A 57671-nucleotide genomic window follows, 5' to 3' on the forward strand; every position below is an offset into this window, starting at 1 on the left:
CCAGCGCTCGTCTTATACTTGTCGCCCCTGGGCAAGGCGCTTCCGCTTTTCCTGGTAAGGAGGTCCTTTTGCTGTGAACAAAAAAAGCGTAAAAGATGTGGAGTTAAAAGGCAAACGAGTTTTTTGCCGCGTTGATTTCAACGTACCTATGAAGGATGGACAGGTTACAGATGAAACTCGTATCCGTGCAGCTCTTCCAACTATTGAGTATTTGACTAACCAGGGTGCTAAAGTAATCTTAGCAAGCCATTTGGGCCGTCCGAAGGGTTCAGTTGTTGAAGAATTGCGTTTAACACCAGTAGCAAAGCGTTTGTCCGAGCTTCTTGGCAAAGAAGTGAAGAAGGCCGATGAAGCATATGGCGATTCTGTAAAAGCAATGGTTGACACGCTAAGTGAAGGAGATGTTCTTCTTCTTGAAAACGTGCGTTTCTATCCTGGAGAGGAAAAGAATGATTCTGAACTTGCAAAGGCATTTGCTGAGCTTGCTGACGTGTATGTGAACGATGCCTTTGGAGCAGCACACCGTGCACATGCCTCAACGGAAGGAATTGCGCATCATCTTCCTGCAGTATCAGGACTATTAATGGAAAAAGAACTGGATGTACTTGGAAAAGCTCTTTCAAATCCTGAGCGTCCATTTACAGCCATTATCGGCGGCGCAAAGGTTAAAGATAAGATCGGTGTAATAGAAAACCTTCTTGAAAAGGTAGATAACCTGATCATTGGCGGCGGACTGGCCTATACATTTGTAAAGGCACAGGGCCATGAAGTAGGGAAATCCCTATTGGAAGAAGATAAGATTGAACTTGCAAAGTCCTTTATGGAAAAAGCGAAAGAAAAAGGCGTGAACTTCTACATGCCTGTTGATGTCGTGGTAGCAGACGATTTTTCCGAGGAAGCCAATATTAAGACAGTAGCAATTGAAGAAATTCCTTCTGATTGGGAAGCACTTGATATCGGACCTAAAACGCGCGAAATCTACAGTGATGTAATCCAGAATTCCAAGCTGGTCATCTGGAATGGGCCAATGGGTGTGTTCGAATTGAAAAAATTCGCCGGCGGAACAAGAGCAGTGGCTGAGGCTTTAGCAGAAGCGAACGATACATATTCAGTCATTGGCGGCGGAGATTCTGCAGCTGCAGTTGAGAAATTCCATCTTGCTGACCGCATGAGCCATATCTCAACAGGCGGCGGCGCTTCCCTTGAGTTTATGGAAGGAAAGGCTCTGCCTGGCGTAGTGGCTTTAAACGATAAATAATTTAACCAGGGCTGTTTAGCCCTGTCTTTTGACAATAATAAAAGCATGAAAGGACGTGCAACATGCGTAAACCAATTATCGCAGGAAACTGGAAAATGCATAAAACACTTCCGGAAGCGAAAGTATTTCTTGAAGAAATCAATGGCTTAGTACCGGGGAAGGAGCAGGTAGAAACAGTTGTATGTGCCCCTGCACTATTCCTGGAACGCCTTGTGGATAGCGCAAAGGGTTATGATGTTGAAATCGGCGCGCAAAACATGCACTTTGAAGAAAGTGGTGCTTTTACAGGCGAAATCAGTCCTGTGGCACTTGAAGACCTTGGGGTAAAATATGTAATCCTTGGTCATTCCGAGCGCCGGGAAATGTTTAATGAAACAGACGAGGCCGTTAACAAAAAAACTCTGGCTGCTTTTAAATACAATTTAACTCCTATCGTTTGTGTCGGTGAATCGCTTGAACAGCGTGAAAAGGGCGAAACAATGGATCTTGTAGGCTCTCAGGTGGAAAAGGCTCTTAATGGTCTAACTGAAGAGCAGGTAAAGCAGACTGTTATTGCGTATGAGCCAATCTGGGCAATCGGAACTGGCAAGTCTTCAACATCGGCAGATGCGAATGAGGTATGTGCACATATCCGCTCTGTAGTTGCGAAGCAATTTTCCCAAGTTGCAGCAGATGCAGTCCGCATTCAGTACGGCGGAAGCGTAAAGCCTGCAAATATTAAAGAATATATGAGCCAGCCTGATATTGATGGAGCTCTTGTAGGCGGCGCAAGCCTTGAGCCGCAATCATTCCTTCAATTATTGGAGGCAGGCAAGAATGAGTAAATCTCCAGTTGCATTAATCATCTTAGATGGCTTCGCATTGCGTGGAGAGCGGATGGGAAATGCCGTTGCCCAGGCAAAGAAGCCAAACTTCGAACGCTACTGGAATACCTACCCTAACGCAACTCTGACAGCCAGCGGCGAAGCAGTAGGTCTTCCAGAAGGGCAGATGGGAAACTCTGAAGTAGGCCACTTAAACATTGGTGCAGGCCGGATTGTTTATCAGAGCTTAACAAGAGTAAACGTGGCCATTCGTGAAGGACATTTTGAGAAAAACGAAACGTTCCGTTCTGCTATTGACCATGTCAAAAAGAATGGCACGGATCTTCATTTGATGGGACTTCTTTCAGATGGAGGCGTTCACAGCCATATTCAGCACTTATTCGCACTGCTTCGCATGGCTGCTGAAGAAGGCGTGAAGAATGTCTATGTTCATGGGTTCCTGGATGGACGTGATGTTGGCCCGCAAACAGCAGCAGGCTACATTAAAGAAACGCAGGAAAAAATGAAGGAATACGGAGTCGGCGAATTTGCGACGATTTCTGGACGCTATTATTCCATGGACCGCGACAAACGCTGGGAGCGAGTTGAAAAGTCATACCGTTCCATGGTGTATGGCGATGGCCCATCATACAGCGATCCCCTGGATTTAGTTGAAGATAACTATAAGAATGGTATCTTTGATGAGTTCGTCATTCCATCTGTCATAACAGCAGAAGATGGTAAACCGGTTGCAACAATTAAGAAAAATGATGCAGTCATTTTCTATAACTTCCGTCCGGATCGGGCAATCCAGATTTCGAACACTTTTACAAATAAAGACTTCCGTTCATTTGATAGAGGGCCAGGACATCCTGAGAACTTGTTCTTCGTTTGTTTAACCCACTTCAGTGAAACAGTTGACGGATATGTTGCGTTCAAACCGACCAACCTTGATAACACCCTTGGTGAAGTTCTAGCGCAAAATGGAAAAACACAGCTCCGCATTGCGGAAACAGAAAAGTACCCTCATGTGACGTTCTTTATGAGCGGCGGACGTGAAGAGAAATTCCCTGGCGAAGAGCGGATCCTGATCGATTCACCGAAAGTAGCTACCTATGACCTTAAGCCTGAAATGAGCGCTTATGAAGTAACGGACGCGTTGCTGAAGGAAATAGAGGCTGATAATTTCGATGCGATCATCCTGAACTTTGCCAACCCGGACATGGTGGGGCACTCAGGCATGCTTGAGCCAACGATCAAGGCGGTTGAAACAGTTGACGAATGCCTTGGCAAAATTGTTGATTTGATTATTTCTAAAGGCGGAAAAGCGATTATCACAGCTGACCATGGCAACGCTGATGAAGTTGTTACCTTGGAAGGCAGCCCAATGACCGCTCATACAACAAACCCAGTTCCAGTCATCGTTACACAGGATGGTGCAGAGCTCCGTACAGACGGAATTTTAGGAGACCTTGCTCCAACTGTCCTGGACCTGCTTGGATTGGAAAAACCTGAAGAAATGACAGGAACCTCTTTATTGAAAAAATAAAAGATTTTCTATAAAAAAGGAGAGAATTACTATGCCATTTATCGAACAAGTATATGCTCGTGAAGTATTAGATTCCCGCGGTAACCCAACAGTTGAAGTTGAAGTTTTAACAGAATCAGGATTTTTTGGCCGTGCCATCGTTCCTTCTGGAGCGTCCACTGGTGAGCACGAAGCAGTAGAACTTCGTGACGGCGACAAGTCCCGTTACCTTGGAAAAGGCGTTCAAAAAGCAGTAGACAACGTAAACAACCTAATTGCTGACGCTGTTATTGGTCTAGATGTAACTGACCAGGTTGGCATCGACCGCACGATGATCGCATTAGATGGAACTGAAAACAAAGGCAAGCTTGGCGCGAATGCGATCCTTGGCGTATCCATGGCTTGTGCACATGCTGCTGCCGAGTCTGTAGGACTTCCGTTATACCGTTACCTTGGAGGCTTCAATGCGAAGCAGCTTCCAACACCAATGATGAACATCATCAACGGCGGATCTCACGCTGACAACAACGTGGACTTCCAGGAATTCATGATCATGCCTGTAGGAGCTCCTACTTTTAAAGAAGCAATCCGTATGGGTGCTGAAGTTTTCCATTCATTGAAAAAAGTTTTATCTGGCAAAGGCCTGAACACAGCTGTAGGTGATGAAGGCGGATTCGCTCCAAACCTTGGCTCTAACCGTGAAGCTCTTGAAGTCATCATTGAAGCTATCACAAATGCTGGCTACGAAGCAGGCAAAGACATCTACCTTGCAATGGATGTTGCTTCTTCTGAGTTCTTCAACAAAGAAACTGGCAAATACGATCTTGCAGGCGAAGGCCGTACTGGCTTAACTTCAGAAGACATGGTTAACTTCTACGAAGAGCTTGTAAACGAGTTCCCAATCATCTCAATTGAAGATGGTCTTGACGAAAACGACTGGGAAGGACACAAGCTGTTAACTGATCGCATCGGCGGAAAAGTTCAGCTTGTTGGTGATGACTTATTCGTTACAAACACGAAGAAGCTTGCTCAAGGAATCGAGCAGGGCGTAGGCAACTCAATCCTGATCAAAGTAAACCAAATCGGTACTTTAACGGAAACATTCGAAGCAATCGAAATGGCGAAGCGTGCCGGCTACACAGCAGTTGTATCTCACCGTTCCGGTGAAACAGAAGATGCTACAATCGCTGACATCGCTGTTGCAACAAACGCTGGCCAAATCAAAACTGGTTCAATGTCACGTACAGACCGTATTGCTAAATACAACCAGCTTCTTCGCATCGAAGACGAGCTTGGCGATTTAGCTGTATATGATGGATTAAAATCCTTCTATAACTTGAGCAAGTAATCTTGCTTGTGAAGCCGTCCCGCGTGGGGCGGCTGTTTTTTTGATGTTGGCCGGTAAATAGGACAGTTTGGCCGGCATTTTCCCGGTTTTGGCCGGTAAAAATCAAATATTGGCCAGTAAATATTCATTTTCGGCTGGTAAAATGGAGTCTCTCAAAAAAATCGGCAGATAATTGATAGGTTCGGTCTTTATATGAACTGGAAAAGGGAAGTTTCAGCGCAGTAAGCAGCTTTTTGGCAATATTTGAGGAAGATAAATGGGTGAATTCCCGAAATTGCTGATTCGTAATGGAGGAACTAATCGAAAGAAGGTAATCATGGAGGGTTCTAATATGTGCTTCCTTATCAGCAGTATGGCAATTACTGCATTTCCAGGTGCCCAGCATCCTTTTCATTGAAAATCTGCTGCATTCAGGACATTGAATGCCGGTAATAATCTCTTTTATATCAATGTCATAGTATTTTAGGACATTGTAATTCGCAGGGATATTCTTTTTTGTAATAGCTCTGCTTAACTTTCTGATCTCTCTGTCTGTTAATGTCTCTGCCGGATAGTTCTCCTTTAGTTTATCTATCCTTTCTCTCAAATGGCTCGCATGCAGCACCTTTTCTATGGCCAATTTGTGATAAGAGGAAGTCTTGATAACAGTAGAAGGATTACTGATTACAACAAGATATTCAATGGGTGTGTGAATCTTATGATCAGCCAGCCATTTTCCAAGTTCCTTTTGCTGCCTTTTAGCTTGTATTAAAGGATCGAAAACCTCTTTCCTTTTCTTGCTTGCTCATATTCAGCTGGTTAAATGCGGGGTCAAAATAAAGAGTGCCGGAGATGTTCTTAATTTCGAGGATAAGAAGGAAGTTTGGGCATAGGAGAAGCATATCGATTTGAAAGAAGTCTCCGTTTCCATTGGAAAGCCGAGTATCTTTAACGATTATGAACTCAGGTTAATCTTTTAAAAAGTAATCCACAGCCTCTTCTCCGCGAATACCTGCTTTTCCGCTTTGTTAAATCATTTTCGATGAGACCCCTTTTTGGCTGTGATAGCGGGAGTCTACTCAGGCATTAATGCTTAGAATAAAATTTGATATTTTCCTCTCTTTTATGATCAACGGCATCATTCCTTTCACAATATAAATTCTCTCAGCTGCTATAAAAGTCCTTCCAACTAACAGGTCCTGCCAAAATCTTATTGTTTATGCAATAAAAATGTGATAAATTAAGAATAATGTGATTGTACGTTTTCAGGAGGTGGCTTCATGCATACATTATTGATTACCCTTTTAGTCATAGTTTCGATTGGCCTAATTGTAGTTGTACTCCTTCAGTCTGGTAAAAGCGCAGGTCTTTCCGGTGCCATTTCAGGGGAGCTGAGCAGCTTTTTGGAAAGCAAAAAGCACGCGGGATTGATCTGATTCTTCACCGCATCACGATCGTTCTTTCTGTTTTATTCTTTATCCTTACTGTTTTAGTTTCTTATTTCGCGATATAAATGAATGCAGCGCCTGGCCTTCAGAAGGTCAGGCTTTTATTTTTGGCTCTGTACATTTGCCTATTTTGGCTAACGTTCACATTTTTTACATAAGAAAGCTTTTTTATTGGCATGTTGCCCCGCTGTTTGCTAAAAATAAGGAATGCAGATTTAATCACACGTTTGATTAATAAAAATATAGGAATTATAAAGGTAAAAGGAGTTTTATCAATGAGAGTTGTGGCGCCAAAACCGTTTACATTTGGAAATGGAAAAAGAGCAGTCCTGCTGCTGCATGGTTTTACCGGAAATACAGCAGATGTAAGAATGATGGCAAGATTTCTTGAAACGAAGGGATACACCTGCCATGCCCCGCAGTATAAGGGACATGGAGTTCCGCCAGAAGAGCTGGTTCATACAGGCCCGGAAGACTGGTGGAAAGATGTGGTGGAAGGGTATGAATTTCTAAAAAACAAGGGACATAAAGAAATTGCAGTGGCCGGACTTTCCCTTGGCGGCGTATTTTCCCTTAAATTGGGTTACACTGTACCTGTAAAGGGTATTGTTCCGATGTGCGCACCTATGTACATAAAAAGCGAAGAAGTCATGTATGAAGGAATTCTGAGCTACGCGAGAGAATATAAGAGACTTGAAGGTAAGCCGGAAGAACAAATTGAACAGGAAATGGAAGAGTTCCAAAAAACACCGATGAATACATTAAAGGCACTCCAGGAGCTGATCGCGGATGTGCGAAATCATGTGGATATGATTTACTCCCCAACATTTGTTGTACAGGCACGACATGACCATATGATCAACACGGACAGTGCTAATATCATTTTTAATGAAGTGGAGAATGACTTAAAGCAGCTGAAGTGGTACGAAGAATCCGGGCACGTGATTACTCTCGATAAAGAGCGTGATCAGCTGCACGAAGATGTGTATGGGTTTTTAGAAAAGCTTGATTGGGAAGAATAATACCAGAAGAAAAACTCCCCAAGGAGGGATGAAGATATGGAAATTAATATACAACAACTGATCGACAAGCTGCTTCATTATATGAAAGATGAAGCGTATAAGCCATTGACGGTTCAGGAGCTTGAAGCTGCGTTTGGAATAGAGGATTCCACAGGCTTCAAAGATTTCGTCAAGGCACTTGTTGTCATGGAGGAAAAAGGGCTTGTCGTCAGGACGAGAAGCAATCGCTACGGCTTGCCGGAAAAAATGAATCTTATCCGCGGCAAGCTTTCCGGCCATGCAAAGGGATTTGCCTTTGTCATTCCGGAAGAGCAGGGAATGGATGATATTTTTATCCCGCCCAATGAAACGAATAATGCTTTAAATGGCGATATCGTTCTTGCGCGTGTGACGACTGAGAGTTCAGGGCAGAGGCGGGAAGGTACAATTGTCCGCATCTTAGAGCGCGGTGTGACACAAATTGTCGGAACTTATACGGAAAGTAAGCATTTTGGATTTGTTATCCCGGATGATAAAAAGTTTGCCAGTGATATTTTTATCCCCAAAGCAGCATCAAAAGGCGCTGTTGAAGGGCACAAGGTCGTTGTAAAACTGACCACTTATCCAGAAGGCAGAAAGAGTGCAGAAGGAGAAGTTATTGACATTCTCGGGCATAAAAATGACCCGGGTGTGGATATTCTATCTGTTATTCACAAGCATGGCCTTCCGCTTGAGTTTCCGGATGAGGTGCTTAAGCAAGCTGAAGAAACGCCGGATACGATTGATCCAAGTGAATTGGAAAACCGCCGGGATCTTAGGAACGAAGTCATCGTTACCATTGACGGTGCTGATGCGAAAGACCTTGATGACGCAGTAATGGTCCAAAAGCTTGAAAACGGACATTACAGACTGGGTGTCCATATTGCAGATGTAACGTATTATGTACGCGAAGATTCACCAATCGACCGGGAGGCTGAAGAGCGGGCAACCTCCGTGTATTTAGTGGACCGGGTGATCCCGATGATTCCGCATCGCTTATCAAACGGCATCTGCTCTTTGAATCCGAAAGTGGACCGTCTTACCCTTTCTTGTGAGATGGAAATCACACCGGATGGGGAAGTGGTGAATCACGAGATTTTCCAGAGTGTGATCAAAACAACGGAACGGATGACTTATTCAGATGTGAATAAGATTTTGGAAGAGCAGGACGAAGAACTTATCGACAGGTACCAGCCGCTTGTGCCGATGTTCGAGCTGATGAAGGAGCTTTCTCTGATCTTGCGTAATAAGAGAATGCATCGCGGAGCCATCGACTTTGATTTTAAAGAAGCGAAAGTCATTGTGGATGAAGAGGGCAATCCGACAGAGGTGGCATTGCGCGAACGCTCGATTGCGGAGCGCCTAATTGAAGAGTTTATGCTCGCAGCCAATGAAACCGTTGCTGAGCACTTCCATTGGATGGATGTACCTTTCATTTACCGTATCCATGAAGATCCGAAGGAAGATAAGCTGAGAAGATTTTTCGAGTTCATCACGAACTTTGGCTATATTGTAAAAGGAACAGCCAATTCCGTTCACCCGCGTGCTCTTCAGGAAATCATTGAAGAGGTTCAGGGAAAGCCGGAAGAAATGGTTGTATCCACAGTGATGCTCCGCTCCATGCAGCAGGCGAAATATTATGAAGAGAGCCTGGGCCATTTCGGGTTATCAACAGAGTTTTACACACACTTCACATCACCGATTCGCCGTTACCCGGACTTAATTGTCCACAGACTAATCCGCACCTATTTAATTGAAGGCAAGCTGGATCAGGCGACAAGGGAAAAGTGGAATGTACAGCTCCCGGATATTGCTGAGCATTCTTCCAATATGGAGCGCCGTGCAGTGGAAGCGGAACGCGAAACAGATGAGCTTAAGAAAGCGGAATATATGGCTGATAAAATTGGCGAAGAATATGATGGGATCATCAGTTCTGTTACGAATTTTGGAATGTTTGTCGAGCTTCCAAACACAATTGAAGGCCTTATTCATGTCAGCTATATGACGGACGATTATTACCGCTATGACGAGCGCCAGATGGCGATGATTGGCGAGCGTACGGGCAATGTGTTCCGCATAGGCGACGAGATCACTGTTCGTGTCGTCAATGTAAATAAAGACGAACGCTCGATTGATTTTGAGATCGTCGGCATGAAGGGAACCCGCAGACGGGAACCACGTGAAGCTCCAAAGGTGTTCAAGACAGGCAGCAGCGAGAAAAAGCCGCGCAGAAGTAAGACTGACCAGGGAAATGGAAACAGTTCAGGCGGCCCGAGAAAGAAAAAGAGAAAAAGCATTACGAAAATGCGCCAAAAGCAAAGCGGAAGAAAAAGAAGAGGTAAAAAAATTGGGAGGGCCGAAAAGGCTCTCTCTTTCCCTTCTCAGCAGGGCTACTCGTTGAGAGGGGCACGCAATTTTGCTATAATAGAGAGACCGCTATAGAACGGATGCTGCATTTCCTGATTTCAGGAAAGAGGAGCAAAGGGGGATTCAACATGCCAAAAGGAACTGGCAAAATGGTTGCGCAAAATAAAAAGGCCTATCATGACTATGCTATAGAAGAAACATACGAAGCAGGCATTGTTCTGCAGGGGACGGAAATTAAATCGATCCGTGCGGGCAAGGTGAATCTGAAGGACTCATATGCCAGAATTCAAAACAATGAAATCTATCTTTTCGGCATGCATGTCAGTCCTTATGAGCAGGGAAACCGCTACAATCACGATCCGCTAAGGACAAGAAAGCTTCTTTTGCATAGAAAAGAAATCAGCAAGCTGATTGGCGAGTCAAAGGAAGTCGGCTATTCGATCGTTCCATTAAAAATGTATCTTAAAAATGGTTATGCAAAAGTTTTAATTGGCCTGGCAAGGGGTAAAAAGAAATATGACAAGCGTGAGGATCTGAAGAAGAAAGAAGCCAAGCGTGAAGTAGAGCGTGCTTTCCGTGAAAGGCAGAAAATGTAAACCCAGAACCTTACAATTGAAAAATTAGTTCAGTGTGCTATAATAGTAATTGTCACAGCGAGTGACACAATCTTTAGCTCATCTATTCGAGCTTATCCGAACGTCAGCGTACTGAATAAGATTCGACGCAGACCTATTATAATGGGGACGCTACGGATTCGACAGGGATAGTTCGAGCTTAGGTTGCGAGTCGAGGGGATCGGCCTCGTTAAAACGTCAAAGCCAATAACTGGCAAAACTCAAAACAACTTCGCTTTAGCTGCCTAATAGGCCTTTAGCGGTTCGCCCCTCCATAGCCCATGTGGTAGGGTAGCGGACTCACTCTTAGTGGGCTACGCCGGATTCCACCGCCTGAGGATGAAGGAAGAGAACAACCAGGCTAGCTGGCCGGACGCCCGTCGATAGGCATAAGGATCAGCGAATTGCGAATATATCGACTACACTCGTAGAAGCTTAAGTGCCGATATTTCTGGACGAGGGTTCGACTCCTCCGTCTCCACCAAATACATATTTGGTGGTTTTTTATTTGTTGTAACTTAAACTATATGATTCTTTAAAGTGTTTTTGACAATGTTATGCTTTAAATGCATTGAATAAAGTTAAGTGTAACTCTATCTTTCGAAACAAAGAGAAGTGGCTAATGCATTTCGAGAAGTCACTTTAATGATTGGGGACATTGCAATATGGTGTCCTCTTCCAATCGTAAAAATTTGAAGTTACATTCTTAAAACCCACAGTAATATTCCGCAGACAAAATCACTGGCTGTTGTGTTTGTATAAATATTTCAACACGCTTTTTAAACCCGCATCAATTACCTGATACTGTTTTTTCCTTACTTACCTAACGGTGTTTTTCTTCAATAAGATTGGTCTTGCCTTCTTATCTCACTTTTTAATAAATATAAATAAGTTACGGTTCCCGTTGATCCAAAAAGGGTTAACGCTCTTTTTTGTCGAACTTGCTATTGATCAAGTTTAAAGGGATACGAAGTAAAATGAAGGAGAGTTAATCTTACGAACTGCAGGTTTAGGCCAAATACGGGGGGATAGACTTTGAATCAAAAGAATGAACGTATTGGAAGAGTCCAAGAAATCAATAGGTTTCCAGTGAAATCAGTTTTGGGGGAGTCTTTATCCTCTGCCCCAGTTGATAGTCGAGGTATACTCGGAGACCGTTTATGGGCAATTAAAAATGAGGATGGAAAATTTGGCAGTGGAAAGACTACACGGCGCTTTCAGCAGATGGAAGGCTTGTTTAACTTTAAAGCAAAATATGAGCGGGACACCCCCTTATCACTATGCCCGATGGAACAGAATATCGAGGTGATCAGGAAAGGGTAAACAAGGCACTAAGTGAGCTGTTAGGGTTTCCAGTAATATTGGCAAAGGAAGAGTCAATATCACATTTTGATGAAGGGCCCATAAGTATCATCACAACCTCTGCGTTAAAAATGTTAAGTAAGGATTTAGCGGAAATAGCAGACTCTCGCCGATTTCGGGCAAACCTAGTAATCGAAACAGAAGCAACAGGGTATCTTGAGGATGAATGGGTGGATCAGCTAATTCAAGTAGGAGAAAGTGTTACCCTGAAAATTGTTGCCCCGCTTCAAAGGTGTATTATGGTAAACAATCCTCAAGAGGAACTAAAGCAGGATGCTCGTATATTGAAAACCTTGGCAACTCACCATGCTGCAATGTTTGGGGTTTGGGCAAAAGTTGAACGATGTGGTGAGATAAGAGTTGGGGATGAGGCAATATTACTTAAATAAAATGTGCTGAGTATTTGTTCTGCTAGAATAGTAATTCAATACTTTTGCTCCAAGAAATTTAACAGGAGGACATATAAATTGACCGAAACCAATATGAGGTGGATGACGAGACCAGGATTTTCGCCGTGATAGTGATGATGTTGTTAAAGAAGATTTTTTAAAGGTCTTTTAATCCCTGTTCATATGTTTTATAGTGTTAATGAAGATAAAAAGTAATAGGTGATGGAGTTCACCTTTAACCGCCTTTAGGCTAATGACTCCTGTCAGTTGTGAGGTAGCTGGCAGGAGTCTTTTTATATTGGACAAACTAAGAAAAAAGGGAGGGATAGGGGTGGTTTATTTATTAGTTGGGGCTGCAGGATTTCTTGGAGCCTCTTTGAGGTACTCCATTGGTATTTTCCTCTTTCATGAGAGTGCGGTTTTTCCATTTGCTACTTTGATGGTTAATTTGCTGGGAAGTTTTCTTCTCGCTTGGCTTATGACGGGTCTGCTTGTGCGTTTTTCCTTGCCAGCCCATTTAAAAACAGCTCTGGGAACTGGTTTTGTTGGCTCCTTTACGACTTTTTCAACCTTAAGTGTTGAAACGGTAACACTCTTTCTCGATGGAAAGACAGCACTGGCAGTTTTGTATGTTGCAGCCAGCATTTTTGGCGGATTATGGATGAGCCGACTAGGATTCCGAGTCACGAAAGGAGAAGAAGCAGAATGAGTATGTTTCATTTTCTGATGGTGGGGATGGGCGGTTTCTTTGGAGCGATATGCCGGCTGTGGGTCAGTCAGGTTATAAATAAAAGGATTGTGTCGAGGTTCCCTGCAGCTACGCTTGTTATTAACTTAAGTGGTTCCCTTCTTCTTGGAATCATGGTGGGCTCAGGAATAGAAGGCAGTCTTTTTATGCTGATCGGCACTGGTTTTATGGGAGCTTTCACTACTTTTTCTACATTTAAGCTGGAAGCAATACAGCTCCATATGGATAAAAGGAAAAAAGAGCTCATTCTTTATAATGTATTGAGCTATGGCGGCGGAATACTCTTGGCTTTGCTGGGTATTGAACTGGGCAAGCTCTTCGGATGAAGAAAGGTTTTTCCAATGCGTTTTTTAGGGAATTTCGTATGATAACCTGTCTTATAGAATTATGTTATGATAACAAATAGCATCAAGGAGGTTATTCATATGTTCTGGGAAACTTACATGAAAGAAGATATATTGGTGGATCTGGGAATATCAATTGGGATTTTCCTGCTGTTTCTCCTTTTCCGGAAGCTTTTCACCAAATATATATTTACACTATTATTAAGGCTTAGCAGAAAAGCGCCAAATGACTTTTTCTCACATATTTTTGTTTCATTTCAAAAGCCGATTCAGTGGTTATTTATCATTATAGGAATCTATGTTTCTGTCGGTTATTTTCCTCACTTAAACCAGCATAATTCCTTGTTTTTAGATATTATTAGAGCGTCTGTTATCATTATGATTACCTGGGGCTTGTACAACATGGCAGCTGCATCATCTGCCCTTTTTACCAGTCTAAAGGTTAGGTATAATCTGGAAATTGATGATATTCTCATTCCATTTATCTCAAAGTCCTTGAGAGTTGTTATTGTGGCGATCAGTATAAGCGTGGTTGCCCAGGAATTTGATTATGATGTTAATGGCTTTGTTGCTGGACTTGGATTAGGCGGAGTCGCCATTGCTTTTGCTGCCAAGGATGTACTGGGCAATTTGTTTGGCGGATTTGTCATCATTACTGAAAAGCCGTTCACGATTGGCGATTGGATTATGACGCCAAGTGTGGAGGGAACAGTTGAAGATATTTCTTTTCGAAGCACCAGGGTAAGGACATTTGCCCAGGCGCTGGTCACAGTTCCTAATGCTACTTTAGCCAATGAATCGATTACAAACTGGAGCAAGATGGGGAAAAGGCAAATCAGCTTCAGATTGCGTGTTACTCATGATACAACGAAAGATCAAATGGCGAATGTGGTAGGGCAGATCGAGTATCTGTTAAAAAATCATCCCGATATACACCCGGAAACCATTCTTGTGACCTTTGACGACTACAAAGAAAATGGACTCGATATCTTCCTTTATTTCTTTACCAAAACGACAAATTGGGGAGAATTCCTGAAAATTAAGGAAGAAATTAATTTTGAGATCATGGACATTCTTGAAAATGAGCGTGTTTATGTAGCTATGCCAAGCAGGAAATTATATTTAGACCCTGATGGGGAAAATCAGCTGAATAAAGATTCCAGGGTAAGACAGGAATCGTGATATGAAAAAAGGCGGACCGGTGAGTCCGCCTTTTTATTTTGAAAACAATGTATTCCACTGTTCGGCCTTGGCTAAAGCAAGAGTGTCCTCTTTAACTTCTCCCGGCTTTACTCCGCTTCCAATGATATAGTCAGCAAACTCCATGCCTACAAACTCGAAGATATATTGAAATTGCTGAACAAGGGGAAGTCCTTTTACTTTCGCGCTGCTGCCGCCTGTAATAACAACGTAAGCTTTCTTCTTTGCCAGCTCTTCTTTCAGGTTAAAGCGTTCATCCCTTAGATACTGTGACCAGCGATCAAAGAAATCCTTCATCGGACCGCTCATCCCATACCAATACAGAGGCGTGGCAAATAGAAAAACATCATGTGACAGCATATGCTGAATTAATTGCTCATAATCGTCTTTTACCGGTGAAAAACCGCCTGCTGCATGCCTCTTATCAATAATCGGTTCAATATGCATTTCAGACAGCTGAACAAGGGTATGTTCAGTGCCTTCTACTATTTTTTTGCCAGGAATTCGGAGTTGCCATTTTCTCTTGTGCTTCCCAGCAGGGCCAAAACTTTCATAAAAAATCGCTCCTTCAACACTTTCATTTGTTAATGGATTTTACACAAAAAATTCCAAGAAAGCAAAGACCAGGTCTTTACATAAGTGCCCTCTAATCTTTACATTCTATTAATCTTCCATTTACACACTGTCACTATACTTTTAATTGTGGTTAAAAACAACAGGGAGGATTACTAGAATGAGATTAAAGAAATTGACAAAAAAAGCAATTCCGGTTCTTGCTGCTTCTGCAGTTGCGTTTGGAGGACTGATGGGTACAGTTCAGCATACAGAAGCAAAAGGGAACGAAGATAATAGAAAAATTAAGAATGTAATTTTCCTTATCGGTGATGGAATGGGAGTATCTTATACATCTGCATACCGTTATATGAAAGACGACCCAAGCACAAAGTTTGTTGAGCGTTCCGAGCTGGATAAATATTTGGTCGGCCAGCAAATGACTTACCCGGAAGATCCGGAACAAAATGTAACAGACTCCGCATCTGCAGCAACAGCAATGTCTGCAGGCATTAAAACTTATAACAATGCGATTGCCGTAGATAACGATGGATCAGAAGTGAAAACCGTTTTGGAAGCTGCAAAAGAGAAAGGAAAAGCAACAGGACTTGTGGCAACGTCTGAAATTACGCATGCGACTCCTGCATCATTCGGCTCCCATGACGAAAGCCGCAAGAATATGAATGCCATTGCGGATGATTACTATGATGAGCTTATCAATGGCGATCATAAGGTAGATGTACTTCTAGGCGGAGGTACAGATTTATTTGTCCGCAATGACAGAAATCTTACAGAAGAGTTTAAGAAGGATGGATTCAGCTATGTAACAGACCGGGACCAGTTATTTGCGGATGACAATGAGCAGGTTCTTGGTTTATTTGCAGAGCGCGGCTTGCCAAAAATGATTGACCGCACAGAAGACACTCCTTCATTGGAAGAAATGACGAGTTCTGCAATCCAGCGTTTGAACAAGGATAAAGACGGTTTCTTCCTGATGATAGAAGGCAGCCAGGTAGACTGGGCTGGCCATGATAATGATATAGTTGGGGCAATGAGCGAAATGGAAGACTTCGAAAAGGCATTCAAAGCAGCTATTGATTTTGCAAAAAAGGACAAGCATACCCTTGTTGTTGCAACTGCTGACCACTCAACTGGGGGCTATTCCATCGGTTCTGACGGCATCTATAATTGGTTCAGCGAGCCAATTAAAGCAGCAAAGCGTACACCTGACTTTATGGCAGCGGAAATTGTAAAAGGTGCAGATGCAGAAAAAACTTTGAACCAATATATCGACCTTGATCTAACTGGTGAAGAGATCCAATCTGTTAAAGATGCTGCCGAAACGAAGAATGTAACAGATATTGATAACGCGATTGAGGAAATCTTTAATGAGCGATCACATACTGGCTGGACAACTGGCGGCCATACTGGTGAAGACGTGCCGGTATATGCATTTGGCCCTTCAAGCGACCGCTTTGCAGGGCAAATCGAAAATACAGACCATGCTAAATTGATTTTTGAAATATTGAAGTCCAATGTAAAAGTTGAAGATAAATAATGTATCATCTCCCGCTGCTTTCAAGGAGCAGCGGGAACTTTTACACCAATGGAAGGGGGATCATCATGAAAAAACTGATAACAATGATTGCTCTCTTATCGTTTGTTTTATTTGGATGCTCAAACGCGCCGGAACAGCCTTCTGATGTCAGTGCTGAAGCTCCGGAAAAAAGTGAAACTGTGAAAAATTATGCACCAAACCCTCAGGTTCCGGATGATCGGCAGTTGGAAAAAGCAGGACAGACTCACCTGGACGAAAAAGGTGAACTTACTTTGAAAAAAACAAAAAACGTTAATGGTATTCATAGTATCGGCCCAATTGAAATGAAAGTGACAGATGCAAAAGTAATGCATTTGAAGCCAGACTACAGCTTAGTGGATTATTTTCATACCCTGACGCATGACGAGGAATTTGATTTTGTTAAAGTCTTTGTTGAAATAAAGAACACTTCAGATCAAAAAGTGAACTTTGCCCCGGCAGCCATCCTTGAAACAAGTAAAGGTGAGCAAATCACCTGGGAAAAGGATATTTACCTTGATGGGCTAACAGAAGAAATTGGGCCAAACGAAACCAAAGCTGGCAATGTTGGCTTTATTATAGAAGAATCGGATTTGACAAATTTCGAAATCACCACCAGCGATGTGTTTAGTGCTGATGGGAAGAAGATTCAAGATGCGGAAAAGATTCAAATCGAATTTTAACGGACAAGGCTCCAGAGATGGGGTCTTTTTTGCTGGAAATTATATTTGCTGATCAGGGCCCTGGGTACAGTGCAGGAAATAAAAAAGGAAAACGTTATTTTATTCCTTTTGATGAAGTTTAATTGACAACCATCTTCCCCTGTATTAAAGTTAACTACGTTAATAGTTAAACAGTTGAACAGTTAAACGATAGAATAATTACTTTGTGAGGTGAATATATAAGTGAATGTGCCAAATATTAAGGATTTGGTCGACCGGTATATTGCCGTTTCTTTTTCCGTTGAGAAAAAGGCTGCGTCACTTGTGAAAAATCAAATAGGCAGCGATCTGACCAATGACCAGCATTTTACACTGAGGTACATAAATCAGGTGGGATCTTGTACTTCGTCAGAGCTTGCAGAAGTGTTTGACGTGAAAAAGAGCGCGATTACGGCGATGATCACGCGCATGTGGGAAAAAGGGCTGATTCAGCGAACACGAGATGAAAATGATCGCAGGGTTGTCTATCTGACTCTTACCGAAAAAGGGAATGAGTTGTACGTCAAAGCAGAAGAAAAGATTCATAACCTTGTAGAATCGCTGATAAACAGATTTGATCAGGCCGAAATCCAGCAGTTCATTGAAACCTTTGAAAAATTGGATAAAGTACTATCGCAGTCTAACGGGCAGTAAGGCTCCCGTTCTAGACTCAGGAGCAATCGAAGGAGTATGAGCGGGAGTCAAACTGCCCGTATAGGCCCGATTGGTTCAACTAACAATCAGTGGGGGAGAGAACCCCCACTGATTGAAGTTTCACTTTATCAGAAAACAAAGCGGGGGATTAAAGAGTGTATTCAATTATTAAAAGAAAATGGCTTGTCATTGTCGTTTGGATCGCAGTGGTTGCCGGCTTGTTTATGGCAGCGCCAAACATGGCAGATCTGGTCCGTGACAAAGGGCAGATTACTGTGCCTGAAGAGTATTCATCCACACTTGCCGGGGATATCATGCAAGAAGTGCAGAAGCAGGAAGGCGGCGGGGATGAGACCCAGGTCGCACTTGTTTTTCATAATGATAAAAAGCTGACAGAAGAAGAAATCCAAGAAGCGGAGAAAGCTGTCCGAAAGCTTGAAGAAAAAAGCGGCGAAATGGGAATTACGGAAATTCTTACCCACTTTAATGAAGAAAGCTTGAAAGAACAGCTTGTTTCAGAGGATGGCAAGTCCATTCTGACTTCTGTCAATGTAAGCTGGAACGACCGTGAGCCAGCTGAGCTGAGTGAAGAGCTTTACTCAGCTATTGATGATGCAAAGGTAGATCATTATTATACGAGTGAATGGCTGATCAATGAAGATCTCATGAACAGTTCGCAGGAAGGACTGAAAAAGACGGAAGGAATCACAGTCGTCTTTATTCTGGTTGTTTTGCTGCTGGTATTCCGATCAGTGGTTGCGCCAATTATCCCGCTGCTGACAGTTGGATTTACCTATCTTGCCTCACAATCCATTGTGGCATTTTTAGTGGATAGACTGGATTTTCCAATTTCAAACTATACTCAGATTTTCCTTGTGGCGATTCTGTTTGGGATTGGAACAGACTATTGTATCCTTCTGCTAAGCCGCTTTAAAGAAGAACTTTCCTATAATGAAAGCACAGCGGATGCCATTGTGGCAACATACCGGAATGCGGGCCGCACAGTATTTTTCAGCGGCTTGGCTGTTATGATTGGCTTTGCTGCAATTGGCTTCTCGCAATTTATTCTTTATCAGTCAGCAGCAGCTGTGGCCATTGGTGTAGCAATATTATTAATTGCTTTATTTACCATTGTGCCATTCTTTATGGCGGTGCTGGGGCAGAAAATTTTCTGGCCTTCGAAAAAGAGTGCCGAGCATGGAGAAAGCAAGCTATGGGGTACAGTCGGGCGATTCTCTCTTGCGCGTCCATTCGTGGCATTGCTTATAGTGGCAGCCGTTTGTGTGCCGTTCCTGGTGACATATGACGGAGAACTTTCTTACAACTCCCTTGAGGAAATCGGAGGAGATGTTAATTCCATTAAAGCGTTTAATGCCATTGCTGACAGCTTTGGGCCAGGAGAATCCATGCCAACGCAAATCGTCTTGAAAAACGATGAGGAAATGGATTCCGCAGAATATGTAGGCCTGGCTGAAAAAATCAGCCGAGAGGTTGAAAAAGTAAATCTGGTGGATACAGTCCGATCTGTCACAAGACCAACTGGAGAGCCAATCGAAGACTTCTTTGTTGCCAAACAAGCTGAGACTCTTGAAGAAGGCCTTGGAGAAGGTAAGGACGGATTAAATAAAATTTCAGACGGCTTAAATGAAGCAAGCAGCGAACTGTCCAAATCAGAGCCTGAGCTGCAGAATGCCACAAAAGGCATCAACGATTTGATCTCTGGCACCAATGAAATCAAGTCCGGACTTGGTGAAATTCAGACGAACCTTGCAAAAATTGAAGATGGAATTCGCCGGGGGTCTGTGGGTTCAGATCAAATTAAAGATGGCTTGGAAAAATCCAAGGCTGGTGCCGAAGAGCTTCTTGCCGGATACCAGAAGCTGCTAGTTGGATATCAGTCAGCGGAACAGTTAATTCCTTCACTAATTGCAGGTTATAAAGAAATCCAGACGAATGTAAATCAGCTATCGGATGGCATCAAACAGGCGAATGATGCACTGTTTGGCTATGTTGAAACAAATGACCCAGCATTGGCCCAAGATCCCCAGTACCAAGCTATTAAAGGTCAGGTTGCAGGCCTGCAGCAGCAGCTTCCAAAGGTTTCCGAAGGGATTAATGCTGCTAATGGTGGCTTAACAAAGCTGCAGACTGGCTTGGCCGAAGCGAATAGAAACTTTGGAACTGCCATATCGGGCCAAAAGAATTAGCTGCAGGCCTCCAGAAGCTAATAGACGGAATTGAAGCCCAGCAGGCTGGCCTCAATCAGCTTGCTGACGGGCAGGGGCAAATCGTCGATAATTTTCCGAAGCTGACAAATGGTTTAGCAGGAATCAATGGCGGGCAGGAACAGCTGCTCGCAGGATTCAGCGGTCTTGGCGGACAAATCAGCCAGCTGACAGATGGTCTTGGCCAGAGTGCAGATGGGCTGGAACAGGTGTCTGAAGGTCTCGGTTCGGCACAGGATTATCTGGCAGGTCTATCAAATTCGGAAAATATGGATGGTTTCTATCTGCCGCCTGAAGTTCTGGAGGATGAAGAGTTTGCCCAGGTGTTTGATGTCTATTTGTCGGAGGACCGAAAAGTCATGACAATGGATGTAGTGCTAGAAGCAAATCCTTATTCCAACGAAGCCATTAACCAGGTGGATGAAATTAAAGAAGCGGTGGAAAGAGCGACAAAAGGGACCAAGCTTGAAAATGCGGTTGTCGCAGTAGGAGGGATAACAAGTACGAATGCTGATTTGAGCACGATGTCAGATCAGGATTATTCCCGTACAGTTGTATTGATGCTGCTTGGTATTTCGATTATTCTTGTGTTCCTTTTCAGGTCTATTATCATGCCAATCTATTTAATTGGTTCATTGATTTTGACCTACTATACAAGTATGGCAATGAATGAAGCGATTTTTGTAAACCTGCTTGGATATTCGGGCATCAGCTGGGCGGTTCCATTCTTTGCATTCGTTATTTTGGTCGCACTTGGCGTTGATTATAGCATTTTCTTAATGGACCGCTTTAATGAATATCGTGACCTTTCAATTGCAGATGCAATGCTGTTGTCCATGAAAAAGATGGGCACAGTTATTATCTCAGCTGCTGTTATCCTTGGCGGAACATTCGCGGCCATGATGCCATCCGGGATGCTGTCGCTATTGCAGATCGCGTCTATCGTTCTGGTCGGATTAATGCTTTATGCACTGGTAGTGCTGCCGTTGTTTATTCCGGTTATGGTCAAGAACTTCGGCCAGGCAAACTGGTGGCCGTTTAAAAGAAGTGCAAATTAATGTATGTCGAGACTGTCTTTAAGGCAGTCTCTTTTTGATGGAGAAAGAGTTTAATTCAAAAAGAAAAATAAAGCCCCAATCATAAAGCGATAGGGGCTCCTCCAAAATCTTACGGATTTGTCGACCACATGCCTGCTGTCTTCACAAACACCCGAGGGTTCAATTTCAGCTGTGCTACCATGAATTCTGCGAGGTCTTCCGGCTGCATAACCTTTTCCGGGTTGCCGTCTGTCAGGTTTGTTTCAATCGCAAGATCAGTGGCAACCGTGCTTGGAGTCAATGCGCTAACTCGAATATTATGCTTTCGAACCTCAAGCATCAGGGATTCTGTTAAGCCTAAAACGGCAAATTTGGATGCGCTGTATGCACTAGTGACAGGTGCGCCTTTTTGGCCGGCTGTGGATGCAATGTTGATAATGTCTCCGGACTTCTGTTCGATCATTTCAGGAAGAACGGCTCTTGTAACATTATAAACACCCATCAAGTTGACCTGGATGATGCTTTCCCACTCATCAGGAGATAGCTCCAGGAATCCTCCAAACTTGGCAATTCCGGCATTGTTGATCAGGATATCCACAGAGCCAAGGTCTGACTTAATATGCTCGACTGCATGAGTAACGGCTTCAAGGTCGGCAACATCGGCTGCAGCAGCAGATACATTCACATCGTACTGGCTAAGTTCATCCGCCATTTTTTCAAGATTTTCAATCGTGCGGCCAAGCAAACCAATATTGACGCCTTCTTTCGCAAGCGCGATAGCTGCTGCACGCCCGATCCCTCTGCCTGCTCCTGTGATTAGAGCTGTTTTGCCTTTTAATGTATGCATCGTTTTTCCTCCTTAAAAAAATCATTCATATACTACCAGAAAGGCTGTAAATTTCCTAATAAATCGCTTGCGCAGCCGGGACATTTGAGGAAACTGCATCCCTTGTGATAAGATCATCTTCAATAAAAGGGGGAGTTCTAATGAAGCTCAGTGTTTTGGATCAATCTGTCGTGGCAAAAGGGGATACTGCAGCTGAAACTTTTCGTAAAACAGTCAAGCTTGCCCAAGTGGCAGAAGAGCTTGGCTACACCCGTTTTTGGGTGGCTGAGCATCATAATTCGAATGGAATGGCTGGCTCCTCACCGGAAATTCTTATCTCCCATATTGCATCAAGCACCAGCCGAATTAAGGTCGGTTCAGGCGGAATCCTTCTGCCGCAATACAGCCCTTATAAAATTGCCGAAAATTTTAATGTGCTCCAAACTCTATTTCCAGGACGAATCGATCTGGGCATTGGGAGGTCTCCCGGAGGATCCGCATCCACCCGGCTTGCCCTGACAGATGGAGTAAGGAAAAGTCTGAATGAGTTTCCGAGACAGCTTAGGGATTTGCAGGGGTTTTTGAACAAAGAGCTTCCAGAAGGCCATCCTTATCAGCAAGTAAAAGCTTTTCCGCAGGCTGAAGATCCTGCATTATTATGGCTTCTTGGAATCACGCATCGCGGAGCAAGACTGGCAGCAGAACATGGAGCTGCCTTTACGTATGGCCACTTTATCAATCCCGCCAATGGAAAGAGAGCAATGGATACATATTTCAGCCAATTCCAGCCTTCAGCAGCTTTGTCTGAGCCGAAAGCAAATGTGTGTATTTTTGTTGTATGCGCTGAGACACAGGAAGAGGCCGAGAAGCTGGCTTTGAGCCAGGATCTGTGGCTTCTGGCAGTTGAAAAAGGGAGAGATACGAGATTAATCCCAAGCATAGAAGCTGAAGGTATCCAGCTCACACATGTGGAAAAAGAAAAAATTACTGAAAACCGCCAACGGATGATAGTTGGTACCCCAGCAAAAATAAAAGAGGAATTGAAGCTGCTCAGCGAAATCTACGGAACAGATGAGTTTATGGTCATTACCAATATTCATGGCTTTCAAGACAAGCTAAATTCTTACAAACTGCTGGCCGAAGCTTTCGGCTTAGTTAAAAATTTGTAATTCACAAATCATCCGCGGATTGAGGATGATTTTTATTTTAGAGCTTCCCATATTTCAAAATGTGCATAACTAATTCATTGACTTTTTCAATTTTTCAGAAGTATCCACAATATAAGGTGTTTTTTGTCCGATTCATCCACATTAAGTGGATAATCCAAGGAAATAATAGAGTTATCCACATAGGTAATCTTGATCGAGACAAAAAATTATCCCCATACATTCGCGGTTTTTATTTATCCACATAAGTGATTGCCTGTCTTCCCATCTGTTCCCATCCGGCAATGAACTTGTCCTTTTGGTATTGGGTATTTTTCTCCTTAAGCGGATCATTTGCATAGATATGATCTTCATCATAGCCTGTGGCTAATACAGCATGCATTCGGTAGGTTATTTTGACCGGGCCATCTTTAGTTTCCCAGGTTTCCCATTCTGAATCAGGCAATACGTCGTAAGTGCTGGTGATGATCACCCAGACTGGTCTCCCGTCATCAAGCTGCTCGATTACTTTGTCGAACCCGCTGCCTGTCAGGTCTTCAATTTTTCCGGGCAAATGGCTTTCAGCCAGTTCTGCAACGGGTTCATGGTAGGCACCGAGTCCAGGTTCATCCAATGTCTGCATATTGCCAACAAAGCCTTTATGAATGTTTCCCCTATAGCCATCCATTTCGAAAGGAACACGGTTTATTTTTTCGGCTAATTCCATTTTACTGGTCTCTTCTCCTGCATGATTCAGGAGCATGGCAAGACTGGTTACTTCACATCCTCTTTCAAGCTCAGGCTTTTGCGAATAATGAGGGGCATCAATTAACACTTTGCCGTCCTCCTGCTCTGCGGATTCAGTTTCACTTTCCTGGCCGGGAATCCAGGATGGTGAAGAGCAGCCTGACAACAGAATGGATGCCAGTAAAATAGCTTTCTTCAAGATTCACACTCCTTTGTGAGATTTCGCTTGTCAAAATGATGGTATAAGACTATTTCCCCATGGTGTCGAGTCTTAATCCTCATTCAGCATTAAAAAAGCCCGGTTTCCCGGACTTCAATGCAGCAGTTAATTAATTTCAGCTTTTCCGCTGGAGACAGAGATACGGATGTCATGTTCTCCAGATCGATGTTTGCCGGAAATATCATTTTTATCGCGTTTCTCATCATCCAATTCAATATTGCTGCTGATATGGCCGCTGCTTGCTTTGCCCTTTAAGGTGAAGCCCGCATCATCAGGCAAATCAAGACGGACAAAGCCTGAACTTGCTTCCACTTTAATTGAGTCAATCAGTTTGCCGACCATTATATCCAGCTGTCCCGACGATACTCCGGCATCAAGCTTGCCCTGGTAGTTGCGGATCTTTACTTTGCCGGAACTCATATCTATTTCTCCTGCACGGGTAGTTATATGATCTGCTTCCATCATCCCTGATGACCCTTCATGCTCAAATTCATCAGTCTTAATGTTGGCAAGGCTGACTTTGCCGGAGCTCATATGAACATCCAGACTCTCAAGCTCGAAAGGCTTGCTTTTAGATTCACCGGCAAAATTCAGACGGCCTGAACCAATGTCAATTGACATGGACTTATTGAAATCTTCAGGAATGTAAATCCTCAGATTGCTTTTATTATTGAAAAACTGAAAGCCGTCCAGCCATTTTCTTTTGTATTCTACACGAACTTCGTTTCCTGACTTATTTACGGTCACTTTCCCTTTACCGTCAAGCACTGCTCTAACATCATTTCTCTTTTCAGGAATAATGACTGTATCTGAACTTGATACATCTATGCTGATATGATCTGTCCTCTTGCTGAGAGAAGCTTCGGTACTGTTTCCTCCAGAACTGAGCCAGCTGTTTACGCCGGTAAAGAGCAAATAAGAACAGATTAAAATGATAAAAATGGCGAAAATCCTTTTCACTATGAACCCCTGCTTTCCTTCATAAATTTCTTAATTATATTTTATGTTAATCCCAATTCATGCACATTGAGCCCCAGCTTTAAATTCAGCTAAGACTTGAGGCGTACGGAATAAAGTATAACGTTTTTTTGTCCGGCGGGGATGCGCAAACTGGAATGTATTCAGAGCAGCAAAAGTTCTAGAGAGAAGCTCCGCTTATTTTAACTTTCTAAAAAGAATTTTCTTTTTACTGCTAATATCTTATTATAAAAGGAAAAAACAGGAGAATCTATGAAAACCACTACTGTCAATGGAAAAACAATTAATGGCGGTATGCCTGAGGTATGCGATAAAAAACTGGCTGCTGCTGAGCTGAAAATGATTAAATCGGATTTAAAGATTGTACAGATCTCAAAAGATCACGAGACTGCTGCAAAAGAATTAATACTGAATGGATTCCAGGAACGCTTCGGATTTATTGACCATTCGTTAAATTCTGATTTGAATTACCTTACAGAAACATATAACGGTGAGGGTATCCTTTTTCTGGCTGGTTTGATTGAAAATGAACTGGTGTGTACGGGTGCGATGACCAATGAAGGCAATGGGGAATGCAGGCTGCAGCGAATGTCTGTAAAAAAGGAATTCCGGGGTCAGGGCATTGCCAGTATGATGGTACGGCAACTGGAGGAACGCGCCAAAGCAGCCGGTTACAGAAAAGTTGTCCTCGAAACAAATATTGCCTGGAATAGTGCGGTAAACCTCTATAAACGCTGCGGATATAAGGAGTATAAACTGGAAGATGAGATGATTCATCTATCTAAAGAAATTTAGCGGATTTGCCTAATGGCAAGTCCGATTTTTATTAAAAGCATGCATATGAAGTGCAATGTTACATAATATATGTTATGATGTATTTATGTTACATTAAAAAAACGATAAAGACAGCGGAAGCGGCAAAAGATAATCTTATGCTGGAAACCAAGCTCGCGGCTCACTGTCACTTCTTTTCTAACAGCAGCTCTTCACCATGCTAAAGATCCGTCATGAACTGTTGTCATCACTTCTCCGGGCATTACACTGGCTAACATTAAATTCTGCCTTTTTCGTAAAGAACACAAGTCATTCTTCACTTTAAAAGAAATTGTTCAAAAGCAAGGCAAATTCTCCGTTGTAAAAAAGTCACTTAAGTCTGAACAAACTGAGACTTAATTTTGCATGATATTGTCTCCTTCATACAGCTTTACTGATTCATAAAAAGAATTCCTCAACAATAATAAAACATTTTTTATAACCTATATCCTTTAATTAAATCTAAATAAAGAAGGTGATTCGTATTGGCTGAATTTATTTGGCACACAGATGCACTTATCCTATTGGCTGCTATTCTGTTTATTACTGGAGTTATGACAACTAAATTTTCTGCACGGCTTGGCGTGCCTGCTCTTGTTCTCTTTATCGCGGTCGGGATGGGATTAGGGCAATTCATTTATTTTGATAATGCGAGAATTGCTCAGATGATTGGGGTTTTGGCCTTTATCATTATTTTGTTTGAAGGTGGACTGCAGACGAACTGGAAAACAGCTCGGACGGTCATTGCACCTTCCTTATCATTGGCAACCTTAGGTGTTGTGATTACCACTGGTCTTGTTGCTGTGGCTGCAAAGTTTATTCTTGGGGTGGATTGGACTGTCGCGGTGCTTTTTGGCGCGATTGTCGGATCGACTGATGCAGCTGCCGTTTTTGCTGTATTGAAAGGGCAAAATATAAAATCCAGGATTTCCGCAACATTGGAAGCCGAATCTGGCTCCAATGATCCTATGGCAGTATTCCTGACAGTTGCCATGATTGAGTTAATCATGACTCCCGGCTCCGGCATTTTCTCGCTTGTTGGTTCCTTCTTTATCCAAATGGGAGTGGGAGCAATAGCCGGTCTCCTGTTTGGCAAATTGGCAATATGGTCATTGAATAAAATTAACTTGGATTCAAGCGGGCTTTATCCTGTGTTTGCAACAGGATTTGCCATGCTGACATATGGAATAACAGCTTATCTGGGAGGCAGCGGCCTTCTTGCTGTATATGTGGCGGGTATTATGATAGGAAACGCAGACATTGCCTATCGCCACTCTGTTTTCCGTTTTACAGAAGGGTTTGCCTGGATGATGCAAATTGCGATGTTCGTTATTTTGGGTCTCCTGGTCTTCCCGAATGAGCTTTTCCAATCTGACATTTTGCTAAAAGGACTGGCTCTTTCAGCTCTTCTTATATTTGTTGCCAGACCTGCTGCTGTGTTCTTAACCACCATCAAGATGGGCTTCTCAATGAAGGAATTGATCTTCTTATCTTGGGCAGGATTAAAAGGAGCTGTGCCAATCGTGCTGGCCACTTTCCCGCTGCTATCCGGTGTGGAAGGAAGTCACGAAATTTTCAATGTTGTCTTCTTCGTTGTCCTGACAAGCGCTCTTATCCAGGGGTCAACGATTACATTGTTAGCCGAAAAGCTCGGTCTTACTGGGCCTGAGAAGGCTACTCCCATGCATTCCCTGGAATTGGTTTCCCTTGGAAAAGCAGATGCTGAAATGATTGAATTCGAAATAGAAGATGATGCATTCATTATCGGGCAAAATCTGATGGAGATCCCGTTTCCTGAAGGCGCACTCGTCAATGCAATCATTCGTAAAGATGAGTTAATTACTCCGACAGGCAACACCCAAATTGAGCAGGGAGATTTTCTTTACATCCTTACTAAGAGAAAATATAAAAGAGAGCTTAAGCTGCTGCTGAAAAAGAAAAAACCAGCTGAAACTCTGGTAGAAGCAGAGGCGTAGTCAAATAAGGAACCAGTGTGGAGAAAGATCTGCACTGGTTTTTTTGCAATTTCACGGATATTTGTGTTTTTTCGCGGATAAACCAAGTAAAATCGCGGATAAAATCAAAATATCGCGATTATCTTCTGTTTTTCGCGAAAAATTTCATGGGCATCAACTAATGTCCAAAGTATTGGACATCCTGCCGTCTGAAATGCTACCATAATAATAGTTTCAGCCCAAAAGGTGATAGGATGAAAAATAAAATAAAGGAAATACGAAAAAAGCTGGGAATAACACAGAAAAGGCTCGCTCAAGAATGCAGTGTGGCCAGGCAGACAATCAATTGCATAGAAAATAATAAATATGATCCCACACTGGAGCTCGCTTTTAAAATTTCTAAAACATTAAAAGTAAAGGTAGATGAATTGTTTATTTATGAGTAAATTTAATGCTGATACAATCATTACTATGAAAGATATTGTGCGGGAAGGGGATCCGATCCTGCGGGAGGTAACAAAAGAAGTCACAGTGCCTTTGACTGAAGAAGATCGCGGAACGCTGATTGCGATGATGCAATATTTGAAGAACAGCCAGGACCCTGCCATTGCAAAGAAATATGGCTTACGTCCGGGCATTGGGCTATCTGCCAACCAAATCGGCCTTAACAAACGCATGTTTACCGCCTATTTTACCAATGAAAAAGCTGAGCCTCAGGAGTATTTCGTAATTAACCCGAAAATCATCAGCCACTCTGTCGGTGTCATTTTCCTGCCGGAGGGAGAGGGCTGCCTGTCAGTAGACCGTGACGTAAAAGGGTATGTGCCCCGTTATGAGCGCATTAAGGTAAAAGCCCATAATCTTGAAGGCGAAGAAGTGACACTCCGATTCAAGGGGATTCCGGCCATCATTATGCAGCATGAAATCGACCATCTGAACGGAATAATGTTTTATGATCGAATTAATAGAAATGATCCGTTCAGAGTTCCGGAAAACTCGGTTATGGAGAACTTTTAGAAGCATAGACCATGGGTTTATGCTTTTTGTTTTGTGGGAACAGGATGTGGTAAATAATTTATAACCGATTATAACAAACTATAACAAAAGGAGGATTAGGCAAATGGATGATAAAACTGCTGAAACCAATATCAAGCTTAATGAAAAGCTTGAGGATCAGACTGTTCACTTCCAAACGAACAGCAAGACAGAAACAGAGGATGCTAATCTAAAATTGCAAGAAGCTATGAATAATCGTGATCAGACACAAAACATGGCTCCAACCTATCTTTATAACAACACGCCTGCAATTAAAATTTCAGGAGATGACGAATAGAAACCGGCTTTGATAAGGAAGCCGGTTTTCTCTTAAAAGATTAAAAGTATAACTTTGAACTTCGATAACTGTCTAGCTCCAGGCGCCATAGGCTCTCGGGTCTAAGCCAATCCGTCCAAAAGGTTAAAGAACAACCTTTCAGCCGGCTTGTCTTATGCTTGAGGCCCGCAGGATGCGGGTCATGCAGACGTTGCCACAGGACGTGGCGGTTTTAGTCTGCGTTCCTAGGTAGGCGGGCGCCTTGCGCTTTTCTTAATCCAAATCAGTCTTATCCTTTTGATCTTTATTCCTCTTATTGCCCTTGCTGTTATCTCCGCTGATGGCTGATTGATTTCCTCTTGGTGAGTTTTGATTATTACTGCCTTTATTGAACTTTTTTGTCATAGCGATTCTCCTTTCTTATAAATGCTTCCTTATTTTTTCTAAAGCGCCCCTTTTTTATCCGGACCGGCCTTCATCTTTCCTTTATGAATGGCATATACATCTAAAAGGATTATAATGGGGGGATCTAAATGAATGAGATAGGATTGACACCTTGGGAGGAGCATGCCTTTTGGCTGGAGATTCTTGAAGACCATGCAATTTTTGTCAGGGACAATCTTTCTCCAACAGAAAGCAAGTATGTAAAAAGAGCGGATGAATACAGACAAGCCTTCCGTAACCTTAGAAATAGGCTTAATCAGTTATCTCCATCTTCAGAAGCAAACACACAGGGGGCAATCGCCATGGCCATGGAGATATGGCCAATTGCAAACGGCTATTTTCAATTTGAAGGAAAGCTTCAGAATCTGAGAATCAATAATTTAATCAATCTTAATCTCTCGCCAACATATTTTAACGGCACATTAAGTGAAAATGAGGAATATCTGCGCTTGCTGTCCTATTATGTAAAAGGGCTTATACCACAGCCGCAATCCCTATTTGATTTGCTGGATTTGTGGCTTGAGGATCAGCTGGGGCACATCATTCTTCTGAGAAATTCAATCGATCCCATTGAGGTATTTGTAAATGAACAGGCAGAAATTTATACCCGGATTTTTCAGGGTTTCCTGGTGCAGAACCGACATATGAAAGGATATCTCCGGTTTACGCAGCCAGGATTTCCGCGGCAGCAGGAAATGGCCAGGGATGTAGGGCTGGCTGTGATTGAAATGAATGAATACATTAAGGGGATAGTCCAGAAATACGCCGGCAAAAGGATTCTCAATAAGACAACCCTGAGGTTTCTCGAACATCATTTCCCTGAAGCCTGCTATTTAATTAAAAAGCTCAGCTACTATGCACCTGAACTGGCGGAAGAAGCTTCTAAATGTTCTTTGAAAAAACCATCTTATACTTAGTATCCTAAGCCTTCTTTTAGAAAGAGGGTTTTTTTCTTTGACCTCCTATAAACTAAGCACTTTAGGAAAAGATAAAATAAAATCATTTCTCAAACAGGAGGCAAACATGAAAAAGACTCTTTTTACTGCTGTTCTAATCTGTTTTGTTTTAATCATTTCAGGGTGCGGAACGAATAAAGCAAACCCGGACAATCAGGATCAGCCTGCGTCAGAAGAGCAGGAGCAGGACTTATGGAAAAAGGTCCAGGATGAGGGGAAGCTGCTAATTGGAACGGAAGGCACTTATCCGCCATTCACGTTCCATGACGATAAAGGCGAGCTTACCGGTTTTGATGTGGAAATCTCAAAGGAAGTGGCCAAAAGGCTTGGTTTAAAGCCGGAATTTCTGGAAACACAATGGGATGCCATGTTCGCCGGATTGGATTCAAAACGATTCGATATGATTGCAAACCAGGTGGGGATTCGACCTGATCGCCAGGAGAAATATGATTTCTCGGATCCCTACATTTCTTCTGCTGCTGTTTTGATTACTCATGAATCAAATGAATCAGTTTCAAGCTTTGAAGACATAGAGGGTTTGAAAGCCGCACAGTCCATGACAAGCAATTATGCTGATCTGGCAAAGTCTTATGGAGCAGAAATTGTAGGAGTAGACGGATTTAACCAGGCGATTGAGCTGATTAATTCAAAGCGAGCAGATGTTACACTCAACGATAATTTGTCTTTTTTGGACTTTAAAAAACATAAGCCTGATGCTCCAGTCAAAATCGCGGATGAATCCGAAGATGCTTCCCAAAGCGGCCTAATGTTCAGGAAGGGAAGCGATACATTGGTTAATGAAGTTAATAAAGCTTTGACCGAAATGGTGGAGGATGGCACTTACTTGAAAATTTCGGAAAAATGGTTTGGCGAAGATGTACTTAAGTAGTATTTTTGCCAACCCGGAAAGGGTCGAAAGACTGATAGAGATTGGGAAGAATTCATTCCAGCCATTGCTGGAGGGGGCCATTGTTTATACCATCCCTTTAACATTGATTTCATTTATATTCGGGCTGGCATTGGCAATATTTACGGCACTTGCGCGAATTTCGGGTAATAAGGCACTGGAGACGATAGCGGGAATATATGTATCAGCAATAAGGGGAACGCCGCTTCTTGTGCAGCTGTTCATCATTTTTTACGGGCTCCCGACGATTGGTGTCATTATTGATCCTTTCCCTTCGGCGATTATAGGATTTTCGCTGAATGTAGGGGCGTACTCCTCAGAAATTATCCGGGCAGCCATCCTTTCGATCCCAAAAGGACAATGGGAAGCGGGGTATTCCATTGGCATGTCTTATTCGCAGACGCTTAAGAGAATTATTCTTCCGCAGGCATCCAGGGTATCGATACCGCCGCTATCCAATTCATTCATCAGCCTTGTAAAAGATACCTCTCTGGCTTCCATGATTTTGGTTACAGAGATGTTCCGAAGAGCACAGGAAATAGCTGCAACCAATTATGAATTTTTACTTCTCTATACACAGGCTGCCTTCATATATTGGGTGATTTGCTTCATGCTCTCGATCTTGCAGGGGAGGCTTGAACGCCGTCTTGACAGATATATTTCTTCATGAAAAGAGGCAGTGCTATAGATGATTAATATAAAGGATTTGCATAAGCAATTTGATCAGCTGAAAGTACTGAAAGGAATTAATTTGGAAGTGAAAACAGGGCAAGTGGTTGTAGTGATTGGGCCATCCGGCTCCGGAAAAACAACCTTGCTGCGGTGCATAAATGTGCTGGAGCAGCCTACTTCAGGACTGCTTGCCATTGGCGATCAAGTCCTCGACTTTTCTCAGCAGGTCTCGAAAAGGCAAATTCCTCCCTTCAGGCGCCTTACAGGAATGGTTTTTCAGAACTATAACTTATTTCCGCATATGACTGCACTGGAAAATGTCATGGAAGGGCCGGTTACAGTTAAAGGCGAATCAAAGGAAACTGCAAAGGAAAAGGGGGAGCTGCTTTTAAGAAAAGTTGGTTTAGCGGATAAAGCCGGCTATTATCCTTACCAGCTTTCAGGGGGCCAGCAGCAGCGGGTTGGGATTGCTAGGGCTCTTGCTATGGAGCCAAAGGTTATGCTTTTCGATGAGCCTACTTCGGCACTGGACCCTGAACTTGTTGGAGAAGTGCTGAAGGTGATGAGGGACCTGGCCGCTGAAGGAATGACAATGGTGATCGTTACTCATGAGATGAGATTTGCCAGGGAAGCAGCGGATGAAGTCATTTTCATGGACGGCGGTATTATAAAAGAACGCGGCAAGCCTGAACAGATATTTTCCAGTCCAAAAGAAGCGCGCACCAGCCAGTTCCTGAATTTAATTCAATAAAAAGACCTCTGCATACTGGCAGAGGTCACAGACTGTCGACAAACTCGATGAAAATCGTGCTTGTCTGCAGTCTTTTTTATTTTAAAATAGAAGTAATACAATGCTTGAGGTGATTTAAATGCTTTCAAAACATAATCCAATTCAACGGGATCAAATTGAAATGGTTGCTTTAGACGAACTTGTACCGGCGGACCATTTGGTCCGCAAAATTGAAGCGGCGATTAATTTCTCATTCATCTATGACTTGGTAAAAGATAAGTATTCAGAAAAAGGCCGCCCAAGTATTGACCCTGTAATATTAATTAAACTCACATTTATTCAATATACCTTCGGTATTCGCTCCATGCGTCAAACAATTGAAGAATTGAAAACGAATATGGCTTATCGATGGTTTTTAGGATATGGCTTTCACGATAAAGTTCCTCACTTCTCAACTTTCGGTAAAAATTATGAGCGCCGATTTAAAGACACCGATCTCTTTGAACAAATATTTTACCGAATCTTAAAAACCGCAGCTGAAAAGAATTTAATTAGTGCTGAACACGTTTTTGTAGATTCTACTCATGTAAAAGCGAGTGCAAATAAACGCAAATTTGAAAAGAAAGTTGTTCGAAAAGAAACCCGTGCTTATCAAGAACGCCTTCAAGAGGAGATTAACCAAGACCGCGAGGATCATGGAAAAAAGCCGTTTCCACCTGATAAGTTTGATAAAGAAGAATACAAAGAAATCAAGGAAAGTACAACAGATCCAGAGAGTGGCTACTATGTAAAAGATGAGCGTACAAAACAGTTCGCTTATTCTTTCCATGCGGCTGCAGACCGCAACGGCTTCGTGTTAGGCGCAATTGTAACCCCTGGTAACACGCATGATAGTCATATTTTAGAGCCATTGGTAGAACAAGTCATTGAGAAAGTTAGTAAACCAAAAGCTGTTGCGGCAGACGCAGCCTATAAAACACCTGCTATCACGAGCTACTTATTGAAAAACGACATCACACCTGCTTTACCTTACACACGACCTCGCACAAAAGAGGGTTTCTTCAGAAAACATGAGTATGTTTATGATGAGCATTTTGACTGTTACATTTGCCCAACTGGTGAGATATTAAAATATACTACAACTACAAAGGAAGGCTATCGTCAATATAAATCAGATCCTCGAATTTGTGCTGGATGCCCTTTCTTGTCTCAATGCACACAGAGTCAAGCACATCAAAAACTGATTCAACGTCATGTGTGGGAGGAACATGTGGAAGAAGCAGATCATCTTCGCCACCATCAAGACGTCAAACCGATCTATGAAAAACGCAAAGAAACAATTGAACGAGTATTCGCAGATGCAAAAGAAAAGCATGGCATGCGTTGGACAACCCTCAGGGGACTTAAAAAAATGTCGATGCAGGCGATGCTTACTTTCGCTGCCATGAATTTGAAGAAAATGGCCAACTGGACTTGGCAAGGTCCAGAAATGGCCTAAATGATAACCTCGGAGAGGTCTGCAATTCTCTGTAACTACTTGAAGTCCTACAAAAAATCAAAAAAAGAGTTCGGAATGAGACTATTCCGAACTCTTTTTGTCTACAAACTGAGACCTCTGCATACTGGCAGAGGTCAATTTTTATCAAAAAAAATGCTTCCTTAACAGGAAGCGGAAAAAAAGGGGATTTACACTTGTAGGATTAGTATGCCCGGGCAGAGATATTCTTATTCATATTTTCTAAAAATTATTAATTGATTTTAACACATTCTCATGGAGCCCTTTTGCCGCGGGGTTTATTCCATGGTATTCGTGCTATACTGAATATAGAATCCGTGGGAGAGGTGTAAAAATGAAGGAAAATATTCTAATATGTGTAAGCAATCCCAATCATGCGGAGATACTGGCCCATAGAGGCAAAAAACTGAAGGAAGCATTTCAGGGGGATGGCTATATTCTCTACGTGGAAAACCGGAAGCAGGAAGAGCTTGACTTTAACGAGCTTCAGACAAAATATTTGTTCGAAAGTTTGGCAGAGAAATACGGGCTAAATATGCTCTCCAAGTATGCTGAGGGCAAAAAAGTCGCCAGGGTGATAGCTGATGTGGTACAGGAGCATAAAATTACCCAGATTATCCTTGGGCAGGCTGTTCAAACCAAGCTGGAGCGGATGGTAAAGCATTCGCTGATCAATGATTTATTCCAGCTGCTTGAAGGGGTGGACATACATGTCGTTGAAGTTTCAAGAAAGGTTCATGATCCCTCTGACGACTGGGATAAAGGGCTCCCGGCCCAGATAGTCAAAAAAGGCTCCGATTATCACCTGATCATTGGGGAAGATCAGGAAAATGGAATAAAGGGCATCTTCTTTAAAGAATTATCCTCCGACTTCTCGAACGGTTTTTTTGTTATACAAAAAGATAATAATCATGAAGTGCTCCGTATTCACCATGGTGTTGTAGATAGTAATATATTGGGAGATAAATAAGCCGGCTCATTTAGCCGGCTTTTGTTGCCTTTTAGATTAAGTCATTTACATAATAAACTTTTCCGCTCTCAATTTCCTTCTGGAGCAGCAAATCGACTAGTGCATTAGCCACAGTTTCCGTATCCCGCAGCATTCCTTTCTCCTTGTATGCCTGGAATTTCTCAAGATCATGAAATGCTTCCTTCGCTGAAGAACGTATGGTTCCCTGCATAGCGGTATCCATAACACCGGGACTAAAGGCAATAACCTTATGGCTGCTGCCTGCTGTCTGCAATTCCAATGCTGCTGTTTCCGTGAACATATTTATTCCGGCTTTAGTGCTGCAGTAAGCACTCCACCCCTGTATGGGCCTTTCAGCAGCACCTGAAGTAATGTTGACAATGGTCATTTCACTTGAAACCTCACGCATCAGGATGTTGGAAATCATAATAGGAGCAATCAGATTAACGTGGGCATTTTGAATTAATGCCGCATGATCAAGATTTCCGGCTGTTCCAATGGGGTCTATGACCCCTGCGTTGTTAAATACATATAGGGTTTCCGGCTGTTTTTCCTGCAATAGTGCTGTCAGTTCGCTGAAAGCAGATTCAAGCTCATCCGGTGAGGAGAGATTGCAGAAATATTGCGCAAAAAAACTTGATTCTCTGCAGCAAGTTTTGCCAACTCAGGGTTTTCAGTCCTTGATACAGATATGATGCCAGTTCCTTCTGTTATCATTCTCTTGGCGATGGAAGCTCCTAAACCTTTGGATGCACCTGTTATGATAGCTAATTTCACTTTGATCACTCCTATTTCCTGTTTCATTATCTTCTATTAAAACAGAAAATAATCATTTTTTCTTTTATCAGCCATTATGGTCCTTTCTGAATGCCATCATTTCATCTTCTATTAAATTGATGATTGAGAGGATAATTCCTGAAAACAGGCAGGAAACCGTAATAGTGCTTATGCCAAACAGAAGGTAAAGAATAAACGTGATGAAAAAGTAAACAGCAGACAATAATGGCAAGCTTTAATTTTCCGCATTGACTGGCTCTGCCTTCCAATAATAATCACTAAATACATCAGCAAATGCTTTTATGGAGTTATTTAGTTCATCCAGATTGTTTTCCACACCTCCGAATTCCAGCAAAAGGGCCCGCTCGGAAAGATCCTGGTTGTAAATGCCGTTGCCTTCACTTTTTCCTTTAACAAATACTCCTCTGCTTATTCCTTTATATTTTGCTTCCAGCGCTTTATGGAGCTCGGTAGCCACTTTTAAATTCTGTTCATAGTTTTTGTGCTCTTTGCCGACGACAAAAAATAGTCGCGCGTATGGTTCCTGGCCAATTACTGCGGTTGTTTTCCCTCGGGGCAGCGAATCCCTATGGATATCAATTAGGAATTTAACATCCTTATTCTCTGTCATGGCGGATTGTACAGTCTCTCTGGACATGGCATAGGAATTTTCCCAGTTCCAGCCCTTCTTTTTCAGTTCTGCGGCAATATTGGTTTTATCATGCTCAGCACCTATGCCTTTTCTCGCCAGCTCTTCACTAAGCTTTTTCCCGACAGCAATTACATTCACCTGCTCATTTGGACTAACGGCCTCATCTGTATCCGTTACATCTTTTAAAAGCGGAGCGAACGATTCCCAGCTGTGGGAATGGTAAATAAGGACCCCTTTCTTGTCCGGAATAACTGGAGGAGCCGTATTTTCTTCATTTTGACCGTCATTCATAGCAAGTTCTTTTTCTTTTAAAAGGACTTCAAGGGGAGGGGCAGATTCCACTGGCAGGTTGGTAAAGTCGGTACCCTCTCCGGCAACAGCAATACCGGTGTCAAAGATTGAAAAACCAGGCAGCTCCCGGCCAAGGAATGTTCTGATATCCTTCGGCTGTGTGTTGGTTGCCAGCTTAAAAAGGGTTCCGGATAGGGAGTAGCTTTCAGCAGGAACATCCTTGTGAAAATAATGGTTTTCAGCTTTCAAAAAGTGAATGAAGAGCTGGTCGGCTTTAATGTCCTTAAGCAGCACATTCATATGTGATGAAGAGAAGGCAGCCGGATAAAGCGTAACAATTCCAGCGATCGCGACTACTGCACAAATACTGAAAAGCCAGCTGTTTATATAAAAGAAAATAGAATGGATTGTTAATTTAGAATTCATATAAATCCCTCCACTCTCTAAATATATGACGGATAAGCTGATTTAGAAGATGGGGGATTCCCTTAATATGAAAAGAGGCTGCAGAAGAGATCTCGAAAGAAGGGGGCAAAAAAGCGGTCCTGAATGATCTTGCGTCCATCTGGTATAAAACACATTATAAAAAGCAATCCTTTTTACTAAATCTCAAAAGGCCTGAAAAGGAGGGTCTTTTATTTTTTGAAAAATTTCATTGTTTTATCACAATTGGCTTTTATATTGATAATATCAAAAGACAATATAGATAAAGAGAGGGACACTAAATTGAAAAAGATATTATTCAGCATAATGGCGAGCTTGCTTGTTCTTGGCGGATGCAGCCAATCAGAAGAAGAAAAGCCCGCAAAAAACGACGAAGTGCCGCAAATCATTGAAGCCGTCATCCAGGTGCCTGAAACCATTAATCCTGGAGAGGAGGCAACCCTTGCCGTCACTGTAAGACAGGGCGATGAGGCCGTAACGGATGCGGATGAGGTGAAATTTGAAATATGGCAGGAAGGACAAAAAGAAAACGGTGATATGGCAGAGGCAAAGCACGATTCAGAGGGGAAATATACCGCTGATCATATATTTGCAGAAGAAGGCCTATACTATGTTCAGTCCCATGTAACGGCTAGAAGCCAGCATACAATGCCAATGGTTTCCGTACAAGTTGGCGAGGCAAAAGCGGAGGACTCAGGAACGGGGCATGAACAAGAAAATGAGGGACATGAAGAAGGCCACTCTCACAGTCATGGCGGAGAGGTATCCATTGAGCTGCAGGCATCTGACCAAATTTATGCAAACGAACAAACAGCTTTATCTGTCAAGGTTGATAATGAAGGGGAACCGCTGGCGGAGGCTAAAGTAAAGCTTGAAATTGCACTTAATGGCGAAACACCTCAATGGGTGAACATGTCTGAAACAGAACCGGGCAAATACACTGCCGACCATCAGTTTACCGAACCGGGCACATACACGATCACAACCCATGTTGAAAAAGGCGACGATATTCACGAGCACACAGAAACTGAATTAACGGTGCAATAAAGCATTAATCAGCGGGGTTTTTCATGCCCTGCTGATTTTTTGTTGGGTCAGACAGGAAATATTTAATTAAACAGATGAACTTTAGCTGTAGTTTTAAATAATGCGGGGTAAGGTTCGGACAGGAAAGGCAGGAAATTGCCTGTTGTTGTCCGAACCCAGGGCAAGTTCGGACAGAAAAGCGAGAAAAAGGCCCCAGTCTGTCCGAATCCAGGGCAAGTTCGGACAGGGAAGGCAGGAAAAGTCCAGAGTTCTGTCCGAACCCGGGGCAAATTCGGACAGGAAAGGCAGAAAAAGTCCAGAGTCTTTCCGAACCTGAGGCAAGTTCGGACAGGAAAGGCAGAAAAGGGCCCGAGTCTGTCCGAACCTGAGGCAAGTTCGGACAGGGAAGGCAGGAAAAGTCCAGAGTCTGTCCGAACCCGGGGCAAATTCGGACAGGAAAGGCAGAAAAAGTCCAGAGTCTGTCCGAACCTGAGGCAAGTTTGGACAGGCAAGGCAGGAAAAGTCCAGAGTCTGTCCGAATCCCGGGCAAGTTCGGACAGAAAAGACAGAAAAAGGCCAGAATCTGTCCGAACCCGGGCCAGGTTCGGACAGGAAAGGCAGGAAAAGTCCAGAGTCTGTCCGAACCTGAGGCAAGTTCGGACAGGAAAGGCAGAAAAAGTCCAGAGTCTGTCCAAACCCGGGGCTTCTTCGGTCAAAATCACCCAAGAAACTGCCTGAGGTACTTCGCTGCCATTTTCATGATAAAATAAAAGGAGAGATTACAGAAAAGCAGGTGTCAAAGAGATGTCAGATACACATTTGCATTTTAATACGGGGATTGGGGTCCAAAAGCCTAATAGCATTCGGAATAAGGATATAAGCTGCCCTTTTTGTGCAAGGGAGGAGCTGACGGATATCATCGCCGTTGAGGATTCAATCATTCTGCTGAAAAATAAGTTTCCTGTTCTTGAAAGTTCCTATCAGACCGTGCTGATTGAAACGGATCAATGTGACGGAGAGCTGTCCATTTATTCAGAGGAGCATTTGGTCAGGCTGATTTCATTTGGGTTGAAGCATTGGCTTCAGATGGAAAAGAGCGGAGAATATGAATCTGTGTTATTTTTCAAAAACCACGGCCCATTATCCGGGGGAGTATCGCCCATCCACATATGCAAATTGTCGGATTGAGAAATATTGATTACAAGGAAAAAATTCAGGCAGAGGACTTTGAAGGTCTCCTTATTCATCAGGAAAGCAATACGGTGTTCACTTTATCGACTTCTCCGAGAATCGGTTTCTATGAATTCAACGTTAAGCTTGCCGATCAGGATGATATTCCGCACTTTGCAAAATGCATCCAGACAGCTGCTCATTATATTCTGAATGCCTTTCCTTTTCCGAGCAATAGCTATAATTTGTTTTTCTACAAGCTGGGCAGGGATATTTACGCAAAAATTGTTCCACGCTATATTACCACGCCAATTTTTATTGGCTACAGCATCCCTCAGGTTCCTAATAATCTTGAATGGATGAGAGATGATATAAAAGTGAGATATTTCAGCGGGGAATTTAAAGTCAGGCCTTAATGCCTGGTATACCCGATTGATGGGTACCTTCGACGGATGCCGGATATGGACGGAAATAACCATTCTCAGTAATCGTAAAAATTTGAAATAATAACCATTCGCTTTTAGAAGTTGTGATTTATCTCTATAAAAAATATAATGAAATATTGTAGTGAGAAATTATATGAAGTACATATTTTATTTCTTGCGCTGTGCTCCGTTATGCCTTAAAAGATAAAGGCAAATGGTTTTGTTTTTTAAAGGAGAATGATCATGACCTCAAATCGATATACACCTCCTAAGCTGGATTGGGGCTTAGTATTAATATTGATGCTTTTATTCCTGGTAAGCGCCATTTCCATTTACAGCGCACAGACAACAGGTCAATATACAGAAAACTTCCTTTTGAAGCAGGTTGTCTGGTATGCTGTTGGAACAGGAATCATAGCTGCGGTAATCACACTGGATTCCGATCAGCTGAAGAAGATATCCTGGTATGTGTATGGCCTGGGGATTGTACTGCTTGGATTCCTGATTGTGGCGCCATCAAGCATTGCCCCTGTCATTAATGGGGCAAAGGCATGGTACAAGGTTCCGGGTATGGGCTCACTTCAGCCTGCCGAGCTTGTTAAAGTGTTTATTATTCTGGTTTTGGCAAAAACAATTGACGAGCATCATCAAAAAAATGTATACAAAACCATGCAGACTGATTTATGGCTGCTCATTAAACTGGTTGGTTTAACTATGGTGCCTCTGCTGCTTGTTATGCAGCAGCCCGATTTAGGGACAAGCCTTGTATTTCTGGCAATCATGCTTGGCATGATATTCATTTCAGGAATCAGCTGGAAGCTTCTGGCGCCAATATTTGGAACAGGGGCGGCTCTGGCTGGCACTATTTTGTATTTTGTTTTATGGCATCCGGATATTCTTGAGAAGTATCTAGGGGTAAAGGAATATCAGTTTGCGCGTATTTATTCCTGGATTGATCCTTATAACTATCAAAGTTCAACCGGATTTCAGCTGACACGCTCACTCCTTGCCATTGGATCAGGGGAAACAAGCGGGAAAGGATATGGAACGAGGGAAGTCTATCTGCCTGAAAGCCATACCGACTTTATTTTCAGTATCGTAGGGGAAGAGTTTGGCTTTGTAGGCGCAAGTATTGTCGTCAGCCTTTTCTTTCTGCTGATTTACCATATTACTAAGATCGGCATGGAAACCAAAAACAACTTTTATACCTATATTTGTGTAGGTGTCATCAGCATGGTTACATTCCATGTCTTTCAAAATATCGGGATGACTATCGGCCTTTTGCCAATCACAGGCATACCGCTTCCTTTCATCAGCTATGGAGGAAGCTCGCTGATGGGGAATATGCTGGCCATGGGGCTGATTTTCTCGATTCGTTATCACTATAAAAAATATATGTTCTCGACAAATGATTAAAATTGAAAGAGCGGGCTGTGAAAGCCCGCTCTTTTACTCAATTACGCCGGTTTCCTCAATTGTTACATTGCATTTTACATCAAAACTCAGCGTTTTATAATCATCTTCCCACTTTTTAAAATCAAAATTCCGATGCTTGGATTTTTTCATTTGGCCGAGCCCAATTGGATCAATTCCGAGTTCCTGAAACTGTTTTAGTAGTCTGAGGCATTCCTTTTCGACCTTTTTCTCCAGTTTCTTTTGAACGGCGCCAACAACCTCTGATGCTAACTTATCTCCGGTATACTCACGAATAATCCCTTCAATGTTAATGGTTATGGAAGCATGATGATCAGTTATCTTAATTTTATGCTTGGACCTTAAACTCTTTACAGCAGCTAACTCGTCCTTTTTTAACTTAACATCGAAGTTTCCTTCGCTATATTTATCGACCAGCAATTTAAAAAAGAACATGTCTTTCACAGGAAGGACCTCTACTTCCCTATCCTTGCTGAAAAGGCTGATGCCGGCTATTTCCACTTTATCATCATCTAATTTTTTAAGACGCGGCAGAAATGGGTCCTTGCCTTCCTGGTAATAATCATTGGCTAGGATATGCAAGTTGGTTTTAGGAATATCCCGATGTTCAATATTATGCTGGATTAGATTGTAGATGTAGGTTGAGTTTCCTCGTGTTCCATACTCACCATTTAACATGTCTTCTGCCTTCCCTTCCGAAGTTGCAACAAATACACGTGCTCCGATACTTGCGTCTCTTTGAAAGGAATCTACAAGATCATAAATTCCTTTCTTGGAAAGTTCAGGTCCAAAGACTGCCAGTTTTAACCCTCCTGTTACGACTGGCTCTGATGATTGTTTAGTCACTTCGAGCAGAAGGTCCTGGCGCAGTTTTCCACTTCCAGAAAATGTCCGATTAATCACACTTTTATCAGGCTGAAATTCCTGAAATAATACAGTACCTCTATACTTGTCTTTTAAATCATCTGCTAAATCGTAGCCCACTCCTACTTCAATATTAATATCATCTAGTATTTCTTTATCCACACAGCCGGAAAGCAGCAAGACGAGACAGAGCAGTATTAGCTTCTTCATTTCTTCTTCCCCTTTTTTAGCTTCTTGGCGATCATTACAGCAGCGAAAAGCAAAGGAATATAAAGAAAGGTAAAAGCAAATCCCATTTTTCCAACATAGTTATTAAGCATATTAATTTTTTCTCTTGTGTCCAGAAAATGTATAACGGAAAGCACTGCTGCAACAACAAAAAACACTCCCACTTTCTGGCGGATGTTAAATACCCTTTTAATAAGTCTGGAGGCGATCCAAATGGAAATGCAAACATTAGGAAGGATGATTAAGTTCCAGTTGGCTATCCCGATATATTCAAATCGTTCAACAAAGGGCATCTCAACTATTTTCCACATCGTTAAGCTGGCCCAAATTTGTTTAGCCAGCTGGTCTTCAGAAAAATAGGCAAAAGTAATGATGGCTAGAATAGTGTAAATAAGAGTAGTTGTTAATACGGCCAGATGAGCCCATTTCTGCGATTTTTTTGGTTCTTTAATAAATGGATAGAAAAAAAGGATGATCTCAAACCCAATGAAAGTAAGGGACATATGATAAGAAGCTGTAAGCAGTTCTTTAATGGAATGATCCCAGATGGGCAACAGATTGTAAAAGTTGGAGAATTTAATCGCCCAGCCGAATGTGAGGAGGAGGTAAGCCGGCAGAACAAGCCCGAAGAAGGCTGTACCGACTACCGTTCTAAATCCTCCAAAAATAATATAAACACAAAGAATCATAAAACCGAAGGAGAACCAGAAAGTGCTTAATTCAGGGAACATCCAAACCTGTATGACTTCAATAAATGTCCTTACTACTGTTAAGGAATACAGGATAAAATAGCCAATAAAAATGAAGCAGAGTGCCTTGCCGAGAAAGTTACCCACGACGTATTTATGTGCTGTTACAATATCGCCGCCAACGGTATCGCCAATTTTATAGATCATCCAAACAATTACATGAATGCATGCGCCGGCAAATAATATGGAGATCCAGGCATCGTATCCTGCATCCATTGCGATAATCCTCTGATAGCCTAACACACCGATCCCAATTTGCATGGACATGACCAAGTAAAATACTAAAAAGGGAGATATCTGCAATCTCTCTGGTACTGGCTGTTCCTTCATCTGGTTCACCTCCACTTAAGTTGGTACATTGGGCATTACTCGTCGATATCTTTTTTCTCTTTGGCCTTTTTCCTACTGAAACGGATTGGATTTTTTGTCCGTAAAAATATCGGCCTTTTGGATTGCTTTTCAAATGGAAGCCTGATAAGGGCATCTTTCATATCCATAACCCGAGGCGGATAGAGCGGCTCAAGGAATGGCCTTCCAAGTGAAGTCAGCCTTATTAAATGAGTCAGCAGTACACAGAAACAAAACACAATCCCGAGCAGGCCCCATAGTTCTGCAAAAAACAGGAAAGGGAAGCGAAGCAGGCGGATCGTATTGCCCATCCTGTATACAGGTGTTGTAAAGGAGGCGAGAGCGGCGAGAGCTACAATAATGAGCAGGACGTTACTCGTCAAGCCTGCTTCTACAGATGCAGTCCCGATTACGATTCCTCCAACGATACCGATTGTCTGGCCAACCTTGGTCGGAAGGCGGGCTCCTGCCTCACGCAGCAGTTCAATGGTCAGCTCCAGAAATAATGCCTCCAAAATGGGAGGGAGCGGAATTTCCCGTCTTGATGTAATTAATGTGCTCAGCAAGTCTTTTGGAATAAGTTCATAATGATATGAAAGGGTTGCTACATAAATAGGTGTAATGAGAATGGAAAACGCAACCGCGAACAACCGGATCAGCCGGAAAAAAGAAGACAAAATCCAATTTAAAAAATAATCTTCAAAAGAACTGAAAAATTCAACAAGCGTGGTTGGTGTGATTAACACATGGGGTGAGCCGTCAACCACAATGGCTATTTTTCCCTCTGCCAAAATTCCCGCGACCCTATCAGGCCGCTCCGTATCAAGCAGCTGAGGAAAAGGGGAATTGGAGTTATCACTAATCAGCTGTACAATATAAGAACTGTCTGTAATGGCATCAAACTTCACGTTTGTAAGTCTCTGCCTGACAGTATTTACATTATCCTCATTTGTGATATCTTCCATATAAAGCATGGCTACAGCGGTTTTTGACAGGCTTCCTAGCTTAAACTCTTCAATAATCAGTTCTTTTACCGGAAGACGTTTCCTGATTAAGTTTAAATTTTGGCCCATTGACTCTACAAAAGCTTCTTTAGGGCCGATAACCGAAAATTCAACTTCAGGCTGGCTTAACCCCCTGACGATTTCTTTTTGCGCAGCTATAAAGCCGAAATGTTTAAGTTCTGTCTCAATCGTCAGCATGACGTAGCCATTTAAAAGCTTTTGTTCGATTAGAGAAGGGTCATCACAAATCTGTACATCGGCCACAGGGACAAGCTGCTTAATATCCTCTATTTCCCGGAATTCTTCTTCCAGAAGATTAGGGAGAACACCATCCTGAATAATATTTTCATCAATTAAAGTAGCCATGAAAGTAAGTCCAAAGCGCACATTTGTTTTTTGGTTATAATAAAATATTTTTTTGAAGTCTTTGGATTTAATCAAGGATTTTTCCCAATCCTTATGCTGGATATCCTCTTTAATCCGTTTGTTTTTCAACCAGTTTCTCATAGGAAAATCACCATCATTTTCGGCATTACGCTTATTGTTGCCGGTTTTGGAAAACTTATGAATGGAAGGCAATAAAAAAGAAGGGTTTGGATGTACGGCAGGTAAGATCGGGAAAATGTAATATGGAAAAATAAAAAAGGAACCTGGTTGGTTCAGGTTCCTTTTAATATATTTGAGCTCCTATAAAAGAGGGGGTATTATGGGAGCGCAATCACGAGTTGAGATTACTTGGAAAAATATTTTTCGATATCATCCAGAAGCAGGTTTGCAGCTATGACTCCGCCGGCAGTGTTCCAGATTGTGTCATTAACCTTGTGGACATTGCCGTCCTGGGATACCTTTAAGTTTTTGAATAGTGGATCTTCAATCCATTCTTTCTCAAGCTGGCTTGCTTCACCGTCGCCAGTTTCATATGTGAAGTAGAATAGGATATCTCCATCCATGGCAGGAATTCGCTCTTTTGTAGCATTTTTTTCTGCAAAATCATCAACATTCTGGCTTTCAGGTCTTGCAAAACCGATTTGGTCAAGGATTACACCAGAGAAGGTATCTTTATGGTAGATGCGGACATCTCCAGCCATAAAGCGGACAATGGAAACTTCCTGGTTTATTTTGTCGCCAAGGCTTGTTTTGATTTCCTGGATGCGGCTGTCATAATCAGCAAGGACTTTTTTGCCTTCTTCTTCTTTATTCAGTGCTTTAGCGTAAAGCTCAAAGTTTTCCTTCCAGTCTCCGCGCAATGTTTCAGCAAAAACAGTAGGGGCAATATCATTTAATTGATCATAGATTTTTTCCTGGCGCATCTTGTTTCCGATGATAAGGTCCGGCTGCAGCGCTGCAATTGCTTCTACATTGACTTCGCTTTCTGTTCCCACAACCTGAACATCTTTCATATCTTCTGCTATATGTTCATACCATGGATCGCCAGTCCAGGACTGAACGGCACCGACTGGAGTAACACCCATGGAAAGTAATGCTTCTGTACCTTCGTTTGTCAGAATTACTACCTTTTCAGGTGTTTTATCAAGCTTAGTTGTGCCCATTGCATGCTCTACTGTGTAACCTGTATCTTCTGTTTTGCTTCCTTCTTTTTCTTTGTCAGCTGTCTCATCCTGTTCATTGTTGTTCCCGCAGGCTGCCAGGAACAAGATTGTGAAAACTGAAAGAATGGCAAGTAAAGATTTGAATTTCATTATGTACTCCTCCATCGCGTTGTTAATGATAATCATTTTCATTTGACATTTTTATAGTAATGTGGCCACGGTAAAATGTCAATAGGTAATTGAAAATCATTTTCATTTAATTTTTTCAAATCATCACTGAAAATGATTTTCAAACTCATTGACAGCTAATCCTCTGTACAATAGACTGAAAATGTAACTAAACCTTATTAAATAGACGCAAGAAGGGTCTCGCTATGCTATTAAAAACAAATTCTCTGAGGTGGGCTGGGCTATTTGCAGCTATGCTCCTATTATTAGTATTAATGTCTTTCAGTATTGTATACGGGTATACCGACACAACCTGGAAGATGGCACTTGATGCCTTTACCCAATTCGATGGAACGAATGAACACATAATCATTCAATCAGTCCGTCTGCCGAGAGCATTGATTGCGGCGGCCGTAGGGGCAAGCCTTGCGATTGCGGGTGTACTGCTCCAGACATTGACAAAGAATCCCCTTGCTGCTCCTGAAATTTTTGGAATAAACGCAGGTGCTGGATTTGCAGTCGTTATTACAGTAACGCTTTTTTCAATTAGTAATCTTCAGGTCTTTACATGGGTTTCATTTCTGGGAGCTGCTGTTTCATTTATATTCGTATATATAATTGGGTCTATCGGCAGGGAAGGGCTGACCCCCATGAAATTGACCCTTGCCGGTGCAGCGATGAGTGCCATGTTTGCTTCGATGACACAAGGCTTCCTCGTTATTAATGAGACTGCCCTGGAACAGGTGCTATTTTGGCTGGCAGGATCGGTATCGGGAAGGAAGCTGGACACCCTCGCAGCTGTATTTCCATATTTATTAGCCGGCTGGATCTTTTCCCTGATCATTGCGGGGAAATTGAACGTCTTATCAATGGGCGAGGATGTCGCAAAGGGGCTGGGCTTGAAAACAGGATTGCTGAAATTGGGTGCGGGCATTGTTATTGTGCTTCTGTCAGGAGGAGCGGTAGCTGTTGCTGGTCCTATCGGCTTTTTAGGCATTGTCATTCCCCATTTAACCCGGGCGGTTGTCGGCATTGATCATCGCTGGGTCATTCCTTATGCGGGTCTATTCGGGGGATGCTCCTTCTTGTAGCGGACATAGCATCAAGGTATATCATCATGCCGCAGGAAGTTCCTGTTGGCGTCATGACAGCTGTAATTGGAACTCCTTTCTTTGTGTATATTGCCAGAAGGGGGTTCAATCAGTAATGAAAAAATATTATAACTTGCGCCTGTTTGGCGATAGAATTTCTTTTTTAGTAAACCGGAAAGCACTTATCACTTTTTTATTATTGGCAGCAGCTGCTGCCGGAGTATTTGTCATCAGCACCGGCACGGGTGAAATGAAAATCAGCCCTCTGAAGGTAGTGCAGGTTTTCTTTGGCGGGGGTTCGGATATGGATAGACTGGTCATTCAGTCATTCAGACTTCCAAGAATTATCGTTGCCTTAATGGTAGGAATGGCGCTTGCTGCAGCCGGGGGAATCCTGCAGGGGATAATCAGAAATCCGCTTGCATCTCCTGACATAATCGGGATTACAGGAGGGGCCTCTGCAGCAGTTGTAGCATTTCTTGCTTTTTTTAGTGATAAAAATAATGCATTAACTGTAAGTATTAATTGGATGCCTCTTGCAGCTTTCGCGGGTGCTGCTATTTTGGCCTTCCTTGTTTATTTTCTCGCCTATAAGGATGGGGTATCACCAGTACGGCTTGTTTTAATCGGGATCGGGCTTGCAGCCCTAATGAAGGCACTCACCACCTTGATGATGGTCTTTGGGCCGATTTACCAGGCAAGCCAGGCAAATATTTGGATAACCGGGACTGTTTACGGTTCAAATTGGGATAATGTCACAATTTTGGTCCCTTGGACCATCGTGTTTCTGATACTTGCCTTTGTTTTAGCACGAAATGTCAATATCCAGGAACTTGGCGATGATATTGCCAAGGGTGTAGGGAGCACAGTCCAAAAATACCGGTTTCTTCTGCTCATGGTCAGCACAGCATTAATTGGCGGAGCTGTTGCATTTGGCGGCGGGATAGGCTTTGTTGGATTGATGGCTCCTCATATGGCCCGCAGGCTGGTTGGCTCTGCTTTTGGCGCTTTGCTTCCGGCTTCTGCGCTGATTGGAGGAATCCTTGTGATGGCAGCCGACCTGATAGGCAGGACTTTGTTCTCACCGCTTGAAATCCCGGCGGGTGTATTTACAGCCAGCATTGGAGCACCTTACTTTATTTACCTGCTTTTCAAGACAAGAAACGCATAATCTGGAAAAGCTTGAAACTCGTATCGTACTGGTAAATGGATAGCCTATAGATATAGATATAGATATTAAGGAAAAGGAGAGGGCAGAAATGACAGCAGGGCAAGCGATCGCAACAAAAGACTTAACCTTGTCATATGGGGAAACCATTATTATTAATGAATTGGACCTGGAAATTCCCAAGGGAGAAATCACAGTATTTATTGGTGGAAATGGCTGCGGAAAATCGACATTGCTAAGGTCCATTGCCCGGCTGCTAAAGCCGAAATCAGGTGCCGTTTTATTGGAAGGTGAGGCTATAGCCAAACTTTCAACCAAAGATGTTGCCAGAAAGATGGCGATTCTGCCCCAATCCCCTTCTGCTCCAGAAGGACTCACAGTGCTTCAGCTTGTCAAACAGGGGCGGTACCCTTATCAAACTTGGCTGAAGCAATGGTCAACTGAAGATGAAATAAAGGTCAGAAATGCATTAAAGGCTACAGGCATGGAGGAATTGAAAGATCGGACAGTGGATTCATTATCGGGCGGACAGCGCCAGCGCGCCTGGATTGCCATGACGTTGGCTCAGGATACTGATACGATTCTGCTTGATGAGCCTACTACGTATTTAGATATGACCCACCAAATTGAAATACTGGATTTATTATTTGAATTAAATGAAATTGAAGAGCGTACCATCGTCATGGTGCTGCATGATCTGAATTTAGCCTGCCGCTATGCCCATAATATTGTTGCCATAAAGGATCAGAAGGTTTTCGCTCAGGGCAAGCCTGAACATGTCATCAATTGCGGATTAGTCAAAACCGTATTTGGCATGGAATGCGAGGTTACGATAGATCCATTATTCGGCACGCCGCTTTGCATTCCTTATGGGAAGGGCAGATGTATTTTAAAAGGGCAAGGATTCCAGGAATGATTAAATTAACTGGAGAACAGGCAGAAGCTCTCGGGCAGTTCAGACTTGTCCTGGATTCAGGAGAAGGTTCTCCTTTAACAATTGAAGTGAAAAAGCTGCTGGATTCGAGTCAGACAGGTCCATACCTGGATAAAGTGAAAAATCATATAGGAGCAACTGACAAGAAAACGGCTGCTTCTATTTTAATTAAAAGATATGCCTTTCTGCCTGTAATTTACTTGTATAGCATGACATCCTGGAACATCAAATTAGATATAAGGCCTGAAAATATAACATTTGTCAGTCAGGAAAAAGATGGACTATGGCTTCCATGCTTTAGTTTTATTCACCTTCAAGGCCAAGAAATTGAGGAGGAAAGGGAAAAATGGAGAGAAGATGCTTTGCGGACTCTTTTTAATGGCCATATTTTTCCGGTGCTGAATAGAATAGCAATCGAAGCAAATGTTTCTAAACTAATTCTTTGGGAGAATATAGCGATTTATCTCTTCTGGCTTTACGAGAAGATTTTGCCTTTGGAAACACATTCTGAAAGGGCTGCTGAAGATTTTGAGTTTATCCTGGAAAAGGCTTCAGGCAATTTGTTCGGCTGCGAAAAAACGAATCCCTTAAAGAAATTTGACAGTACTAAAATACTGATTGAAAGTACCGGCCAAACGGTGAGGCCAAGAAAAACATGCTGCTATTCCTATTTGACCAGCAGCGGAAAACGATGCGGGACATGTCCTCAGGCCTGCAGGATAAAATGAAACTTCGGCTTTATCCCAATGATTGATAGCTGAACTAATCAAAGGAGGAATCGCAATGAATGAGGAGTTGAAGGAACAGCTGGATGGCCTGCTTGAAAAATATACCGAACTCCTAATTGGAGAGACCTCCCCGGAGTTAAAGGAAAAGGTTGAAGCTTGGGTGCTGTACTCTTTTATTGCGAAATCCATGCCGCCTCTAGCCAAGCACTGGAATGATACATACCCTTCTGCAAAAGAGGAAATGAAGGCTCTGGTCGCTGAAATTAAAACAATGAATGAAGAGATGAGAAGCAAAAAATAAAAATTTGTAGAATCTAAAAAACCGCTGGAGATAAAAACAGCGGTTTTTTGTTTGGCACTCCTTCTTATTGCATCTGACCATTGCCATATGGCAATTGATTTGTATAGCCCTGGAACTGCTGATAAGATTGCTGAAGCTTCTGCTGGTCAGCCGCTTCAACCTTATACCAGCCTTTTTTGAACATTAGGTTATAAAATTCTCTCTGCTGGTTTTGTGTTTCGTTAAAAGCCGCAAGAATATCCTGATACAGGCTCTGATGGCTTGCCTCATTTAGGGCGACAGAATATGCATCTGTCATATATTTTTCTGTAGATAAAATATCATTTGTAAAATCCCGATCATTCATTTGCGGAGTTTTATTTACCTGTGTCTCGGGATTTTGAATCGTATTTGGATTCTGGTTCTGGTTCATTTTCAAGACTCCTTTCTATTGCATTCCCATAAAGTTCTGCTGATTTTGCTGGTTTAAATGAGCAAGCAGCTGTTCGTAGTGACGCTGATGCATTTGGCCGCATTGCTCGAAGTGTGTTTTTAGCTCCTGGTCCTGGCATTGCTGCGCGTAAAAATGCGCTTTTTTACAGGCGAGAAGGTTCCAGGTAAGCATATCTGTTAAGTAAAGAGCATCCTTAGTGGAAATAACCGCAGGAGGCTGCTGCATAATGCCCTGCTGGTTCTGCATATTCATATTTTGCTGTTGCATTAATTGTCCCTCCAATTCTTTTAGCCTATAATAGCTTCAATTCTTTTCGAGGATATCTTTCCTCTGAAAAACGTTTGCTATTCTGCAGAAGATGAATTACCTATATACATAATGGAAACTATAAAAGGCTGACGGCAGCCAGCCTTTAAACAGCGTGTTACCGCTTATATTGATTATTTTGGCTATTCCTTTTTTAGGCCCTTGCCTTTCAACGGTAGGACCTGCATCTCCCTGGACACTTGCAGCGCTGACTCCTGCTTTGGAAGGATCTTTTTTCATTTTTCCCATTTCTTTCACCTCCGTAACGAACAAAAAATGTTTCCTTTTTAGAGTGTCCAAAACACCTATTTACATTTCGCATAAAATATATAAATTACTTTGAGCCATGAAAAATTTCAAAACATTTTTAAATTTCCGCTTAAAATCATTGCGTAAATTTTGCAAATATTTTATAGTTATAACTAACAGAACTCATTCAGAAGAGATGCATATTTTTTTTGAGAATAAAATGAATGAGTATTCATTCAAAAAAGTTAAAGGGGGAAATAAAGTTGATCCAACAAATAAAGAAGGCGGCAGTTTTAGGCTCAGGGGTCATGGGTTCAGGGATCGCAGCCCATCTGGCCAATATCGGGATCCCGACATTATTATTGGATATCGCGCCTCGCGAATTAACGGATGCTGAAAAGGCAAAGGGGCTTACTCTTGAAGATAAAGCAGTCCGCAATCGAATCAGTGAAGGAAACCGCCAAAAATTATTAAAACAAAAACCGGCTCCATTAACTTCCAAAAATAATATTGCGTTAGTTGAGGCAGGAAACTTTGAAGATGACATGGAGCGTCTAAAGGATGTCGATTGGATTATTGAAGTTGTTGTGGAGAACCTCGCCATTAAGAAGCAGGTTTTTGAAAAGGTGGACCAATCCCGCAAGCCAGGAAGCATCGTCAGCTCCAATACGTCTGGAATATCTGTAGAAGCAATGTCAGAAGGGCGCTCGGAAGATTTCCAAAAACACTTTCTTGGAACACATTTCTTTAATCCTCCTCGTTACTTAAAACTTCTCGAGGTCATACCTACTAAAAACACTTCTTCCGAAGTGCTGTCATTTATGAAGCAATTTGGAGAAGATGTACTGGGAAAAGGAGTAGTTGAAGCTAAAGATACACCAAACTTTATCGCCAACCGAATCGGCACTTATGGCCTGCTGATTACAGTGCAGGAGATGCTAAAGGGCGGGTACAGTATCGGTGAAGTAGATTCCATAACTGGTCCGCTGATTGGCCGCCCGAAAAGTGCTACATTCAGAACACTTGATGTAGTAGGGCTTGATACATTTATACACGTGGCAAACAATGTTTATGACCAGGTAGACGGGAAAGAAAAGGAAGTATTTGAAGTTCCGGGCTTTATGAAAGTTATGCAGGAAAAAGGCTGGCTTGGAAGCAAGTCAGGGCAAGGATTTTTCTTGAAAAAGGGCAAAGAGATTCTTGAACTGAATCCTGAATCTCTGGAATACGGTCCGCGCAAAAAGCTTAAGACAGCTTCGACTGAATTGAGCAAGCAGGAAAAAGGCACTCCTGGAAAATTGAAAGCGCTTGTATACTCAGATGACCGCGCAGGCCAATTATTGTGGAACATCCTGAGTCCGGCTCTTCTTTACTCGGCGCAATTACTCGGCGAAATAGCTGATGATGTAACAGCAATAGACAAAGCGATGAAATGGGGCTTTGGCTGGGAATTGGGGCCATTTGAAACCTGGGATGCCATTGGAGTAGGGAAATCTGTCCAGAAGATGGAAGATGCAGGTGAGGAAGTGCCGGCATGGGTAAAGGATATGCTGGAAAAAGGCTTTGATTCTTTCTATAAAGAAGAAGAAGGCAAGCAATATTTCTATCACAATGGCGAGTACAGATTAATCGAGGAAAACCCTAAAGCAATCAACTTGAAACAGATTAAAAAGCAAAAAGGTGTAATTAAAAAAAATACCGGTGCAAGCCTGATTGATTTAGGCGATGGTGTTGCATTGCTTGAATTCCATTCGCAAAGCAATGCCATTGGACTGGATATTATCCAAATGATCAATTTTGCAGTGGATGAAGTGGAGAAGAACTACAAAGGACTTGTTATCGGGAATCAGGGCAAGAATTTCTGTGTAGGCGCCAACCTCGGAATGATCCTCATGGAAGCGCAGGATGACAATATTTATGAATTGGATATGGTAGTCCGTCAGTTCCAGAATGCCATGATGAAAATTAAGTACAGTGCGAAACCGGTAGTTGCTGCTCCATTTGGCATGACACTTGGCGGCGGGGCTGAGGTTTGTCTGCCGGCAGCACATATTCAGGCATCAAGCGAAACATATATGGGACTTGTTGAAGTGGGGGTAGGCCTGATTCCAGGAGGAAGCGGTAACAAAGAGCTCTACATTAAGCATCTTAAAAATATGCCAAATGGTGTGGAATTTGACCTTCAAAAGGTTGCCAATAAAGTATTTGAATCGATTGCAATGGCAAAGGTTTCAACATCAGGCGAGGAAGCTAGGGATAATAACTTTCTGAACCTGGCAGATGGCATCAGTGTGAATGGTGACCATCTCCTTTATGATGCAAAGCAGGCAGTTCTTGCTCTGCACAAAAAAGGCTATAAGCCTCCTGTAAGGAAGAAGGTGCCGGTTGTCGGCGAAACAGGATATGCAACACTCCTGCTTGGAGCGCAGGCAATGCTCTACTCAGGGTATATCTCAGAGCATGATCTAAAAATCGCGAAGAAGCTTGCTTATGTAATCGCAGGCGGAAAAGTGCCATACGGTACAGAAGTGGATGAGCAATATTTGCTTGACTTGGAGAGAGAAGCATTCCTAAGCCTTGTAGCTGAACCGAAATCACAGCAGCGGATGCAGCACATGCTCTTAAAAGGGAAACCGTTGCGTAATTAAAGTAATAGTTTGAGACATTAAGAGAAAGAGAGGGAAAATAATGAGAGAAGCGGTAATAGTTGCAGGTGCCAGGACACCGGTCGGAAAAGCCAAAAAAGGTACGCTTGCAAACGTCAGGCCGGATGACTTAGGTGCACTTGTAGTAAAGGAAACCCTTAAGCGCGCAGGAAATTATGAAGGAAACATCGATGATTTAATTATCGGCTGTTCTATGCCTGAAGCCGAACAGGGGCTGAACATGGCAAGGAATATCGGAGCTCTTGCCGGACTTTCACATGAAGTGCCGGGAATAACCATTAATCGCTATTGTTCTTCAGGCCTGCAGGCAATTGCTTATGCAGCTGAAAAAATCATGATTGGCCATGCTGATACAATCATTGCAGGCGGAGCGGAATCTATGAGCCTTGTGCCGATGATGGGGCATGTAGTCCGCCCGAATGCCAAACTTGCCGAAACAGCCCCCCAATACTATATGGGTATGGGACATACAGCTGAAGAAGTTGCAAAGAAGTATGGCATTACACGAGAAGACCAGGATGCATTTGCGGTCAGAAGTCATCAGAGAGCTGCACAGGCAATCCAGGATGGCAAATTTGAAGAAGAAATTGTGCCAGTAGACGTAACGTTTAGATCCGTTGGAAAAGACAATAAGCTTAAAGAAAAAACAATCCAGTTCCGCCAGGATGAAGGCGTCCGTTCAGATTCCACAGTTGAAACACTCGGAAAACTGCGTCCGGCATTCTCGGTAACCGGCAGTGTCACAGCTGGGAATTCATCGCAGACAAGCGATGGAGCTGCAGCAGTAATGGTAATGGACAGGGAAAAGGCGGAGTCTTCTGGGTTGAAGCCAATGGCTAAATTCAGAAGCTTTGCAGTAGGCGGTGTTCCTCCTGAAATCATGGGTGTCGGTCCAGTTGTGGCCATCCCTAAAGCATTAAAGCTTGCAGGGCTGGAGCTTTCTGATATCGGTTTATTTGAATTGAATGAAGCTTTTGCGTCCCAATCCATTCAAATTATCCGTGAGCTGGACTTAGATGAAGAGAAAGTAAATGTAAATGGAGGGGCCATTGCACTTGGACACCCGCTGGGCTGTTCCGGTGCCAAGCTCACTCTATCTCTAATTCATGAAATGAAGCGCCGCAATCAGCAATTTGGAGTTGTAACAATGTGCATCGGTGGCGGAATGGGCGCAGCCGGAGTATTTGAACTTTTATAAATTGAGCAGGAATTTGGAGAGAAGCCAAAGGCTTCTCCGCAAAACAGAATGGAGGAAATAAGAAAATGTCAAACCAAACTGAAAACCTTATCAAAGGCGGAAGCTTTTTAATCGAAGATGTTTCCTATGACCGGGTTTTTACGCCTGAAGACTATACAGATGAGCAGGTTATGATTGCTAAGACGACTGAAGATTATGTTGTAAATGAAGTTGTTCCGCAAATTGAGCATCTGGAAAACCACGAATTTGACCGTTCGGTAAAGTTATTGAAGCAAGCTGGAGACCTCGGACTATTAGGCGCAGATGTTCCAGAGGAATACGGGGGACTTGCTTTAGATAAAGTTAGCTCTGCACTTATAGCCGAGAAAATGGCGCGTGCAGGCGGCTTTTCCATCTCGCATGGTGCACATGTTGGAATTGGTTCCCTTCCAATTGTTCTTTTCGGAAATGAAGAGCAAAAGCAAAAATACCTTCCTGCATTAGCTACCGGCGAAAAACTTGCTGCTTATGCATTGACGGAGCCAAGCTCAGGTTCTGATGCTCTTGGAGCAAAGACGACTGCCAAGCTGAATGCAGAAGGTACGCACTATGTATTAAACGGGGAAAAGCAATGGATAACGAATGCAGGCTTCGCAGATGTATTCGTAGTATACGCAAAAATTGACGGTGAACACTTCTCAGCATTTATCGTTGAAAGGGAGTTCCCGGGTGTTTCTGTAGGAGCAGAAGAAAAGAAAATGGGAATTAAGAGCTCTTCTACCCGTACGTTAATTCTTGAAGATGCCCAGGTGCCAAAGGAAAACCTTCTTGGTGAATTTGGCAAGGGACATGTGATTGCATTTAATATATTAAATATTGGCCGCTATAAGTTAGGTGTTGGAGCAGTCGGCGGTGCGAAGCGGGCATTCGAACTTGCTGTTCAATATGCCAATCAGCGCCAGCAGTTTAAGACACCAATCTCTCAGTTTAATTTGACAAAAGAGAAACTGGGAACAATGGCTTCTAAGATATATGCCGCTGAAAGTGCAGTATACCGGACTGTAGGCTTATTCGAGGACCGTATGAGCAAGCTTTCGGACGAAGAAGTGAAAGATGGAAAAGAAGTGGCGAAGTCAATCGCTGAATATGCTATAGAGTGCTCCATGAATAAATTCTTTAATACGGAAGTCCTCGACTATGTAGTAGATGAGGGTGTTCAGATCCACGGAGGCTACGGTTTCATGGCTGAATATGAGATTGAAAGAGCTTACCGTGATTCACGCATTAACCGTATTTTCGAAGGAACAAACGAAATCAATCGTCTATTGGTGCCGGGCACGTACCTCCGCAAAGCATTAAAAGGAGAGCTTCCATTATTCCAGAAAGCCCAGGCACTGCAGGAAGAGCTTATGATGTTGATGCCTGAAGAGCCTGGTGACGAGCCGCTTGCACAGGAAAAATATCTGGTGAAAAATGCAAAGAAAATCGGCTTGCTTGCAGCTGGTTTAGCAGCACAGAAGTACGGAAAAGCTCTTGAAAAAGAACAGGAAGTGCTCGTGAACATTGCGGATATTATATCAAATGCTTATGTAATGGAGTCGGTTGTTCTCCGTACGGAAAAGGCTATTGAAAAGGCAGGGCTTGAAAAGAACAAGCAAAAACTTCTTTACACTCAAATCTTCTGCCAGGAAGCATTTAACAAAATCGAGCAGGATGCAAAAGAAACACTTGTGGCAGTAGAAAACGGCGATGCTCTGCGCATGATGATGTCAGCACTTCGCAAATTTACCCGCCACACCCCAATCAACGTCATTGCAAAGAAGCGTGAAGCATCAGAAAAACTGATCGACGCGGAACGTTTTACAGTTTAATTGATCTTAGGCTCTCTTCATCATGAAGGGAGCTTTATTTTTTGCCAAAAATAACCCTTCAAAAATTTTTTTGCCAGAAGGATAATATAGAAATTTGTCGAATATAAATTTGGAGATCAATGTTATGCTTTGTCATCCATTTATGTTACTATTCAATTAAAAGGCAGCAATTTTGGATAAGCCTGAATTTGCTAAAATGGGTGGTGAAAAAATGGCGTTGACTTTTTATTGGTATCCTAAATGCGGGACATGC

At 42.7% G+C, this 57671-nt stretch carries 53 protein-coding genes, 1 other RNA gene, 6 pseudogenes and 1 riboswitch (1 of these 61 running past the window's edge); of the genes and pseudogenes, 42 read left to right on the top strand and 18 right to left on the bottom strand.

The genetic code is table 11. The annotated features are described in order from the left end of the window. Nucleotides 1-73 precede the first annotated feature (73 nt). The 4 genes from M5V91_RS25390 to eno all read left to right on the top strand — a co-directional run bounded on the left by M5V91_RS25390 (nt 74) and on the right by eno (nt 4937). Nucleotides 74-1258, top strand: a complete 1185-nt coding sequence (locus tag M5V91_RS25390) for a phosphoglycerate kinase (protein WP_009331816.1) — start codon at nt 74-76, stop codon at nt 1256-1258. A 62-nt stretch (nt 1259-1320) separates the two neighbouring features. Further along, on the top strand, nt 1321-2082 hold the full coding sequence (gene tpiA, locus M5V91_RS25395) for a triose-phosphate isomerase (RefSeq protein WP_009331815.1): 762 nt from the start codon (nt 1321-1323) through the stop codon (nt 2080-2082). Continuing rightward, nucleotides 2075-3610, top strand: a complete 1536-nt coding sequence (gpmI, locus tag M5V91_RS25400) for a 2,3-bisphosphoglycerate-independent phosphoglycerate mutase (RefSeq protein ID WP_009331814.1) — start codon at nt 2075-2077, stop codon at nt 3608-3610. The genes tpiA and gpmI overlap by 8 nt, the downstream gene beginning before the upstream one ends. 31 nt (nt 3611-3641) lie before the next feature. Next, nucleotides 3642-4937: a phosphopyruvate hydratase gene (gene eno, locus M5V91_RS25405; RefSeq protein ID WP_019383296.1), complete on the top strand. Its 1296-nt coding sequence runs from the start codon at nt 3642-3644 to the stop codon at nt 4935-4937. Nucleotides 4938-5061: 124 nt separating this feature from the next. Here eno and M5V91_RS25410 read toward each other — a convergent pair whose 3' ends face one another. Next, a complete protein-coding gene (locus M5V91_RS25410) occupies nt 5062-5523 on the bottom strand; it encodes a hypothetical protein (protein ID WP_192907868.1) in 462 nt (153 codons plus the stop codon). Between the two features lie 151 nt (nt 5524-5674). Continuing rightward, nucleotides 5675-5818, bottom strand: coding sequence for a hypothetical protein (locus tag M5V91_RS30745; protein ID WP_439649950.1), 144 nt, complete (start codon nt 5816-5818; stop codon nt 5675-5677). Between the two features lie 378 nt (nt 5819-6196). Between M5V91_RS30745 and secG the strand changes: the two are divergent. The 10 genes and pseudogenes from secG (at nt 6197) to M5V91_RS25460 (ending at nt 14410) form a co-directional block, all read left to right on the top strand. Next, a pseudogene (secG, locus tag M5V91_RS25415) lies at nt 6197-6429 on the top strand (preprotein translocase subunit SecG). Nucleotides 6430-6639: 210 nt separating this feature from the next. Further along, nucleotides 6640-7386 carry an alpha/beta hydrolase gene (locus M5V91_RS25420; protein WP_009331809.1) on the top strand — a complete coding sequence of 249 codons (747 nt, stop codon included), beginning with the start codon at nt 6640-6642 and terminating at the stop codon, nt 7384-7386. Nucleotides 7387-7422: 36 nt separating this feature from the next. Further along, entirely contained in the window at nt 7423-9846 is a 2424-nt protein-coding gene (gene rnr, locus M5V91_RS25425) for a ribonuclease R (protein ID WP_439649951.1), read from the top strand. Nucleotides 9847-9899: 53 nt separating this feature from the next. After that, nucleotides 9900-10367, top strand: coding sequence for an SsrA-binding protein SmpB (gene smpB / locus M5V91_RS25430; protein ID WP_009331807.1), 468 nt, complete (start codon nt 9900-9902; stop codon nt 10365-10367). Between the two features lie 143 nt (nt 10368-10510). Continuing rightward, nucleotides 10511-10869: a transfer-messenger RNA gene (gene ssrA / locus M5V91_RS25435) on the top strand. A gap of 551 nt (nt 10870-11420) precedes the next feature. Then, entirely contained in the window at nt 11421-11708 is a 288-nt protein-coding gene (locus M5V91_RS25440; RefSeq protein ID WP_284521579.1) for an MOSC N-terminal beta barrel domain-containing protein, read from the top strand. A 38-nt stretch (nt 11709-11746) separates the two neighbouring features. Continuing rightward, nucleotides 11747-12136 carry an MOSC domain-containing protein gene (locus M5V91_RS25445; protein WP_284521580.1) on the top strand — a complete coding sequence of 130 codons (390 nt, stop codon included), beginning with the start codon at nt 11747-11749 and terminating at the stop codon, nt 12134-12136. A 209-nt stretch (nt 12137-12345) separates the two neighbouring features. Beyond that, nucleotides 12346-12406, top strand: a riboswitch (Fluoride riboswitch). 61 nt (nt 12407-12467) lie between these two features. Next, nucleotides 12468-12845 (top strand): fluoride efflux transporter FluC, encoded by a 378-nt coding sequence (locus tag M5V91_RS25450; protein WP_192907863.1) that lies wholly within the window; start codon nt 12468-12470, stop codon nt 12843-12845. After that, on the top strand, nt 12842-13210 hold the full coding sequence (gene crcB / locus M5V91_RS25455) for a fluoride efflux transporter CrcB (protein ID WP_192907862.1): 369 nt from the start codon (nt 12842-12844) through the stop codon (nt 13208-13210). Before M5V91_RS25450 ends, crcB begins: the two co-directional genes overlap by 4 nt. Before the next feature lie 99 nt (nt 13211-13309). Next, nucleotides 13310-14410: a mechanosensitive ion channel family protein gene (locus M5V91_RS25460; RefSeq protein WP_192907861.1), complete on the top strand. Its 1101-nt coding sequence runs from the start codon at nt 13310-13312 to the stop codon at nt 14408-14410. A gap of 33 nt (nt 14411-14443) precedes the next feature. Here the strand turns inward: M5V91_RS25460 and M5V91_RS25465 are convergent. Then, nucleotides 14444-14982: pseudogene (locus M5V91_RS25465) on the bottom strand (flavodoxin family protein). Between the two features lie 179 nt (nt 14983-15161). On the opposite strand from M5V91_RS25465, the gene M5V91_RS25470 reads away from it, so the two are divergent. The 4 genes and pseudogenes from M5V91_RS25470 (at nt 15162) to M5V91_RS25485 (ending at nt 21194) form a co-directional block, all read left to right on the top strand. Further along, nucleotides 15162-16538, top strand: a complete 1377-nt coding sequence (locus tag M5V91_RS25470) for an alkaline phosphatase (RefSeq protein WP_192907859.1) — start codon at nt 15162-15164, stop codon at nt 16536-16538. A 65-nt stretch (nt 16539-16603) separates the two neighbouring features. Then, nucleotides 16604-17239, top strand: a complete 636-nt coding sequence (locus M5V91_RS25475) for a DUF4352 domain-containing protein (RefSeq protein ID WP_251175549.1) — start codon at nt 16604-16606, stop codon at nt 17237-17239. Nucleotides 17240-17461: 222 nt separating this feature from the next. After that, on the top strand, nt 17462-17911 hold the full coding sequence (locus M5V91_RS25480) for a MarR family winged helix-turn-helix transcriptional regulator (RefSeq protein ID WP_009331792.1): 450 nt from the start codon (nt 17462-17464) through the stop codon (nt 17909-17911). A gap of 155 nt (nt 17912-18066) precedes the next feature. Beyond that, nucleotides 18067-21194 (top strand): annotated as a pseudogene (locus M5V91_RS25485) (MMPL family transporter). A 109-nt stretch (nt 21195-21303) separates the two neighbouring features. On the opposite strand, the gene M5V91_RS25490 reads toward M5V91_RS25485, so the two are convergent. Further along, nucleotides 21304-22020, bottom strand: coding sequence for a 3-ketoacyl-ACP reductase (locus M5V91_RS25490; protein ID WP_009331790.1), 717 nt, complete (start codon nt 22018-22020; stop codon nt 21304-21306). A 140-nt stretch (nt 22021-22160) separates the two neighbouring features. Here M5V91_RS25490 and M5V91_RS25495 point away from each other — a divergent pair, with 140 nt between their 5' ends. After that, nucleotides 22161-23168 (top strand): LLM class flavin-dependent oxidoreductase, encoded by a 1008-nt coding sequence (locus M5V91_RS25495; protein ID WP_071156648.1) that lies wholly within the window; start codon nt 22161-22163, stop codon nt 23166-23168. 229 nt (nt 23169-23397) lie between these two features. On the opposite strand, the gene M5V91_RS25500 is transcribed toward M5V91_RS25495, so the two are convergent. Then, a complete protein-coding gene (locus M5V91_RS25500) occupies nt 23398-24090 on the bottom strand; it encodes a C39 family peptidase (RefSeq protein ID WP_251175552.1) in 693 nt (230 codons plus the stop codon). A gap of 126 nt (nt 24091-24216) precedes the next feature. Then, nucleotides 24217-25071, bottom strand: a complete 855-nt coding sequence (gene liaG / locus M5V91_RS25505) for a LiaG family protein (RefSeq protein WP_251175553.1) — start codon at nt 25069-25071, stop codon at nt 24217-24219. Between the two features lie 270 nt (nt 25072-25341). On the opposite strand from liaG, the gene M5V91_RS25510 reads away from it, so the two are divergent. The 5 genes from M5V91_RS25510 (at nt 25342) to M5V91_RS25530 (ending at nt 29190) form a co-directional block, all read left to right on the top strand. Continuing rightward, nucleotides 25342-25884: a GNAT family N-acetyltransferase gene (locus M5V91_RS25510; protein ID WP_251175554.1), complete on the top strand. Its 543-nt coding sequence runs from the start codon at nt 25342-25344 to the stop codon at nt 25882-25884. A 503-nt stretch (nt 25885-26387) separates the two neighbouring features. Next, nucleotides 26388-27878 (top strand): potassium/proton antiporter, encoded by a 1491-nt coding sequence (locus M5V91_RS25515; protein ID WP_251175555.1) that lies wholly within the window; start codon nt 26388-26390, stop codon nt 27876-27878. Between the two features lie 233 nt (nt 27879-28111). Then, a complete protein-coding gene (locus M5V91_RS25520; RefSeq protein ID WP_009331775.1) occupies nt 28112-28303 on the top strand; it encodes a helix-turn-helix transcriptional regulator in 192 nt (63 codons plus the stop codon). After that, nucleotides 28296-28874, top strand: a complete 579-nt coding sequence (gene def, locus M5V91_RS25525) for a peptide deformylase (RefSeq protein ID WP_019383279.1) — start codon at nt 28296-28298, stop codon at nt 28872-28874. The genes M5V91_RS25520 and def overlap by 8 nt, the downstream gene beginning before the upstream one ends. Nucleotides 28875-28977: 103 nt before the next feature. Then, a complete protein-coding gene (locus M5V91_RS25530) occupies nt 28978-29190 on the top strand; it encodes a hypothetical protein (protein ID WP_071156650.1) in 213 nt (70 codons plus the stop codon). Nucleotides 29191-29442: 252 nt separating this feature from the next. On the opposite strand, the gene M5V91_RS25535 is transcribed toward M5V91_RS25530, so the two are convergent. Beyond that, a complete protein-coding gene (locus tag M5V91_RS25535) occupies nt 29443-29574 on the bottom strand; it encodes a hypothetical protein (RefSeq protein ID WP_019383278.1) in 132 nt (43 codons plus the stop codon). A 128-nt stretch (nt 29575-29702) separates the two neighbouring features. Here M5V91_RS25535 and M5V91_RS25540 point away from each other — a divergent pair, with 128 nt between their 5' ends. The 6 genes from M5V91_RS25540 to M5V91_RS25565 all read left to right on the top strand — a co-directional run bounded on the left by M5V91_RS25540 (nt 29703) and on the right by M5V91_RS25565 (nt 35364). Then, entirely contained in the window at nt 29703-30530 is an 828-nt protein-coding gene (locus tag M5V91_RS25540; protein ID WP_009331772.1) for a DUF2935 domain-containing protein, read from the top strand. A 106-nt stretch (nt 30531-30636) separates the two neighbouring features. Further along, complete coding sequence (locus tag M5V91_RS25545; RefSeq protein WP_009331771.1) at nt 30637-31458, top strand: amino acid ABC transporter substrate-binding protein; 822 nt, start codon at nt 30637-30639, stop codon at nt 31456-31458. Continuing rightward, a complete protein-coding gene (locus M5V91_RS25550; RefSeq protein WP_009331770.1) occupies nt 31445-32146 on the top strand; it encodes an amino acid ABC transporter permease in 702 nt (233 codons plus the stop codon). Before M5V91_RS25545 ends, M5V91_RS25550 begins: the two co-directional genes overlap by 14 nt. Before the next feature lie 18 nt (nt 32147-32164). Further along, nucleotides 32165-32899: an amino acid ABC transporter ATP-binding protein gene (locus M5V91_RS25555; protein WP_019383276.1), complete on the top strand. Its 735-nt coding sequence runs from the start codon at nt 32165-32167 to the stop codon at nt 32897-32899. Between the two features lie 118 nt (nt 32900-33017). Continuing rightward, nucleotides 33018-34376 (top strand): IS1182 family transposase, encoded by a 1359-nt coding sequence (locus tag M5V91_RS25560; protein WP_009336809.1) that lies wholly within the window; start codon nt 33018-33020, stop codon nt 34374-34376. Nucleotides 34377-34728: 352 nt separating this feature from the next. Further along, the gene (locus M5V91_RS25565) at nt 34729-35364 is read left to right on the top strand and encodes an adenine nucleotide alpha hydrolase family protein (RefSeq protein ID WP_009331766.1); all 636 of its coding nucleotides are present in this window, start codon (nt 34729-34731) and stop codon (nt 35362-35364) included. A gap of 31 nt (nt 35365-35395) precedes the next feature. Here the strand turns inward: M5V91_RS25565 and M5V91_RS25570 are convergent, their stop codons facing one another. The 4 genes from M5V91_RS25570 to spoIIP form a co-directional block, all read right to left on the bottom strand. Further along, the gene (locus M5V91_RS25570; RefSeq protein ID WP_284522309.1) at nt 35396-35935 is read right to left on the bottom strand and encodes an SDR family NAD(P)-dependent oxidoreductase; all 540 of its coding nucleotides are present in this window, start codon (nt 35933-35935) and stop codon (nt 35396-35398) included. Continuing rightward, complete coding sequence (locus M5V91_RS25575) at nt 35932-36141, bottom strand: SDR family NAD(P)-dependent oxidoreductase (protein WP_284521581.1); 210 nt, start codon at nt 36139-36141, stop codon at nt 35932-35934. The genes M5V91_RS25570 and M5V91_RS25575 overlap by 4 nt, the downstream gene beginning before the upstream one ends. A 67-nt stretch (nt 36142-36208) precedes the next feature. Continuing rightward, nucleotides 36209-36373, bottom strand: a complete 165-nt coding sequence (locus tag M5V91_RS25580; protein ID WP_284521582.1) for a hypothetical protein — start codon at nt 36371-36373, stop codon at nt 36209-36211. Between the two features lie 3 nt (nt 36374-36376). Then, nucleotides 36377-37510 carry a stage II sporulation protein P gene (gene spoIIP / locus M5V91_RS25585; protein WP_071156654.1) on the bottom strand — a complete coding sequence of 378 codons (1134 nt, stop codon included), beginning with the start codon at nt 37508-37510 and terminating at the stop codon, nt 36377-36379. Between the two features lie 216 nt (nt 37511-37726). On the opposite strand from spoIIP, the gene M5V91_RS25590 reads away from it, so the two are divergent. The 3 genes and pseudogenes from M5V91_RS25590 to rodA all read left to right on the top strand — a co-directional run bounded on the left by M5V91_RS25590 (nt 37727) and on the right by rodA (nt 41565). Continuing rightward, nucleotides 37727-38575 carry a FixH family protein gene (locus tag M5V91_RS25590; protein WP_284521583.1) on the top strand — a complete coding sequence of 283 codons (849 nt, stop codon included), beginning with the start codon at nt 37727-37729 and terminating at the stop codon, nt 38573-38575. 783 nt (nt 38576-39358) lie between these two features. Next, nucleotides 39359-40140 (top strand): annotated as a pseudogene (locus M5V91_RS25595) (DUF4931 domain-containing protein). A gap of 252 nt (nt 40141-40392) precedes the next feature. Beyond that, complete coding sequence (gene rodA, locus M5V91_RS25600; protein ID WP_009331760.1) at nt 40393-41565, top strand: rod shape-determining protein RodA; 1173 nt, start codon at nt 40393-40395, stop codon at nt 41563-41565. Nucleotides 41566-41598: 33 nt separating this feature from the next. Here rodA and M5V91_RS25605 read toward each other — a convergent pair whose 3' ends face one another. The 4 genes from M5V91_RS25605 to M5V91_RS25620 all read right to left on the bottom strand — a co-directional run bounded on the left by M5V91_RS25605 (nt 41599) and on the right by M5V91_RS25620 (nt 46476). After that, nucleotides 41599-42657, bottom strand: coding sequence for a Ger(x)C family spore germination protein (locus M5V91_RS25605; RefSeq protein WP_251175018.1), 1059 nt, complete (start codon nt 42655-42657; stop codon nt 41599-41601). After that, nucleotides 42654-43754: a GerAB/ArcD/ProY family transporter gene (locus M5V91_RS25610; protein ID WP_009331758.1), complete on the bottom strand. Its 1101-nt coding sequence runs from the start codon at nt 43752-43754 to the stop codon at nt 42654-42656. Before M5V91_RS25610 ends, M5V91_RS25605 begins: the two co-directional genes overlap by 4 nt. A 35-nt stretch (nt 43755-43789) precedes the next feature. Next, nucleotides 43790-45283 (bottom strand): spore germination protein, encoded by a 1494-nt coding sequence (locus M5V91_RS25615; RefSeq protein ID WP_009331757.1) that lies wholly within the window; start codon nt 45281-45283, stop codon nt 43790-43792. A 224-nt stretch (nt 45284-45507) separates the two neighbouring features. Then, on the bottom strand, nt 45508-46476 hold the full coding sequence (locus M5V91_RS25620; RefSeq protein WP_251175019.1) for an ABC transporter substrate-binding protein: 969 nt from the start codon (nt 46474-46476) through the stop codon (nt 45508-45510). Nucleotides 46477-46700: 224 nt separating this feature from the next. Between M5V91_RS25620 and M5V91_RS25625 the strand changes: the two are divergent. The 5 genes and pseudogenes from M5V91_RS25625 (at nt 46701) to M5V91_RS25645 (ending at nt 50716) form a co-directional block, all read left to right on the top strand. Next, nucleotides 46701-47701: pseudogene (locus tag M5V91_RS25625) on the top strand (FecCD family ABC transporter permease). Further along, nucleotides 47701-48756 carry a FecCD family ABC transporter permease gene (locus M5V91_RS25630; RefSeq protein ID WP_009331754.1) on the top strand — a complete coding sequence of 352 codons (1056 nt, stop codon included), beginning with the start codon at nt 47701-47703 and terminating at the stop codon, nt 48754-48756. The pseudogene M5V91_RS25625 and the gene M5V91_RS25630 overlap by 1 nt, the downstream one beginning before the upstream one ends. A gap of 88 nt (nt 48757-48844) precedes the next feature. Next, entirely contained in the window at nt 48845-49669 is an 825-nt protein-coding gene (locus tag M5V91_RS25635; protein WP_009331753.1) for an ABC transporter ATP-binding protein, read from the top strand. Continuing rightward, nucleotides 49666-50415 carry an IucA/IucC family C-terminal-domain containing protein gene (locus M5V91_RS25640; RefSeq protein WP_251175020.1) on the top strand — a complete coding sequence of 250 codons (750 nt, stop codon included), beginning with the start codon at nt 49666-49668 and terminating at the stop codon, nt 50413-50415. The genes M5V91_RS25635 and M5V91_RS25640 overlap by 4 nt, the downstream gene beginning before the upstream one ends. Nucleotides 50416-50470: 55 nt before the next feature. Then, nucleotides 50471-50716, top strand: coding sequence for a DUF2573 family protein (locus M5V91_RS25645; protein WP_019383264.1), 246 nt, complete (start codon nt 50471-50473; stop codon nt 50714-50716). 64 nt (nt 50717-50780) lie between these two features. On the opposite strand, the gene M5V91_RS25650 is transcribed toward M5V91_RS25645, so the two are convergent. The 3 genes and pseudogenes from M5V91_RS25650 to M5V91_RS25660 all read right to left on the bottom strand — a co-directional run bounded on the left by M5V91_RS25650 (nt 50781) and on the right by M5V91_RS25660 (nt 51704). Continuing rightward, nucleotides 50781-51128, bottom strand: coding sequence for a spore coat protein (locus M5V91_RS25650; protein ID WP_009331750.1), 348 nt, complete (start codon nt 51126-51128; stop codon nt 50781-50783). Between the two features lie 15 nt (nt 51129-51143). Next, nucleotides 51144-51416 carry a hypothetical protein gene (locus M5V91_RS25655; RefSeq protein WP_009331749.1) on the bottom strand — a complete coding sequence of 91 codons (273 nt, stop codon included), beginning with the start codon at nt 51414-51416 and terminating at the stop codon, nt 51144-51146. Nucleotides 51417-51573: 157 nt separating this feature from the next. After that, nucleotides 51574-51704, bottom strand: a pseudogene (locus M5V91_RS25660) (YuzL family protein). A 266-nt stretch (nt 51705-51970) separates the two neighbouring features. Here M5V91_RS25660 and M5V91_RS25665 point away from each other — a divergent pair. The 4 genes from M5V91_RS25665 to M5V91_RS25680 form a co-directional block, all read left to right on the top strand. After that, complete coding sequence (locus M5V91_RS25665) at nt 51971-54352, top strand: 3-hydroxyacyl-CoA dehydrogenase/enoyl-CoA hydratase family protein (protein ID WP_034296266.1); 2382 nt, start codon at nt 51971-51973, stop codon at nt 54350-54352. Nucleotides 54353-54392: 40 nt separating this feature from the next. Further along, the gene (locus tag M5V91_RS25670) at nt 54393-55568 is read left to right on the top strand and encodes an acetyl-CoA C-acetyltransferase (protein WP_009331747.1); all 1176 of its coding nucleotides are present in this window, start codon (nt 54393-54395) and stop codon (nt 55566-55568) included. A 65-nt stretch (nt 55569-55633) separates the two neighbouring features. Next, nucleotides 55634-57418, top strand: coding sequence for an acyl-CoA dehydrogenase FadE (locus M5V91_RS25675; RefSeq protein WP_251175021.1), 1785 nt, complete (start codon nt 55634-55636; stop codon nt 57416-57418). Between the two features lie 211 nt (nt 57419-57629). Continuing rightward, nucleotides 57630-57671 carry the 5' portion of an arsenate reductase family protein gene (locus M5V91_RS25680; protein WP_026041835.1) on the top strand. It continues 318 nt past the right edge of the window, so the window shows 42 of its 360 coding nt (coding positions 1-42); its start codon is at nt 57630-57632; its stop codon lies beyond the right edge, outside the window.

Source organism: Cytobacillus pseudoceanisediminis, from assembly GCF_023516215.1.
GTDB classification, from domain to species: domain Bacteria; phylum Bacillota; class Bacilli; order Bacillales; family Cytobacillaceae; genus Cytobacillus; species Cytobacillus pseudoceanisediminis.

Coding starts and splice junctions, on each gene's coding strand:
- crcB (WP_192907862.1), top strand. CDS start 12,842: ATGAGTATGTTTCATTTTCTGATGGTGGGGATGGGCGGTTTCTTTGGA.
- def (WP_019383279.1), top strand. CDS start 28,296: ATGAGTAAATTTAATGCTGATACAATCATTACTATGAAAGATATTGTG.
- M5V91_RS25565 (WP_009331766.1), top strand. CDS start 34,729: ATGAAGGAAAATATTCTAATATGTGTAAGCAATCCCAATCATGCGGAG.
- M5V91_RS25530 (WP_071156650.1), top strand. CDS start 28,978: ATGGATGATAAAACTGCTGAAACCAATATCAAGCTTAATGAAAAGCTT.
- M5V91_RS25420 (WP_009331809.1), top strand. CDS start 6,640: ATGAGAGTTGTGGCGCCAAAACCGTTTACATTTGGAAATGGAAAAAGA.
- spoIIP (WP_071156654.1), bottom strand. CDS start 37,510: ATGAATTCTAAATTAACAATCCATTCTATTTTCTTTTATATAAACAGC.
- M5V91_RS25495 (WP_071156648.1), top strand. CDS start 22,161: ATGAAGCTCAGTGTTTTGGATCAATCTGTCGTGGCAAAAGGGGATACT.
- M5V91_RS25560 (WP_009336809.1), top strand. CDS start 33,018: ATGCTTTCAAAACATAATCCAATTCAACGGGATCAAATTGAAATGGTT.
- M5V91_RS25540 (WP_009331772.1), top strand. CDS start 29,703: ATGAATGAGATAGGATTGACACCTTGGGAGGAGCATGCCTTTTGGCTG.
- M5V91_RS25635 (WP_009331753.1), top strand. CDS start 48,845: ATGACAGCAGGGCAAGCGATCGCAACAAAAGACTTAACCTTGTCATAT.
- tpiA (WP_009331815.1), top strand. CDS start 1,321: ATGCGTAAACCAATTATCGCAGGAAACTGGAAAATGCATAAAACACTT.
- M5V91_RS25645 (WP_019383264.1), top strand. CDS start 50,471: ATGAATGAGGAGTTGAAGGAACAGCTGGATGGCCTGCTTGAAAAATAT.
- M5V91_RS25490 (WP_009331790.1), bottom strand. CDS start 22,020: ATGCATACATTAAAAGGCAAAACAGCTCTAATCACAGGAGCAGGCAGA.
- M5V91_RS25545 (WP_009331771.1), top strand. CDS start 30,637: ATGAAAAAGACTCTTTTTACTGCTGTTCTAATCTGTTTTGTTTTAATC.
- rnr (WP_439649951.1), top strand. CDS start 7,423: ATGGAAATTAATATACAACAACTGATCGACAAGCTGCTTCATTATATG.
- M5V91_RS25475 (WP_251175549.1), top strand. CDS start 16,604: ATGAAAAAACTGATAACAATGATTGCTCTCTTATCGTTTGTTTTATTT.
- M5V91_RS25620 (WP_251175019.1), bottom strand. CDS start 46,476: ATGAAATTCAAATCTTTACTTGCCATTCTTTCAGTTTTCACAATCTTG.
- M5V91_RS25675 (WP_251175021.1), top strand. CDS start 55,634: ATGTCAAACCAAACTGAAAACCTTATCAAAGGCGGAAGCTTTTTAATC.
- rodA (WP_009331760.1), top strand. CDS start 40,393: ATGACCTCAAATCGATATACACCTCCTAAGCTGGATTGGGGCTTAGTA.
- M5V91_RS25535 (WP_019383278.1), bottom strand. CDS start 29,574: ATGACAAAAAAGTTCAATAAAGGCAGTAATAATCAAAACTCACCAAGA.
- M5V91_RS25520 (WP_009331775.1), top strand. CDS start 28,112: ATGAAAAATAAAATAAAGGAAATACGAAAAAAGCTGGGAATAACACAG.
- M5V91_RS25640 (WP_251175020.1), top strand. CDS start 49,666: ATGATTAAATTAACTGGAGAACAGGCAGAAGCTCTCGGGCAGTTCAGA.
- M5V91_RS25670 (WP_009331747.1), top strand. CDS start 54,393: ATGAGAGAAGCGGTAATAGTTGCAGGTGCCAGGACACCGGTCGGAAAA.
- M5V91_RS25550 (WP_009331770.1), top strand. CDS start 31,445: ATGTACTTAAGTAGTATTTTTGCCAACCCGGAAAGGGTCGAAAGACTG.
- M5V91_RS25555 (WP_019383276.1), top strand. CDS start 32,165: ATGATTAATATAAAGGATTTGCATAAGCAATTTGATCAGCTGAAAGTA.
- M5V91_RS25630 (WP_009331754.1), top strand. CDS start 47,701: ATGAAAAAATATTATAACTTGCGCCTGTTTGGCGATAGAATTTCTTTT.
- M5V91_RS25470 (WP_192907859.1), top strand. CDS start 15,162: ATGAGATTAAAGAAATTGACAAAAAAAGCAATTCCGGTTCTTGCTGCT.
- M5V91_RS25610 (WP_009331758.1), bottom strand. CDS start 43,754: ATGAAGGAACAGCCAGTACCAGAGAGATTGCAGATATCTCCCTTTTTA.
- gpmI (WP_009331814.1), top strand. CDS start 2,075: ATGAGTAAATCTCCAGTTGCATTAATCATCTTAGATGGCTTCGCATTG.
- eno (WP_019383296.1), top strand. CDS start 3,642: ATGCCATTTATCGAACAAGTATATGCTCGTGAAGTATTAGATTCCCGC.
- M5V91_RS25510 (WP_251175554.1), top strand. CDS start 25,342: ATGAAAACCACTACTGTCAATGGAAAAACAATTAATGGCGGTATGCCT.
- M5V91_RS25655 (WP_009331749.1), bottom strand. CDS start 51,416: ATGCAACAGCAAAATATGAATATGCAGAACCAGCAGGGCATTATGCAG.
- smpB (WP_009331807.1), top strand. CDS start 9,900: ATGCCAAAAGGAACTGGCAAAATGGTTGCGCAAAATAAAAAGGCCTAT.
- M5V91_RS25605 (WP_251175018.1), bottom strand. CDS start 42,657: ATGAAGAAGCTAATACTGCTCTGTCTCGTCTTGCTGCTTTCCGGCTGT.
- M5V91_RS30745 (WP_439649950.1), bottom strand. CDS start 5,818: ATGCTTCTCCTATGCCCAAACTTCCTTCTTATCCTCGAAATTAAGAAC.
- M5V91_RS25615 (WP_009331757.1), bottom strand. CDS start 45,283: ATGAGAAACTGGTTGAAAAACAAACGGATTAAAGAGGATATCCAGCAT.
- M5V91_RS25460 (WP_192907861.1), top strand. CDS start 13,310: ATGTTCTGGGAAACTTACATGAAAGAAGATATATTGGTGGATCTGGGA.
- M5V91_RS25650 (WP_009331750.1), bottom strand. CDS start 51,128: ATGAACCAGAACCAGAATCCAAATACGATTCAAAATCCCGAGACACAG.